Genomic DNA, 56872 nt, shown 5'->3' on the forward strand with positions numbered 1-56872 from the left:
GCGCGGGCACGGACGGCGAGCCGCTGGACAACGAGGTGGGCGCCGCCCGCTCCGGCCGACTGGTAGCTCCCAACGAGGGTACGCACGAGGACGAGGAGAGCGGGCTGATCGCCACCGACGTGGGCATCGACGGCGCCGCGGCCTCCGCGGAGGAGGCCGCGATGCACATCGTCGACGAGGACGCCCTGTCCGGCTGACCGTCCCCCTGAAGCAAAGGCCTCGCGAGGCCTACGGTTCGACCAAGGAGTACGCGCATGCAGCAGGACAAGCAGCCGGCCTACCAACCGGTCGTCTTCCGGGACCGGGCCGCCGGATACGCCTTCCTGACCCGGTCCACCGCGACGAGCGAGCAGACCATCGAGTGGGACGACGGCGAGACGTACCCGGTCGTGGATGTGGAGATCTCCTCGGAGAGCCACCCGTTCTACACCGGCAAGGCCCGGACGGTGGACACCGAGGGCCGCGTCGCCGCCTTCGAACGGCGCTACGGCGGCGGGGACGTCCAGGGCTGAGCCGGCCGGAGCCGAGACGGCTGTCCCAGCAGTCGGCGTCAGATGAAGTTGAGCGCCGCCGCGCAGCCCACTCCGCCGAGCAGCATGAACGCCGGCATGAGCACCTTCAGCTCGACCCAGCTTCCGGCCCGGAACCGCAGGGCCTTCGGCGGTCCGACCGGGTACCAGCGCTTGCGGCCGATCGGGATGGGCCACAGGACCGGGCAGCCGGACACCGTCAACGCGTCCCCGATGTCGTGCACCAGCGCGCCCAGCACGATCGGCAGCCCGAGCCACAGATACTGCTGCCCCGGGTCGGTGAAAAGCCAGTCCGAGCCGTTGCCCGGCTTGTCCAGCACACCCGCCAGGATCCAGGCACTGGTCGCGGCCAGCAGCCAGACCAGGATGTCGGCGCTGGAGCCGCGGGTCGCCCGCCACAGCAGGCCTTCGATGGCGAGCACGATGTGCACGAAGAGGAGTGCCAGCACCGCCCAGCGGCCGCCGGTGATCGCGAGGGCTGAGGCGCCCGCACCGATCAGGACCGCCCACAGCCAGGTGTGCGTCAGCGTCCGGTGCCCGCCCGACCGGCGCGGGTCGCCCTGCTTCTTCGTCGCCTTGTAGACGGCGTAGGACAGCTTGTCGACGATCTCGCACAGTCCGCGTGAGATCGGTCCGAAGGCACGCGAGATCGTCGCCGCCTTGTGGTCGAGGTCCGGGGCGAGTGCGGCACCGGCGCAGATCAGGGCACCGACCAGGACTACCGGCCAGGGCATCGGCTTGCCCGCCGCGGCCGCGGCGGCTCCGACACCGAGCCAGGCAGCGGCCCCCGAGAGTGAGTGTGCTGGTCCCATCATGGCCGTTTTCCGCCCTATTCCTCGTACGCCGCTGTCCAGTTGACCGGGTGCGCTGACGCTCCGTCGGCGACACAGCGTAGCGGCCGTGATCTTCGGACGGGCATCCGATTCCCCCTTCACCTGGGATCGCAGGCAAGATGGGGTCGTGACCCTCATCGATCAGCTGCCGCAGACCGCAGACCCCGACGCCCTCTACGAAGCCTTCGAGTCGTGGGCCCAGGAGCGCGGTCTCACGCTCTACCCGCACCAGGAGGAGGCGCTGATCGAGGCTGTCTCCGGAGCGAACGTGATCGTGTCCACGCCCACCGGCTCCGGCAAGAGCATGATCGCGGCGGGTGCGCACTTCGCCGCGCTGGCCCGTGACGAGGTCACCTTCTACACGGCTCCGATCAAGGCGCTGGTCTCCGAGAAGTTCTTCGAGCTGTGCAAGATCTTCGGCACGGAGAACGTCGGCATGCTGACCGGCGACGCGTCCGTCAACTCCGATGCCCCCGTCATCTGCTGCACGGCCGAGGTGCTGGCGTCCATCGCGCTGCGCGACGGCAAGCAGGCGGATGTCGGCCAGGTGGTGATGGACGAGTTCCACTTCTACGCCGAGGCCGACCGCGGCTGGGCCTGGCAGATCCCCATCCTGGAGCTGCCTCAGGCGCAGTTCATCCTGATGTCGGCGACGCTGGGCGACGTCTCGATGTTCGAGAAGGACCTCACCCGCCGCACCGGCCGCCCCACCTCGGTGGTCCGCTCGGCGACCCGCCCGGTCCCCCTGTCGTACGAGTACAAGCTCACGCCCATGACCGAGACGCTGACGGAGCTGCTGGAGACGAGGCAGGCGCCCGTCTACATCGTGCACTTCACCCAGGCGCAGGCGGTGGAGCGGGCGCAGGCGCTGATGAGCATCAACATGTGCACGCGCGAGGAGAAGGACAAGATCGCCGACCTGATCGGCAACTTCCGCTTCACCACCAAGTTCGGCCAGAACCTGTCCCGTTACGTCCGGCACGGCATCGGCGTGCACCATGCCGGCATGCTTCCCAAGTACCGGCGGCTGGTCGAGAAGCTGGCCCAGGCGGGCCTGTTGAAGGTCATCTGCGGCACGGACACCCTCGGCGTCGGCGTCAACGTGCCCATCCGCACGGTCCTGTTCACGGCCCTGACGAAGTACGACGGCAATCGCGTACGGACCCTGCGGGCGCGGGAGTTCCACCAGATCGCCGGCCGGGCGGGCCGCGCGGGCTTCGACACGGCGGGCTTCGTCGTAGCACAGGCGCCCGAGCACGTCATCGAGAACGAGAAGTCGCTCGCCAAGGCCGGCGACGACCCGAAGAAGCGCCGCAAGGTGGTTCGCAAGAAGGCACCCGAGGGTTTTGTCGGCTGGTCCGACACCACCTTCGAGAAGCTGATCGCCTCCGATCCGGAGCCGCTGACCTCCCGCTTCCGGGTGACCCACACCATGCTGCTGTCGGTGATCGCGCGCCCCGGCAACGCGTTCGACGCGATGCGGCACCTGCTGGAGGACAACCACGAGCCGCGCAAGCAGCAGTTGCGGCACATCCGGCGTGCGATCGCCATCTACCGCTCGCTCCTGGACGGCGGTGTCGTCGAGAAGCTGGACGAGCCGGACGCGTCCGGACGCATCGTGCGTCTGACGGTGGATCTGCAGCAGGACTTCGCGCTGAACCAGCCCCTGTCCACTTTCGCGCTGGCCGCGTTCGAGCTCCTGGACCCGGAGTCCCCGTCGTACGCGCTGGACATGGTGTCGGTGGTCGAGTCCACGCTGGACGACCCGCGCCAGATTCTCGCGGCCCAGCAGAACAAGGCGCGCGGAGAGGCCGTCGCGTTGATGAAGGCGGACGGCGTCGAGTACGAGGAGCGCATGGAGCGCCTCCAGGACGTGTCGTACCCGAAGCCGTTGGAGGAACTGCTTTCCCACGCCTACAACACGTACCGCAAGAGCCACCCGTGGGTCGGCGATCATCCTCTGTCCCCCAAGTCCGTCATCCGTGACATGTACGAACGCGCCATGTCGTTCACCGAGTTGGTGTCCCACTACGAGCTGGCCCGCACCGAGGGCATCGTGCTGCGGTATCTCGCCGGCGCCTTCAAGGCCCTCGACCACACCGTCCCCGACGACCTCAAGTCCGAGGACCTGGAGGATCTGATCGCCTGGCTGGGCGAGATGGTGCGCCAGGTCGACTCCAGCCTCCTCGACGAGTGGGAGCAGCTCGCCAATCCGGAGGTGATGACCGCCGAGGAGGCCCAGGAGAAGGCCGACCAGGTCAAGCCGGTCACGGCCAACGCGCGTGCCTTCCGGGTCCTCGTCCGCAACGCCATGTTCCGCCGCGTCGAGCTCGCCGCGCTCGACCAGGTGAACGAGCTGGGCGAGCTGGACGCGGAGGCCGGCTGGGACGCGGACGCGTGGGGCGAGGCGATGGACAAGTACTGGGACGAGTACGAGGACCTCGGCACCGGCCCCGACGCCCGCGGCCCCCGGCTGCTGATGATCGAGGAGGAGCCGCAGAACAGGCTGTGGCGCGTCCGGCAGATCTTCGCCGACCCGAACGGGGATCACGACTGGGGCATCAGCGCGGAGGTCGACCTCGTGGCCTCCGACGCGGAGGGCCGTGCCGTGGTCAAGGTCACCGACGTCGGGCAGCTGTGAGCACAGGAGAATCACACCCATGACGAACGCAGCCGAACGACTCGTCGACCTGCTGGACCTGGAGCAGATCGAGGTCAACATCTTCCGGGGCCGAAGCCCCGAGGAATCCCTCCAGCGGGTCTTCGGCGGGCAGGTGGCCGGCCAGGCGCTGGTCGCCGCCGGTCGTACTACGGACGGCGAGCGTCCGGTGCACTCGCTGCACGCGTACTTTTTGCGCCCGGGCCGGCCGGGCGTGCCGATCGTGTACCAGGTCGAACGGGTCCGGGACGGCCGGTCGTTCACGACCCGGCGGGTCACGGCGGTGCAGCAGGGCCGCACGATCTTCAATCTCACCGCCTCCTTTCACAAGCCCGAGGAAGGCAGCGTCGAACATCAGCTGCCGCCGGCCCGGAAGGTCCCCGATCCGGAGTCCCTCCCGAACGTCGCCCAGGAGATCAAGGAGCATCTCGGCGCGCTGCCCGAGCACTTCGAGCGTATGGCGCGCCGTCAGCCCTTCGACATCCGCTATGTGGACCGATTGCTCTGGACCACCGAGGAGGTCCAGCAGTTGGAGCCGCGCAGTGCGGTGTGGATGCGCACGGTCGGCCCGCTGGGGGACGACCCGCTCGTCCACACCTGTGCGCTGACGTACGCCAGCGACATGACGCTGCTGGACGCCGTCCGACTCCCCGTGGAGCCCCTGTTCGGCCCGCGGACCTTCGACATGGCCTCGTTGGACCACGCCATGTGGTTTCACCGGCCGTTCCGCGCGGACGAGTGGTTCCTGTACGACCAGGAGTCGCCCATCGCCACGGGCGGGCGCGGTCTGGCCCGCGGCCGGATCTACGACGTCGAGGGCAGGCTGCTCGTCTCCGTCGTCCAGGAGGGGCTGTTCCGGAAGCTGGACTGAGGAGTCCTCGGGTTCAGACTCGCGCGGCGCGCCTGCGGTCCCGCGCGGGTCGTGTGTTTCTGGCACGCAGGCGGCTCAGCAGGCCGCGGGTTCGCTCGGGTGCCTCGAGTTGCTCGCGTGCCTCGGGTTGCGCGGACGTCCCGGGGCGGCTCTCCTGCTGCGGGGGCGCGGCTACGGCGTCCTCCTGCTCGAGTCCTTGGTAGCAGGACGGGGCCTGTTCCGACCTGGGGCGCGGAGCGGCCCTGTGGTCGCGGGCCTCGGCCAGGGTTTTGGTCAGGTCCGCCCGGAGCCAGCCGATCTCGTCCGGGTCGCCCGCCGTCATGATCCGTTCGGCCAGTCGGGCGGCAGGTGAGCCCGGCACTCCGTGGGCCGGCCGCTGCGGCCAAAAGCGGTTCAAGTGGGCACGTTCGTATGGGTCTTTGACGATGTCCGCGATCTGCGAGGGGTCGAGGAAGGATGCCACGACCCCTGCTCGCGCCCATGGATCGTCGGTCGGCCGGAGAAGGAATCCCAGTTGTCGTCCTCGCCAGTTGCGGGGCCTGAGGTCAAGTCCTGCCTCGAGTTGGTCCCGCAACCTCGGAGGCGTACGGCCGGTCAGCAGAGGAACGGTCTCCTTGGCTGCCGCGAACTGCCGTAGTTCGTCGGCGAGATACAGCCAGACCACCGCCCGGTAGCGGTTGAGATAGAAATTCACCGGCGTCACCAGTCCCAGCCGCGCCAGGCGCGTGAACCGGGTGGGAGCCACATCCATGAGCTTCGCGCCGTCCGCCGTGCCCACCGCTCGGACGCGTTCGCGCAGCGTTTCGGGAAACCGTCGGTCGTGGCGCAGTCGGTCGATCTCGTCTCGGCCGACGCGTCGGCCGCCTCCTCCTTCGTCCGGAACGGTCCGGACACACCCGAGATGTACTGCCAGGTCGAACTCACGGCGTTTGAGACCCAGTTCGCGTGCGGCACGGCTCATCGCGAGAGGCGCGCCGGGAGTGCCCGGTGTCCCGGGAGCCCCGGGGATGCGCAGCGTGCTGGTGGCCGGTGCGACGGCGGCGGTTCGGGCGGGTTGTGTGATGCCGGTGGCGGACATGGTCGGTCTCCCCCGTGGAGTGGATGGGCCCGCGCCGTGTGCGCCGGCCTCGGGAAAAACCGTAGCCGGTTCGGCGCCCGACGGTTCAGACCTGTGGATAACTCCCGCCGGGGCACCATTTACGCAGGTCAGGAGTCCGAAGTAGGAATGTGCTCGGGCTGCCTGGCATCCACGTCGAGGTGTTCGCCGACCCGGTTGACGAGCAGTGTCATCTCGTAGGCGATCTGGCCGATGTCGGCCTCCGCGGCCCCGAGCACGCACAGACAGCTACCGGTGCCTGCCGCCGTGACGAACAGCACCGCGTCGTCGAACTCGATCATTGTCTGGCGTACCCTGCCCGCGCCGAAGTGGCGTCCCGAGCCTTTCGCCAGGCTGTGCAGGCCCGAGGACACAGCGGCGAGATGCTCGGCATCCTCACGTCGGAGTCCTGTGCTGGCGCCTGTCACCAGTCCGTCGTTCGACAGGACCAGGGCGTGTCGTATGTGTTCGACACGCTCGGTCAGATCGTCCAGCAGCCAGCCAAGTCCTTGATTCTGAGCCATGTTTGTGATCTCCCCGTGCGGCAGGTCCTCCAAGCCGAAGGATCCGGTCAGTCAGCCTTCCCCACGGCCGCCCGCGGAGCAAGGAGGACAGGTTCATGGCGCGGAAGACGTCTTGTCGCTCAGCCGGGTACGTCGCGCATCAGCTCACCGAGTCGAGCAGCCGGGCGGTGTGCATCCGCCCGGCGTACTCGACCAGCCGGATCAGCACCTCCTTGCCCGAGTCCCGGTCGCGGGCATCGCAGAGCACCACCGGCGTGCCCGCGTCGAGATCCAGGGCCCGTGACACGTCCTGGGCTCCGTAGGAACGGGCGCCGGCAAAGCAGTTGACCGCCACCACGAACGGGATGTGCCGGTGCTCGAAGTAGTCCACCGCGGGGAAGCAGTCCTCCAGCCGCCGCGTATCCGCGAGGACGACGGCGCCGAGGGCACCCTGGGACAGTTCGTCCCACAGGAACCAGAAACGGTCCTGGCCCGGCGTGCCGAACAGGTACAGGGAGAGACCCGAGCGGATGGTGATGCGGCCGAAGTCCATGGCGACCGTCGTCGTGACCTTCTGGTCCACACCATCGGTGTCGTCCACCAACTGACCTGCCTCGCTCAGCAGTTCCTCGGTGCGCAGCGGCCTGATCTCACTGACCGCGCCCACCAGGGTGGTCTTGCCCACGCCGAATCCGCCGGCGACCAGAATCTTCAACGCCAGGGCCGACATTTCCTCGTCCGTGGCGTCGGAGTGCTCGGAGACCATCGATCACTTCTCTCTAAGGTGCCGGACAACTCGGCGTGGTCCGGGTGGTTGTGCGTCCTCGTCACAGCGCCCTCAGCCCTTCGATCACCTCTCGCAGAATGCGTTCGTCGGGTAGCTGCGCGGGCGGTACCGGCCGGCTGACGGTGACGCATCCCAGCTCCAGCAGGTCACCCAGCAACACCCTCACGACCCCTACGGGAAGGTCCGCGCCCGCCGAGAGTTCGGCGACGGACTGCGTCTCCGTGCGGCAGAGGTCGATCAGGGCCCGGTGCTCGGGTCCGAGTGCGGTGTCGTCGTCCATGGCGGGCGCGCCCGTGTCCAGCGTGACGAGCGCGATCAGGTCGAAGCGCACCCCCGTGGGGCCGGGTTTGGTACGTCCGCCCGTCATGGCGTACGGGCGGACGAGGGGCCCGGCCTCGTTGTCGTACCACTGGCTGCCCGGCTCCTGCGGGGTGCCTGTCGTGTCCTCGGTCATCTGTACGGACAGCCCTCTCGCCTCATCCGGCGGCGGGCGGGCGCGCCGCTGCTCGCGGCGCCGTGCGGAGATGCTCGCCCACTCGCTTCACCAGCCGTGCCATCTCGTATGCCACGAGACCTATGTCGGCGGTCACGGCGGTGAGCAGGGCGAGGCAGGAGCCGTCGCCCGCGGCGGCGACGAACAGGAAGCCGTCGTCCATCTCCACCATGGTCTGGCGCACGCCACCGGCGCCGAAGTGCCGTCCGGCGCCCTTGGCCAGGCTGTGGAAGCCGGAGGCGACGGCTGCGAGGTGCTCCGCGTCCTCACGCTGGAGATCGGTGGAGGCCCCCACCGCGAGTCCGTCGTTGGACAGCACCACGGCGTGCCGCACCTCGCTGACGCGCAGGACCAGGTCGTCCAGCAGCCAGTCGAGTTCGCCGGACCGCCGCTCGGCCCTCGTGCTCGGGTCCTTGATCATGAGCGGTCTCCTTCGCTGCTGTCTCTGCCGGTCTTGGCGCCCGGTCCGGCTCCGCGGCCGGGTGACCTGCCGCCGCCGCGCACCCAGCCGTCGTGGTAGGCCGCCATGCGGTCCCGTACGGCCTCGGGGGTGCGCTTGTCCTCGCTGCGGGAGTCCGGCGGGCGGGTCGGCTCCTCGGGGCGCTGTTCGCGCAGTTGGGGGGCGAGGTGCGCCTGCCTGACGCGTCGCGGGAGGTCGTCCGACTCCCCCTCGTCGCCGGCGTCGTCGGGCGGACGGTGCAGCCGCAGGGAGGTCACTCCCGGCGGCGGGTTTTCGTAGGCGGTCTCCGCCGACGCCTGCGCCGGGGCGACCAGCGCGGGGCGGTCCGCCGGTGCCTGGACCGGTTCCTGGGGCGGGGCGGCGGCAGCGGGCACGCGTGCGTATTCGCGTTCGACGGCTCGCTCCCGGTCCACCGCGGCACGGGGCGAACGGTCCGCCGCGCCGCTGTGCAGCAGTGCCTTGGGCAACAGCACGACCGCGGTGGTGCCGCCGTAGGGCGAGGTCCGCAGGTGCACCTTGATGTCGTGGCGGGCGGCGAGCCTGCTGACCACGAAGAGGCCGAGCCGGTCGCTGTCGAACAGGTCGAGCGCCTCGGACTGTTCGATGCGGCGATTGGCTTCGGCCAGGGTCTCCTTGCCCATCCCGAGTCCCCGGTCCTCCACCTCCACGGCATAGCCGTTGCCGACCGGCTCACCGGTGATGCGCACCCTGGTGTGCGGGGGTGAGAACTGGGCGGCGTTCTCGACGATCTCCGCCAGGAGATGTGTGAGGTCGGCGACCGCCGTGCCCTCGACCGATGCCTCGGGGAACTGACGTACCTCCACGCGCGCGTAGTCCTCGACTTCGGAGACGGCGGCTCGGACCACGTTCGTCAGGGAGACCGGCATGCGCCAGGCGCGACCGGGTGCCGCTCCGGAAAGGATGATCAGGCTCTCCGCGTGACGCCGCATGCGGGTGGTGAGGTGGTCGAGCCGGAACAGGTCGGAGAGTTCGTTCGGGTCGTCGGACCTGCGCTCCATGCTGTCGAGGAGGCTCAGTTGGCGGTGTACGAGGACCTGGCTGCGGCGCGCGAGGTTGACGAAGACCCCGGAGATGCCGCTGGCCAGTTCCGCGCGTTCCACTGCGGCGCGCAGGGCGGCGCGGTGCACCGTGCCCAGTGCCTCCGCGACCTGTTCGGTCTCGTCCTCGGCGGGTGGTCCGGGAGGCGCCTCGGCCCGGATGTCGATCTCCTCTCCCGCTCGCAGCTTCAGCATGGCCTGCGGAAGCTTGTGGCGGGCGATCTCCAGGGCGCTGTTGCGCAGGCTCACCAGCTCGACGACGAGGCCGCGTCCGATGCGTACGGAGATCACCAGGGAGGCGGCGACGGCGGCGAGGCCGAACAGCACGGCCGCGCCGGCCGGGGTGAGCAGGCCTCGGGTGAAGGGGTCGGCCCGGTCCGCGACGTCATGGCCCGCGTCCGCCTCGATGGCCCGCATGCCGCCCTGCACGCGGGTGCGTGCTTTGGTCCAGGTGGATTCGGGCGCGCCGGTGATCGCCCTGACGCCCGGCCGGGTGCCAAGAACCTTGTCCTCGACGGCGGCCAGAGTGGCGTACGCGCTGTCCGCCGCGAGTTTTCGCCAGGTCACTCGTTCCGGGCCGCGCAGGTCCGAGGCGGTGGCTTCGAGGAGGGTGCGGCGGGTGTCGACGGCCCCGGTGAACAGCCTCAGCCGCTGGCCGTCGAGGCGCCCCGCGAGCCGCGCCCCGGCGAGGACGGCGTCCTCCTGGGCCAATGCCTCTCCCGCACGGGAGAATTCGAGCAGCACGCGCGCGTCGGAGCCCACTTCGGCGTCCTGGATGCCGGTGAGCGCGCCGCGCACGGCGAAGGCCGCCGAGATGGCGCTGGTGTACCGCGCGTACGTCTCGGACCATCCCGTACGGCGTTCGAGGACCGAGACACGCAGAGTGCGCAGCTCTTCGACACCGGCGACGAAGGTCTCCAGGCGGTCGGCCACTCCTGCGGGCAGCTCCTCGCCGTCGGCCACGGTGTTGCGGTCGCCGAGCCGCAGCTTCGCGACGGTCCGGTCGGTGCGCTCGCCGAGTGCCTTGAGGTCTTCCGCCGGGACCGCGTTCGGACTGGTCGCCCGGCGTACGGCGGCCACGCGTTCGGCCTGGAGCGCGGCGACGGCGGCGGCGACCGGGGCACGTACCTGCGAGTCGACGCGCTGCAACTGCCGCAGCCGGGCGACGTCCTGGGCCGTGGTGACGGTGGCGTACGCCCACAGGGCGAGCAGCGAGACGACCGGCACCATCAGCAGACAGACGATCTTGGCACGGACGGTTCCCGGTCGCAGGCGCCAGCGTCCCGCGCGCGTGGGTATCTCGTCCGACAGGGCTCCGGGGAACTCTTCGGAGCCCTCGTCGGCCGGCGGGCCTGCGTGCGCGCGGCGTCCGCGCACCGGGGGCGAAGGCGTCGTCCCGGGGGCGGCTGGGGTTGTCCTACGGGGTGTACGCATGGCCTCCTCGCTCAGGGTGGGTTCGGGTCCGGTCACGCGGGCCGCGCAGGGCCGTGCGTGCTCTGGCGGGCAGTGACGCTCTCGACCGGTCGCTGGGCGGACGCGGATGCCTCGCGTTCGCCGGCCGTCGGCGACAGCGCGACGAACGCGGAGGTCAGGAAGAGGTAGGACCCGAGGCCGACGGCGAGGGGGAAGATGAACTGCATCGCCGTGGCCCCGGGCAGCACCTCACCGGAGGGCGCGACGTCCACGTGTACGGCGAACATCGCGGTGTAGTGCATGCTGCTGACGGCCGCCCCCATCACGAGTGAGGCGACCGTCACCGCGATGGGCGACTTGATGTTCAGCGCCGCCCACAGGGCAGCGGTGGCCGCGACGACCGCGATCACCACGGAGAGCGCGACGCGCACCGGGTCGTAGGTCACGTCGCCGTGCAGCCGTACCGCGGCCATGCCGAGGTAGTGCATGCTCGCCACGCCCAGCCCGGTGGTGAGCCCACCGACGAACAGCGCGCGGGCACGGTCGCGCCCGTAGCCGACGGCGAACACTCCGGCGGAGACGACGGCCATGGCGACGAGGAGGCTGAGGATGGTCAGCGGCACGTCGTAGCGGATGTCGGTGCCGCCGACGCTGAAGCCGAGCATGGCCACGAAGTGCATGGTCCAGATGCCGGTGCCGAGCGCGGAGGCCGCGGTGAGGAGCCAGTTGCGGCGCGAGCGCCCGGTCGCGCCGAGCGCACGGACCGTGCAGCGCAGCCCGAGGGCGGCGCCTATGCAGGCCATCACGTATGACAGTACGGGGGTCAGCCAGCCGAAGGCGGCGTGGTCCAGGTGTCCCATGACCACGGGACGCTAGTGGGGGCACGGTCGCACGAAGGGGGCGCATTTCGAAAGGTAGTGAAATATGGCAGGGAACTGCGCCTGAACGATCGCGTCCAGCTCGAACGTGTGCGCAGTGGGGTATTTCTCGTCTGTGCGGGATCATGCGGATCATGAGCGACGACCGCACAGCCGACCACACACATGTGCAGGACTTCTTCTCCGCCCGTGCGGCCGACTGGGACCTCCGGTTCCCCGACGACGGGCCCGCCTACGCCGCCGCGGTTGCCGAACTGGGCCTGCGCGAGGGGGCCCGGGTACTGGACGCCGGCTGCGGCACCGGGCGCGCCCTGACGCCGCTGCGGGCCGCCGTGGGGCCCTCAGGAGTGGTCCTGGGCGCGGATCTGACCCCGGCCATGCTCGAGGCCGCTGTACGCGCCGGACGGGGCGCCGACGGCCACCTGTTGCTCGCCGACGCGGCCGTCCTGCCGCTGCGGTCGGAGTGCCTCGACGCGGTGTTCGCGGCGGGACTGATCGCGCACCTGCCGCATCCGGCCGCGAATCTTCGGGAACTCGCGCGCGTGGTACGTCCCGGCGGCACCCTGGCGCTGTTCCACCCGATCGGCAGGGCCGCGCTGGCCGCCCGTCAGGGCCGCCGGATCACCCCGGACGACCTGCGTGCGGAGGCTGTTCTCGGTCCGCTGCTGGCCGGTGCCGGCTGGCGCATGACGTCGTACGTGGACGAGGACCGACGGTTTCTGGCACTGGCCGTACGACTGCCGTGACCGGCGCGGTCATGGGCGTGCGGAACGCCGTACCGCATGTGCCCTCTTCTGCCGCCGGAACTCCGACTCTACGTTGGACAGCAGCAGATGAACGACCAACCGTGGCATCCACACAGGGGGAAGGGCGGTCGGCATGTTCGGCGGTATCCACAAATCGTTCACCAGATTTCTCCGTTCCTGGCGCTCGGAAGAGAGCACGGGGCGGGAGAAGCGTCGCCACAACCTTTTCGAGGCCGCAGCCGTGTATGTGTCGGCGTGCGCGGAGGACGACCAGGATCGGATGGACGAGGCCGTGGCCTGGGTGTCTCCGGAGGCGCTGTCGTTCGGGGTGAACGAGCTGGCGTGCCGTGCTGTCATCGCGTTGGCCAGGGAGCGTGACGAGTCGCCGCGGACGGTGGCCCGGGAACTCCTGGGTCTGCCTGCGGCCTGAGCGAAGCGGGTACATCCGGTCGATTCCCCCCTGCCCGGCAGGAAAGCAGCAGCTCCGGGTGGGGGGACTCGTGACAACTGCCTTCCGCTCGGAATAGGGTGCGCGCCGATGGACGAACCGAAGGGGAGGCTGGGATGGCAGAGACGGACGAGGGAGCCGTCGCCACCGCGGACGACGCGCTGTATGTGCTCACCGCGGTGCTGCTGACGCCCGCGCAGTTCCCGAGCGTGCTGGGCGACGACTATCCGGAGGCATGTGCGGCGCTCGGCCTCGCGCCCTTCGCCGACGGTTACGGGCTGGTACTCGGCCAGGACGGCGACGGCGCGCGGTGGACGGTGGTCATCGACGACGTCTCCCTGGTCGCGGTCGCGATCGCCTCGTGGGACTGCGGCATGGAGTACGAGCTGTCGCCGGAGGAACACACCGTCGTCGCGGCCCTGCCCGGCTGGCCGCTGGCCGTCGCCGTCGCGGCTCCCGATGTGCCCGCTCCGCACGACCCGGGCCCCGAACTCACCGATCTGCCGCCACTCGCTCCTCCGGACACCACCTCGTGGGGCCCGGCGCAGCGGCGTCTGGGAGCAGACGAGATCGCACTCCAGTGGGCGATCTGGCGTGAGCAGCTCAGCGACGAGGACTTCAGCCCTCCGGGCGGCAGGCCGCCGACGCCCGCGAGCGAGCCGGACTCGGCCGGGGAAGACGCCGATCACGCCCAGGGCACCGCGGGCCCGGCCGAGGACGGCGTCGCCCTGGCAGTGGACGGCGTGGCCCCGGCAGCGGACGCCCCTGGTCAGACCGATGCCAAGGTGAACCGGCCCCGGGCCGGCATCCGGCGTGTTCTCGCGGAGGCACGCGCGTATGTGGAGACGCCTCCGCCCCTCGGCCGGGTCCGCTCCTCCTTCGCTCCGGGCGACGCGCGGACACTGCGCGCCGACGGTCCCGGCTGGTCGATGGTTGCCAGGACCGACGACATCGCCTTCGTGCTGCTCGACGAGGAGCCCGGAGAGGTGCTGCCGGTGGGCCGGGGCCCGGAGCTGCCCGGACTTCTCGAGGCACTCGACAAAATGGCGGTACGCCCGAACTGAGCCCCGCCGACGGACGCCGCCCGGATCCTGTGCTTCCGGGTGGCGATGGGCACGACGCTGATCGCCCCTGCGAGCCGCGCGGGTCGTCAGGCAGGGTGGGACGCGCGCGCCGCCGGACGGTGGCGCCTCAGCGGCCTATCTCCTTACGGGTGACGCGGCGCAGCCTGCGCCGCTGAGCGGGGTCGAGCGTGAAATAGGCGGCGGCCGGAACTCCCAGCACTATCAGCAGCGCTGCCCACCAGGGCAGCCAGATCAACAGGATGAGCCCGGCTGCCACGCCCCCTGCGGCGATCTTCGCATTCCTCGACATGAGTGTCGCCTCCTTCGCGGCCAGTGCCGCTCTCTGCTGTGAAAAACGGGCCCGCGCCTTTCACGGTTCCGGATCGCGACCCTGAGACGTCCCTGAGAAGCGACCCCTACTCGCCCCTGAGGGGCTCTCCCACCCTCAGGCAATACCCATCTCACGGCAGTAGGCGCGCACCGTCGGCCCGGCAGGGGCTTGACGACACCCCGCGGGCAAAGTGACCCAGATCACCACTCGGCTCGCCGGGCAGGCGGCCACCGTGCTGTACCCTCGGCGACTCGAACCTGGTAGTCAAATTTGAGGAATGCCATCGCTGTGCAGAGGATTCCTGCGGCAACACCGTCCGAGATCTCCGAACTGGCCGGCTGCCGTGCCGTGTTCCTGCCCGGTGAGCCGGCCCGCGCCGGTCGGGTGGCGTTCTGGCGGCCCGGCGAGACCCCACCCGCGGTGGCCGCCGGGACCGTCGACGAGCTGACCGTGGTGGCGGCGACGGAATACGGTGTCGAGCGGACCCGCGTGCCCGCTGTTCTGCTTCCGGTGCGCGCGGCGTTGCCGGTCCTCACGCGGGCGCGTGCCGCCACACAGACCCATCGGGCGACGGCGTTCTGGGGGTCGGCTGCCGTGCTGGCCCTGCAACTGGTCGCGCGAGGGCTGCTGTTGCCCGGCCTCTCCGCAGGGAACCACGACGCCTGGCGGGCAGGTCCGCTGACGGCGCCGGACGTGGAGCGCGTCCGCGAACTCGCAGCCGCGATGCCCCCGGACGCGCATGCCGTGCCGTTGGGGGGTCCGGAGGGGACGGAGCCACCGAGGCTGCCCGACCCGGAGCGGCTGCTGCGCGCCTTCCTGGACGCGGTGGCCGACGCACTGCCCCGCTCCCCCGCCGCGTCACTCGCCGCGGGCGGAGCCGCCTACGCGGCGCGGGAACCCCAGTACATGCCGGAGCAGCGCGCGTGGGCCGCCGAGGTCGCCGCCGGGCACGACGCGGGCGTACGGATCTCGCTGCGCGTCGAGGTGCCGGGGCTGGCGGCGTACGGGCCGGACGAGACTGCCCCGAGGTTCCGGGCCGTGGTTCAGGTGCACAGCGTGAGCGAGCCCGGACTTGTCGCGGACGCGGTCGACGTATGGGCCGGGACCGGCGCTCCCGGCAGCGCCTTCGGCACGCGCGCGCGTATGGACGCCCTGCTCGCGCTGCGTCGCGCTGCTCGCGCCTGGCCGCCACTCAGCCCCCTGCTGTCGGCGGTCGTGCCGGACGCCGTCGAACTGGCCGCCGAAGAGGTCACCGAACTGCTCGGGGAAGGCGCCCGCGCCCTCTTCGCCGCCGGGGTCGAGGTGCACTGGCCCAAGGAACTGGCCCGCAAACTGACGGCCCGCGCGGTCGTCGGCCCGCCCGACGACGACACCGGTCCCGGGAAGACTTCTTCGGACACGCCGTCGTTCCTGTCCGCCGACGCACTGCTCACCTTCAACTGGTCGTTCGCACTGGGCGACCAGCAGCTCACGCGCGAGGAGCTGGACCGACTCGCCGAGGCGAACCGCCCTGTGGTGCGGCTGCGCGACCAGTGGGTCCTCGTCGACCCCCGGGAAGTCCGCCGCGCCCATGCGCAGCAGGACCGCAAGCTCACACCGGTCGACGCTCTCAGCGCCGCCCTGACGGGCTCCACGGAGGTCGACGGGCACCGGATCGAGGTGCGGCCCACCGGGTGGCTGGCGAGCCTCCGGGACCGTATTTCGGACCCGGAGGCGCAGGACCCGGTCGGCCAGCCGGCGGCCCTCGCCGCCACGCTGCGCGACTACCAGCTGCGGGGCCTGAACTGGCTCGCCCGGATGACGTCACTGGGGCTCGGCTGCTGTCTGGCCGACGACATGGGCCTCGGCAAGACGATCACACTGATCGCGCTGCATCTGCACCGGCAGACCGAGGAGTCGGCAGAGGGGCCCACCCTCGTGGTCTGCCCGACCTCCCTGATGGGCAACTGGCAGCGCGAGATCGAGAGGTTCGCGCCCGGTACACCCGTGCGCCGCTTCCATGGAGCGCGGCGGAGTCTGGACGCCCTGGCCGACGGAGAGTTCGTGCTCACCACGTACGGCACGATGCGGCTGGACGCTCGGCGGCTGGCCGAGACCTCGTGGGGCATGGTGGTGGCGGACGAGGCGCAGCACGTCAAGAACCCGTACTCCGAGACGGCCCGGGAGCTGCGTTCCATCGGCGCACGCGCACGTGTGGCGCTCACCGGCACCCCGGTGGAGAACAACCTGTCAGAGCTGTGGGCGATCCTCGACTGGACGACGCCGGGGCTGCTGGGCCGGCTCGGCACTTTCCGCTCGCGCTACGCGCAGTCCGTCGAGGGCGGCCAGGACCCGGCCGCCGCGGAGCGTCTGGCCCGGCTCGTCCGCCCCTTCCTGCTGCGTCGGCACAAGTCGGACCCCGGTATCGCCCCCGAGCTGCCGCCGAAGACGGAGACCGACCGCGCCGTTTCGCTCACGAAGGAGCAGACGGGGCTGTACGAGGCCGTGGTGCGGGAGACGCTGACGGAGATCTCGGGCGCCGACAGCATGGCCCGACGTGGGCTGATCGTGAAGCTGCTGACCGGTCTGAAGCAGATCTGCAACCATCCGGCGCAGTTCCTCAAGGAGGACCGGCCGAAGATCGCGGGACGCTCCGGAAAACTGGAACTGCTGGACGAACTGCTCGACACCATCCTCTCCGAGGGGGCGAGCGTTCTGGTCTTCACCCAGTACGTACGGATGGCTCGGCTCCTGGAACAGCATCTGGCGGCCCGCGGAGTACCCACCCAGTTTCTGCACGGCGGGACGCCCGTCGCGGAACGCGAGGCCATGGTGGAGCGTTTCCAGGAGGGCGAAGTACCCGTCTTCCTGCTCTCGTTGAAGGCGGCGGGTACCGGCCTGAACCTGACCAGGGCCGAGCATGTCGTGCACTACGACCGCTGGTGGAATCCCGCGGTCGAGGCCCAGGCCACGGACCGCGCGTACCGCATCGGCCAGAACCGGTCCGTGCAGGTGCACCGACTGATCGCCGAGGGCACGATCGAGGACCGCATCGCCGAGATGCTGACACGCAAGCGGGCGCTGGCGGACGCGGTCCTCGGCTCCGGGGAGGCGGCGCTGACAGAACTGACGGACACCGAACTGGCCGACCTGGTGCGACTGCGAGGGGACGCGCGATGAACCAGAAAGACCGGGACCACTACAACCGAGGCCGGCACAGCGGTGACACGGGTGGCGGTCACGACCACGACGTCGACGTCGACGTCGACGTACACGAACTGGGCACGTCCGGCGCCGATACGGAGCGCACCTTCGCCGCGCTGCCTCCGCCACGGGGGCGCGGATTCGCGGAGACGTGGTGGGGGCGTGTCTGGCTGAAGTCGCTGGAGGACGCCGCGCTGGACTCCGAACAGGTACGGGCGGGCCGGCGGCTCGCGCGTGCGGGAGCCGTGGGCGCCGTGTCCGTGCGGCCGGGACGTATCACCGCCGTCGTCCAGGACAGCGATCGCACCGCGCACCGTTCCGACGTCCTGCTGCAGGAGCTGTCCGACGAACAGTGGGACCGTTTCGTGGACATGGCCGTGGAACGGGTCGGCCACATCGCGGCTCTGCTGGACCGGGACATGCCCCCACACCTGGTGGAGGACTCCGCGGCCGCCGGAGTCGACCTCCTGCCCGGCATGGGTGATCTGGAGCCGGAGTGCGACTGCGGTGCCTGGGACCACTGCGGCCACACGGCGGCTCTCTGTTACCAGGTGGCGCGGCTGCTGGACCAGGACCCCTTCGTTCTGCTGCTGATGCGCGGACGCGGCGAACGTGCCCTGTTGGACGACATACAGAGCCGTGGCACCGCTCCCCCGGCCGGGTCCGCGGCCCCTGAGGGCGTGGACGCGGCCGAGGCGTTCGCGTACGGAGCCCTCCTGCCGTCACCGCCCGCCCTGCCCCGGCTGCCCGACGCACCCGGGACACCACCGGCTCTGGACACCGAGGTCCCGCCCGCGCCCGGGGTCGATCCGGACGCTCTGGAGTTCCTGATCGCGCGCACAGCCGTGGAGGCGCATCGACTGCTCGCCGAGGCGCTCGGGCCCGGTCATGAACAGCGCGCGATCGAGGCCGAGCTGACAGTGGACCAGGATGCCGTCCGGCTGGCAGCGAACGGCTGTTCACAGACCGTCTCGGACCGGCTCGCCGAGGGATCGGGGCGCAGCCGGGAGCAGTTGGCGGCGGCCGTCCGTGCCTGGCGGCTCGGCGGTGCGGGCGCGTTGTCGGTCCTCGATGAGGGGTGGACAGTCGAGGGCGAACGGCTCGCACGCGCGCGTGCCGCGCTCGACTCGGCCTGGGACGACGAGGAGCGGCCGGCGCTGCGTGCAAAAGGCAACCGGTGGACGGTGGTCGGCGCGGACCGCCAGTTGCGCCTCGGGCAGGACGGCCGATGGTGGCCGTACCGGAAGCAGAGCGGCCGTTGGGCGCCGGCCGGAGAGGCGGCCCATGACCCGGCGACCGCGCTGGCAACGATGGAACACACGACCGCGGAGGATCCTGCTTAGGGTCACCGGAATCTCAGGTCAACGGCGCGGTGAGTTTGCGAACGCCGGAGCCAGGTTCGGCGGCCAGGCTGCATGCGACCTTGTCGATGCCCACCCGGTAGCCCGCGGTGTCCGGATACTGCACCAGGCTGCCCGTCACGGTGTCGGCGGGCTGTCCGGCCGCCTGACGTTCCAGAGCAGGGCGGCACAGGGCGGTGGCGGCGTTCTTCAGGGCGGCGTCCGTCGCGTAACCGCCCTCGAGTTCGGCCACTTTCACGACCTCGGCGTCGTGTGGAGCGTCGCACGCGCGCTTGGCGGCCTGTCCGGGGTGGGTGGCATCGGTGTTGAAGCAGTCGCCCGTTCGCAGCATGTAGTACGGCACTGCGTCGCCCGCCAGCGGGATGAGCGACTCGAGGTCGCTCGGGAACTCGCTCGGCAGCTCCGTGGGGAACCCGGACGGGAGCTTGGTGGGGAGCCGGGACGGCAACGTGGGAAGTTTGGTGGGCAGTGCGGTCGGGATGCTGAACGACGGATCGGGGGTACGGCTCGAACTGGGGCTGTTCCCTGACGGGTTCTTGTCCGGCGTGTCGTTGCCGCCGGACGCCATGAGCACCACGGCGACTACGGCTGCGACCACGACGACCGCGGTGATCAGGATGAACAGAGGGTTCGGACGCCTGCCGGGTCCTCGGTGTCCTCCGGGGCCGTCCGACGGTTCGGGCGGCTCCGGCGGCATCCAGCCGCCACCACCCTGCGTGGGCGGCCAGTTGTCTCCCGGAGGAGGGCCGTGGCCCCCGCTTCCGTAGCCTCCCCCTGAGGGCGGGCCGAAGCCTCCGGGATGTGGCCCGAAGCCACCGCCCGGAGGCGGATTGTTCCCCGGCGGCCCGGGCGGTTGGGGCGGTACGGGCGGCATGGCCATACCGTCAAGAGTCGCCGCGAACCGGTCGACACGCGACCCCCACGCGGAAGTTGATACGGACTCATGCCCTGGACCGCATGATTCCGGAGCAATCCGCCTGAAGGCCGGTCACAGGGAATCAACCGGAGCACAGTTGTATACAGCAGTTGATCGGGGACACCCGTCGGAGACGGGCGTCCCCGGGCACGCGACTCAGCCGCGCGCACCCAGCAGGTGGTCCATGGCGAGCTGGTCGAGCTGCTCGAAGGCCATCCCGCGCGCGGCCGCCGTGTCCACGTCGAAGTCCTCGAAGGCCGAGCGGTCCGCGAGGAGGGCCTGCAGGCCGTCCGCCGCCGTCTGCTGGGCCAGCTCGTCCAGACGGGAGGCACGCAGGGCCGCCTGGACCTCGGGGTCGGCGCGGAAAGCGGCCGAACGCTCCTTCAGGATGAGGTAGTTGCGCATACAGCCGGCTGCGGAGGCCCATACGCCGTCGAGGTCCTCGGTCCGCGGCGGCTTGAAGTCGAAGTGCTTCGGGCCCGCGTAACCGGCGCTCTCCAGGAGGTCGACCAGCCAGAAGGCGGACCGCAGGTCACCGGCGCCGAAGCGCAGGTCCTGGTCGTACTTGATGCCGGACTGGCCGTTGAGGTCGATGTGGAAGAGCTTGCCCGCCCACAGGGCCTGGGCGATGCCGTGCGGGAAGTTCAGCCCGGCCATCTGCTCGTGCCCGACCTCGGGGTTGACGCCGTACATCTCCGGGCGCTCCAGGCGCTCGATGAAGGCCAGGGCGTGACCGACCGTCGGCAGCAGGATGTCGCCGCGCGGCTCGTTCGGCTTGGGCTCGATCGCGAACTTCAGGTCGTAGCCCTGCGAGACCACGTACTCGCCGAGGAGGTCGAAGGCCTCCTTCATCCGGTCCAGGGCGACGCGTACGTCCTTGGCGGCGCCCGACTCGGCGCCCTCCCGGCCGCCCCAGGCGACATATGTCTCCGCGCCGAGTTCGACCGCGAGGTCGATGTTGCGGATCGTCTTGCGCAGCGCGTAGCGGCGCACGTCACGGTCGTTGGCGGTGAACGCGCCGTCCTTGAAGACGGGGTGCGTGAAGAGGTTGGTGGTGGCCATCGGGACGCGCATACCGGTCGCGTCGAGGGCCTGGCGGAAGCGCTTGATGTGCGACTCGCGCTCGGTGTCCGAGGACCCGAAGGGGATCAGGTCGTCGTCGTGGAAGGTCACTCCGTGGGCACCGAGCTCGGACAGGCGCTGCACCGTCTCGACCGGGTCGAGCGCCCGACGGGTGGCGTCACCGAACGGGTCCCGTCCCTGCCAGCCGACGGTCCACAGGCCGAAGGTGAACCTGTCCTCGGGGGTGGGCTGGTAGTTCATGCCGCGGCTCCTTGCGTTTGCTCCGACTATTTCGTCATGGCGGTTTACAAATTAGTATGCGGAAGCATCTCTGGGAAGAGACAACCTGTCCCTGAGCAGAGACTGAGGGTGGGAACGGGTCCCCGCGACCCGGACAGACACCGGAAAACACCAGGCCAGATCCCGCGGAGCCGCGGAAGAGGGAGAGCTCGATGTCAGCAGCCGAGGGTCCGCTCGTTGTCGGCGTGGACACGTCGACCCAGTCCACCAAGGCGCTGGTCGTCGACGCGGCCACCGGCGAGGTGGTGGCGAGCGGCCAGGCGTCGCACACCGTCACCACCGGGGCGGGCCGCGAGAGCGACCCGCGGCAGTGGTGGAACGCCCTGGGCGAGGCACTGAGCCAATGCGGTGACGCGGCGCGCGAAGCCGCCGCCGTGTCGATCGGCGGCCAGCAGCATGGACTCGTCACCCTGGACGCCCATGGTGAGCCGGTCCGTCCGGCGCTGCTCTGGAACGATGTGCGCTCGGCGCCACAGGCCCGCCGGCTGGTCGAGGAACTGGGCGGCGCGAAGACCTGGGCTGAACGCACCGGAAGCGTGCCCGGTGCGTCCTTCACGGTCACGAAGTGGGCCTGGCTGGCCGAGCACGAGCCGGAGGCGGTCCGCGCTGTCAAGGCCGTCCGGCTCCCCCACGACTACCTCACCGAGCGTCTCACGGGCCAGGGCACCACCGACCGCGGCGACGCCTCCGGCACCGGCTGGTGGGCCTCCGGGACGGAGACGTACGACACTGAGGTGCTCGCGCACGTGGGGCTCGACCCCGCCCTGCTGCCTCGGGTGGTTCGCCCGGGCGAGGTGGCCGGAACCGTCCGCGACGGCCACGACCTGCCCTTCTCCAAGGGCACCCTGGTCGCTGCGGGCACCGGGGACAACGCCGCCGCCGCGCTGGGGCTCGGGCTGCTCCCCGGCACTCCGGTACTGAGCCTCGGCACGTCCGGCACGGTGTACGCGGTCTCGACACACCGGCCGGCCGACCCGACCGGCACGGTCGCGGGCTTCGCGGACGCGCGCGGCGACTGGCTGCCCCTGGCCTGCACCCTCAACTGCACCCTCGCTGTCGACCGCGTCGCAGCGCTGCTCGGCCTGGACCGCGAGGCCGTCGAACCCGGCACGGGCGTCACCCTCCTGCCCTACCTGGACGGGGAGCGCACCCCGAATCTGCCCGGCGCCTCGGGCCTGCTGCACGGGCTGCGCCACGACACGACCGGGGGCCAGCTGCTCCAGGCCGCGTACGACGGGGCGGTGCACTCGCTGCTCGGCGCCCTCGATCTGGTGCTCGACGCGGACGCGGACCGCTCGGCGCCGCTGCTGCTGATCGGCGGCGGCGCACGCGGCAAGGCCTGGCAGCAGACCGTACGCCGTCTTTCCGGGCGGCCGGTCCAGGTGCCCGAGGCCAAGGAACTGGTCGCGCTCGGCGCCGCGGCGCAGGCGGCGGGGCTGCTGACCGGCGAGGACCCGGCCGCGGTCGCCCGCCGCTGGAACACGGCACGGGGGCCGGTCCTGGACGCGGTGGAGCGGGACCAGGCGACACTGGACCGGATCTCCGGGGTACTCTCCGACGCGTCGCCGCTGCTGGAGCGGGGGACGGACGTCGGCTGACGACCCCGACCCCGGGGACGGGCAGGATCCGACGGAGTCGAGCGGACATCCATCGACGTCCGCCCGACATCCGTGGACGGAGGTAGGTACGTCCGTCCACTGATGTCGGCTCGAGGACACCCACGGAGGACTGACGGAGGCATGACCGCACCCCTGCACGAGGCCCGTCCACCCGGCGCCGCCGCACGGCTGCCCGACACCCAGCACGGCATGCGCCGCCGCAACCTGGCGCGGGTGATGCACACCGTCAGCGCCGAGGGGCCGCTGTCCCGTGCCGGGGTCGCCTCACGCATCGGACTGACCCGGGCGGCCGTTTCGACGCTCGTGGACGAGCTGATGGGCTCGGGGCTGATCGAAGAGCTGGGTCCCGAGCGGCCCGGCCGGGTCGGGCGTCCCGGATCGGCGCTCGCGGTGAGCGGGCGCGGTCCGGCAGGGATCGGCGCGGAGGTCGGTGTCGACCATCTCGCGGTCTGCGCGGTCGATCTACGGGGTGAGGTGCGGGCACGCGCGGTGCGCCACGGCGCGAACCGCGGGCGCTCACCCGAACCGGTGATCGAGGACCTGATCGGGCTGGTACGGCAGGTGGTCACGGAGACAGAACGTGAAGGCCTCTGGCCGGCCGGCCTCGCCGTCGCCGTGCCCGGTCTCGTGGCCCGCGACGGACGCACCGTCGTCCGCGCCCCCAACCTCGACTGGCACGACACTGATCTCGGCGCGCTGCTGCCGGTCGAGTTCCCACTGACCGTGGACAACGAGGCCAACCTCGGCGCGCTGGCGGAACTCTGGCTCGGGGACGGAACCCCGTCCGACTTCCTGCACGTGTCCGCCGAGATCGGCATCGGCGCGGCGGTGGTCGTCGACGGACGGCTGCTGCGCGGAACACGGGGGTTCGCGGGCGAGCTGGGGCATGTGCCGGTTCGTCCGGAGGGTCCGGAGTGCGCGTGCGGCGGGCGCGGTTGCCTGGAGCAGTACGCGGGCGAGGAGGCCGTGCTGCGGGCGGCGGGTGTCGAGCCCGGCGAGGACCGTGTCGGGCTGCTCGCGGAGCGCGCCGCCCAGGGCGACACGGACGTACGGCGGGCCCTGGACGGGGCCGGCAAGGCGCTCGGCATCGCGCTGACCGGGGCGGTCAATCTGCTGGACCCGGAGACGGTCGTCCTGGGCGGTGCGCTGTCCGGGCTCGCGCCGTGGCTGCTGCCGTCGCTGGAGGCGGAACTGGACCGGCGGACGGCCGGCCCCGCCTGCGCGGTGTCGGTGTCACGGCTGGGACCGGAGGGCCCGCTGCTGGGCGCCGCGCACTCGGTGGTGCGGGCCGTTCTGGACGATCCGGGCGCGGTGGCGGGACGGGGCTGAACGGGCCCGACCGGCTTCACTCCGCCGCACCTCGAGCAACTTCACCCGTGGGGGTGACCGAGTTATCCACAATCGCTCGGTCATCCACCGAAATTCGTGGGCCCTCCCTGCCCGGCCGCCCAGCCCCGTAGCGTGATCCACGTGACGCCCGGCCGTCGTGGCCACGACTGGTGCGCACCTCACCCATTCACCTTCCGCGGAACGGAGTTGGCAGCGATGAGCGACTCACAGAGGGAACGGACCAGACTCCTTCCCACCAGACGGCGGCTGTTGAAGAGCACCGCGCTCGCCGCCGGCGCCTACGCCCTGCTCCCCGCTCCGCGGGTCGGCGCCCAACCCCGCTCCCTCGACTACCCGCTCGCCACCTGGGAGCCCGCGACCACCGCCAACTACACGGCGTCCGGCCCTCCGGAGATCCGGGTCCCCGACCTCGTGGTCATCCATGTGACCCAGGCGTCCTACGCCAACACCCTGGCCGTCTTCCAGCACCCGCAGAAGAAGGTGTCCGCGCACTACGTCGTACGGTCCGGCGACGGACATGTGGCCCAGTGCGTCCGAGAGCACGATGTCGCCTGGCACGCGGGCGACTGGAACCACAATCTGCGCAGCATCGGCATCGAACACGAAGGGTGGGTGGACCGACCCGGCTATTTCACGGACGCCCTGTACAAAAAGTCCGCACGGCTGACCGCGACGATCTGCACGCGCTACGGCATACCGAGGGACCGCGCGCACATCATCGGGCACTACGAGGTGCCCGGCACCGATCACACCGATCCGGGTCCGAACTGGGACTGGACGCGCTACATACGTCTCGTCAACGCCGCCTGAACCGACCGGTGGTGCCGTCGTTCGGTCGACCCTGTCGAAACGGTTGTCCGTCCCGCTCCCCCGAGTGACGATGTCACCAGCCGCATCGCCTTCCGGGAGGCCCAGTTGACCGACCCATGGGTGGCCCTGGAACCGGGGGCCGATCCCGTCGAGCGGGATCGGGTGCTGCGTCACGCCCACGAGACGTTCACCGCGGCGGGGACGGTGACACGGCCGGTGCGTACCGTGGTGGCCGACTCCTGGATACGCTCTGCCCGGGCGGGGGTGGGGCCGGACGGCACGGCGAGCGTGGAACTGGTGGACGGTGACCTCGGCGCCTACCGTGCCGAGCATCCGCTGGCCCGGGTGATGCCTCTGTTCCGTGAGCTCATGGGCACGTTCGCCGCGGATGACGAGCAGGTGCTCGCGGTGTGCGACGCGCAGGGCAGGCTGCTGTGGGTCGAGGGGCATCCCTCAGCCGTGCGGCAGGCGGAGCGGATCAACTTCGTACCGGGAGCCCGCTGGGCGGAGTCGGCGGTGGGAACCAACGCGCCGGGTACGGCGGTTGCCGTGGACCGGCCGGTGCAGGTATTCGCAGCCGAGCACTTCATCCGGCAGGTGCAGCCGTGGACGTGCGCGGCGGCCCCGGTGCACGATCCGCGCACGGGGCGGATGCTCGGTGCCGTGGACATCACCGGCCGCAACAAGCTCGCGCATCCGCACAGCCTCGGGTTCGTACAGGCGGTGGCCCGGGCCGCCGAGTCCCAGCTGGCTCTGCTCGCCCCTGTCGGCCCCGCGCCGGACGCCCTCGAACTGACCGCGCTGGGCCGTGACGAGGCTCATCTGCTCGCCGCCGGACGGGCGTTGCGGCTCAGCCGTCGGCACAGCGAACTCCTCGTGCTGCTCGCCCGCCACCCGGAAGGGCTGACCGGGGACGAGCTGCTGTGCGCGCTGTACGAGGACGAGTCGGTGACGCCGGTGACCCTGCGCGCCGAACTGGCCCGGCTGCGCCGCGTCCTGGCTCCCGGGTTGCTGGCGTCCCGCCCGTACCGACTGACGGTGCCGGTCGAGTCGGACATCGCCGTGGTGGAGCGTTCGATCGAGGCGGGCGCCGTCACGACGGCGGTGCGGGCGTATGCAGGTCCGCTGCTACCCGGTTCACGGGCTCCGGCCGTGGCTCGGCTGCGGCGGAGACTCGCCGACGGTCTGCGCAGCGCGCTCATCGCCCGCCGGGACCCGGACCTGCTGGCCGACTGGGCCCACGCGCCGTGGGGCGAGGACGACCTCGACGTATGGCGTGCGCTCGCGGCAGTGCGACCCACGGCGGCGATACGGGCCCGCCTGGACGAGCTGGAGTCGGAACAGGCGGTGCCCCGGGGTTGGCCGCATCTGACCGTCCGGCGCTGACGGAGGGATACGGCACCCGACAGCCCACATCCGACCTCCCGCGCGGGGAGGCCGACGCCCCGGAGGCGTAGGCCCCGCACCTCGGCGCGCCCCGAGGCTGACGCGGGCAGTCGGCACGCCACAGCCCACGCCGCGGCGTCCCTCGTACCGTCACGCGCCCGTGCTCTGCCCCTGCCCCTCACCTACTCGCCCCCGGGTATCCGCACGCAACCTGCCTGCAACCTCGCCGCTTCTAGCCTCGCGGCGAGAGCGGCCCAACGGCGGGCGGCTCTGCTGAAGGAGGCAAGCCAGCATGACCCGTTACGCGGCGCCCGGTACCGACGGCGCGATCGTCTCCTACCAGGCGCGCTACGACCACTTCATCGGCGGCGAGTACGTGCCGCCGGCTCGGGGCCAGTACTTCGAGAACCCGAGTCCGGTGAACGGGCAGCCATTCACGGAGATCGCGCGGGGCACCGCCGAGGATGTGGAGCGCGCGCTCGACGCGGCGCACGCGGCGGCTCCGGCGTGGGGCCGCACGTCGGTGACCCAGCGGTCCGACATCCTGCTGAAGATCGCCGACCGGATGGAGTCGAACCTCGAAGCACTGGCGGTAGCCGAGAGCTGGGAGAACGGCAAGCCGGTACGCGAGACGCTCGCCGCCGACATCCCGCTCGCCATCGACCACTTCCGCTACTTCGCGGGGGCGATCCGGGCGCAGGAGGGGTCGCTCGGCGAACTCGACGACGACACGGTGGCGTACCACTTCCATGAGCCGCTCGGCGTGGTGGCCCAGATCATCCCGTGGAACTTCCCCATCCTGATGGCGGTCTGGAAACTGGCGCCCGCTCTCGCGGCGGGCAACGCGGTGGTGATCAAGCCCGCCGAGCAGACACCGGCGTCCATCCACTACTGGATGAGCCTGATCTCGGACCTGCTGCCGGCCGGTCTCGTGAACATCGTGAACGGCTTCGGGGTGGAGGCCGGAAAGCCGCTCGCGTCCAGTGCGCGCGTCGCGAAAGTGGCGTTCACTGGTGAGACCACGACGGGGCGGCTGATCATGCAGTACGCCTCGGAGAACATCAAGCCGGTCACCCTGGAGCTGGGCGGCAAGTCGCCGAACATCTTCTTCGACGACGTGTGGGCCGCGGACGACGACTTCCGCGACAAGGCACTCGAAGGCTTCACCATGTTCGCCCTCAACCAGGGCGAGGTGTGCACCTGTCCGTCCCGGGCGCTGGTGCAACGAGGCAACTACGCCGATTTCCTCCAGGCCGCGGTCGCCCGCACCGAGCTCATCAAGCCGGGCCACCCGCTCGACACGGACACGATGATCGGCGCCCAAGCCTCCAACGACCAACTGGAGAAGATCCTCTCGTATCTGGACATCGGCCGACAGGAGGGGGCGAGGATCCTCACGGGTGGCGAACGCATCGAGTACGACGGCGAGTTGAAGGGCGGTTACTACGTCCAGCCGACCATCTTCGAGGGCGACAACCGGATGCGGATCTTCCAGGAGGAGATCTTCGGACCGGTGGTGTCCGTGACGTCGTTCGGCGACTTCGACGACGCGATCAAGACCGCCAACGACACGCTGTACGGCCTCGGGGCGGGTGTGTGGACCCGGGACATGAACACCGCCTACCGGGCGGGCCGGGCGATCCAGGCGGGTCGGGTCTGGACGAACTGCTATCACGCGTATCCGGCGCATGCGGCGTTCGGCGGCTACAAGCAGTCCGGGATCGGGCGTGAGACGCACAAGATGATGCTGGAGCACTATCAGCAGACGAAAAATCTGCTGGTGTCGTATTCGCCGAAGAAGCTGGGCTTCTTCTAGACACAAGAAAGGGCGCCTGAACAGGCAAAATGCCCATCAGGCGCCCTCCGTAGCGCACAGCTGAGCGGTCAGTCGAGATGCACCTTCCCTCCCGATATCCCCCACTGGTATCCCAGCCCTGACCAGCAGTTCCGGGACCCTCGATCAGCCGGTTCGCATGGTTCCGCGCTTCCGTCAGGAACTTGGCGCAGTAGCGGAAGAGGGCCTGGATGCTTTGTCCGGCCCGGCGCGCGCACTCGGCAGGATCGACTCCAGAGGCCAAGCAGAACGAGATGCCTGCGTGGCGTAGATCGAAGGGACGCTTCGCCCGGTCAAGGGCGTGCTCGTCAAGGGCCAGAGCGGCCTCACGCGCTTACTTGTCCGTCAATTGGGTTTAGCTGTCGCGCCAGTTCGGGGTGGCTTCATGAGCGGGGCGGCGCGTCATGAGGTTGATGGAGGCGAGTTGGATCATGGCTGTTGATCGGTGGAAGTGGGTTTCGTAGTCGCGGGCCAGGCGGCGGCGGTGCATGAGCCAGCCCAGGGTGCGTTCGATGACCCAGCGTCTGGGCTGGACGCGAAAGCCGGTTCTCGTCGACCGTGGTCACGACGGTGACGCCGCCGGGAAACGCTTCCGTGGTTTCCCGGAAGTTCATGGAGAGTCCGGATCAGTTGTCGGGTCCAGGCATCGGCTGCCTTTGCCGTCCCCGCGGTCCGAAACCGGGACAATGCTTCGAACGCCTCGCCCCCGGGACCGGGGACGGGCAGACTCCTGCGCAGCAACCGTTCTCCCGCACATCGTTACTCGTGTCAGCTCTGCGCTCGAAGAGCGGCATTAACCGCTTTCGCGTGAAAGACCACAGATCAAGTCGGGCATACCCAGGTCAGAATTTGAAACGTTTCAGGATGCAGTCGGCCGAAAGAGGAGGACTGATGGTGGGCTCGGAAATGAACCGCACGGCGCTGAACCGCAGAACGATGATCGGTGGTTCGCTGTCCGCGGTCGTCGCCATGAGTGTGCAGTTACCGGCGTATGCGCGGCCCGCTGCGAGCACAGTCGTGGCGGCGACCTGCTACGGCAGGGTACGTGGGAGGCGTGAGGACGGCATCGCCAAGTTTCTCGGCGTGCCCTACGCCGCGCCGCCGCTCGGCGCGCTCCGGTTCAAGGCCCCGCAGCCGCCCGCGCGGTGGTCCCGTGTACGCGACGCGGTGAGCTTTCCCAACCCGGCGTTCCAGGTGGCGGGCGGCGAGATGGGGCCGGGCGGAAACGGCCGGATGCCGGCTCCCTCTGAGGACTGCCTCTACCTCAACATCTGGACTCCTGCCGCCGACGGCAGGCGGCGTCCGGTGATGTTCTACAACCACGGCGGCGGCTACATGATCGGTTCCGGCTCCGCCACCGGGCAGGACGGCACCCACCTGGCGCAGCTCTACGACGTGGTGGTGGTCGAGTCCAACCACCGGCTGGGCCTGCTGGGTTACCTGTTCCTGGGCGATCTCGCCGGCCGCGATTACGCGGCCAACCAGGGGATGCTGGACATTCTCGCCGCGCTGCGCTGGACCAGGGAGAACATCGAGAACTTCGGTGGCGACCCCGACAACATCATGGTCTGGGGCGAGAGCGGCGGTGGCGCCAAGACCGCGGCCGTCTACACCATGCCGGCCGCCGCGCCCCTGTTCCGCAAGGCCTCGATCGAGAGCGCCGCGCCTCTGCGTTTCCCCACCCGCGACGGTGCCACCGCCCGGGCCAGGCACACACTGGAGTTGCTGGGCCTGACCACGGCGGACATTCCCCGCCTCCATGACATCCCGGCCGCGCGGCTGCTGGAGATCCAGCAGTCCGAAGCCGGCAACGGCGTCCCGCCGTGGGGCGACCCGGGATCCTTCCCCGGCTTGGGCGCCTTCGTCGACGGCACCGTCATCCCTCTCCACCCCTTCGCCGACGGCGCCGCGCCCTTCTCGGCCGACAAGCCTCTGATGTGCGGCACCTGCCGCGACGAGACGGTGTTCTTCAGCCTGTTCGGGCCGCGCGACATCTTCAGCATCGACGAGGCCGGCCTGCGCACCAGGCTGAGCAGCACCTATCAGGGCGCCGAGCTCGACCGGATCATCAGCACCTTCCAGGCGACGCGGCCCGGCGCGACGCCTGCACAGCTCTACTTCGCGATCACCACCTCGCCCATCTGGCGCGACGCGATCAAGATCGCGGAGGCCAAACGGGCACAGCACGCCGCGCCCGTGTTCATGTACCAGCTCGCCTACCCGAGCCCCACCCTGGTGCCGGGCACCGATTTCCCCGTCGGCTCACCGCATGCCTCCGACATCAACCTCAAGTTCGCCAACACCGACAAGGACCTTGGCTCCATCTTCAGCTCCGATCAGTCGCCGGAACGGCTGGCGACCGCTCGGCAGATGAGCGAACTGTGGGCGGGCTTCGCCCACACGGGCCGTCCCACGGCGACGGGTGTGCCGCGATGGCCCGCCTACACCCTGACCGACCGCGCCACGATGTGGCTTGACTCCAGGTCACGGATCGTTACTGATCCGGACAGGAACGAAAGACTGTTCTGGGAGAACCGCGACTGAGCCTGGCCGGCGCTTCCTGAGCCGGTTCACTTCGACGCAGACGTCAATGTATTTCGGTGTATTGGGGTCCGCCCGATTGATCGAGGGCAGGCCCTGACGCTGCTCGTCGCGTTCGGCGGCGGGCGCGCGAGCGAGCGAACGTGCGAGCGGGCGTCCGCATGCCGGGGCGCCGCTTCTGGTCCGACCGATGAGCCGTCTCGTCGGTGCTGCCGGACACCTTGCTTGATGTCCGCCGCCTCCAGGCGGGCGCGGATCACCGCGTCCTCGACCAGGGCACGGATCATGGTCGCCCCGGCCGCCGGTGACACGGCGCTCGGGATACCGGCGTCGCCGAATTCCCGGCGGGTCTGTCGCGTCTGCTCCGCGGGGCCGCCGATCACCGCTACCAGCGGGGTGGGGGTGCAAGCGGCGGTCAGAGCCGCCGCCAGGTCCACCGCGGTGGGTTCCAGCAGTCCGTACACCGCGGTGACGTCGATGTCCGGATCCTCCGAGACCCGCTCCACGACCTGGGTGAGTGTGGCGGAAGGGCGGCCGGTGTCGACCGGGTTGCGCTGGTACGTGAGCGCGGGAAGCAGGTCGCCCAGTTCCTTCACCGTCCGTTCGACCAGCGGCGGGACCCGTACTCCGTGGGAGCGCAGGTTGTCGGTGAGCAACAGCCCGGGTCCGGCCTGCGCCGTGACCAGGCCGACGCCCGCGCGAGGGCGGGCGGGGAGCCGTACACGGCTGAGCGCGGCGACGGCGTCGACGAGGACGGCCCCTGCCTGGCGCAGGGGCGCCCTGGTCACGCGCCAGGAGGTGGCCAGGGCTCCGGTGTGGGAGCGGGCGAAGTCCGCCGATGTCACTGCGGCCGACGACCAGGGCCACCACGGGAATCCGTTCGGCCAGGCCGCGTACGGCCGCGGTCAGCCGGCGGCCGTCGACGGCGGTCTCGACATGCAGGGCGACGGCTTGGACGTCTTCGTCCTCGGCCAGGTGGTCCAGGATGCCGGCCTGGTCGATGTCCACGTTGTTGCCCAGACCCACGCCCAGCCGCAGGCCGATGCCGGCCTCGGCCAGGGCGAACGCGAGCGCGTGGTTCACCCCGCCGCCGGCCGCCACCACTGCCACCGGGCCGGGCTCGATGTCCGCCACGCCCGGAACGGAACTGGCCGTGAACCATTGGTGCGGGACGAGGATGCCTGAAGTGTTGGGCCCGAGGACGCGCATGCCGGTCTCCCGCACCACCTCGGCCAGCGCCTGCTGGTGAGCCACGCCCTCCCCGCCCGCCTCGGCGAACCCGCCCGCGCAGATCAGCGCGGCACGTGCCCCCGCGGCAGCGAGCCTCGCTCAGGGCTGCGGCGGTCACGGCAGCCGGGATGCAGGAGATCACCAGGTCAGGTCGGGTGCCGTGGACTTCGGCGGCTGCGGCCACGCTCGGGTGCGCACCCCGATCGGCGTCCGGGCGGCCGGTGTTGACCTTCATCACCGGTCCCGGAAAGGAGGCGAGGGAGTGGGTGATCGCCGCGCCGAGCTTTCCCGGCGTAGCCGAAGCGCCGAGCACGGCAATGGCTCGCGGCGCGAACAGCGGGTCCAGAGGGGCCACTCGCCGCGTCACTTGGTGCCTCCGACGAGGTCGGCGCGGTCGGACAGCAGGAACGTGGTCGCGATGTCGTCGTCGTACGGGCCGATGACTGCGGCGGGCAGGCCGTGCACGAGCCCGGCAGGCCATCCTCGGTGTCCGGAGCGCAGGCGCGCCATGGCGGTCCTGCCACCAGCCGTCGACGTGACGCACATACGCCGAGTCGCGTGCCGCGAGTTGCCCGCGCGGGATGCTGCGGGTGAGGAAGTGGAAGGCGAACTGCACCGGGTCTTCGAAGGACCGGACGTAGCGGCCGAAGTGCTCCCACCACGACAGGCTGGGCCGCGCCGAGTTCTGGATGCTGCCTACCTGGGGGCGGCGGCGCTCCTCGTAGATATCCAGGGCACCGGCCACGCTGTCGGGAGACTCCGCCAGCGCCTCGACGAGCGCGACCGCGTCCTCCATGGCCATCTTGGTGCCGGACCCGACGGAGAAGTGCGCGGTGTGCGCGGCGTCGCCCGGCGCCACCCATGTCCCGCCCCGCCACGACCGTGCCGTACAGGTGGCGAAGTTGGTCCAGCGGGAGTTGTTGCCGACCAGCGGACGGCCGTCGATCTGCTCGCGGAACAGGTCCTCCAGGTACGTCTTGGTCTTCTCATCGCTCGGACCGGGCGGCGTTGCGGGGTCGAACGCGTCAAGGCCCGCCGCTGTCCACGAGGCGGCGTCGGTTTCCACGATGAAAGGTGCTCAGTGACTCACTGATCGGACAGGCGTGGGCGGCGAACACACCGTGCGGGCCGTCCTGGTGGACGAAGGTGAGCCCGTCGAACTGGTAACTGGTGGCGAACCAGATGAACTTGGCGCTCGCCAGCGTCGCGCGTACCACTGCGGCCCATGCCCATCCCGCCGACGCGCTCGCGTGCGCCGTGCACCCGTACCTCGATCTCGTCCCAGTGCCGGCCGTGCTTCTCCAGCGCCTCGCTGAGGACGGGGCCGCCGGCGTCGATGGCGTCGCGTGTGGCGTCGGAGAAGACCACGCCGAAGCCGAATGTGTCGTCGGGACGGTTGCGTTCGAAGACCACGGCCTTTCTCCGGTTCACAACCACGCGGGCAGTCCCGGTACCGACCCACCGCCGACGGGGTACAGGGGCCCGGGCACGGGGCGCCCGGTCGCGTGGGCGGCCAGGCTCGGGAGATCACCGGTCACCACGACCGGGTCCGAGCCGCCGGGCATGCCCAGGAGCCAGGCTCGGCCGCTGTCCTCGGCCCGTAGCTCGACAGGAGGGAAGTCCGTGCGGGCACGGAAGCCGGCGGCCACGTCGTCCACGAGCCCCGCGCACACCTCGCGCGGAACGTCGTCGAAGCTGGTGCCGACGTTCAGGTCGACGGCGTGCACCCACACCTCCCGCGCCCGCATCCACGGCACCTCGGAGACCGGCACCTCGCGCCCCCGGGCGGTCCGGACAGTCGCACCCCAGCACTCGTCGGGCAGCGCGGCGAGTTGCTCGGCCAGGCGACCATCCGCCTCGAACAGGCCCGCGCGCAGCTCGCCGGGCGGGCGACGAGCCCCTTCCTCGATCTCGCTCGTACGCTGGTCGGGACTCGCGTACATGGGGGTCTCGACGCCGGTACGGGCCCACATGAGCAGGTTGACCAGCGCGTCGGCGTTGCGGGCCAGGTGCGCGACGACATGCGCCCGGCTCCAGCCGGGCAGGTACGAGGGGCCGGCGAGGCCAAGGCCGGTCAGACAGTGCACATCGGCCTCGAAGGCGGCCGTGCCCTTGGCCACCCACTCCAGCATCGCCGTCGGCCTGCCGCTCACCGGCGCTCCCGGCGACAGGTGTTGCTGCACTCGCCGATCCCCTCGATCCGGGTGACGAGAACCGAGCCGTCCCGCAGATAACGGGCCGGGGTGCGGGCGTGCCCGACACCACCCGGGGTGCCCGTGGCGATCACGTCGCCGGGAGCGAGCGTGACCACTTCGGAGAGGTACGCGACGAGCGTGGCGGGGTCGAAGACGAGGTCCCCGGTGTCGGCCTTCTGCACAGTGTCGCCGTCGACCTCGCAGGTCAGGCTCAGGCCCTGGGCAGCGACCGCGGGATCGTCGGCGGTGACCAGCCAGGGACCGATGGGTGTCGTGGCCTCGAAGGTCTTGCCCTGGTGCCACTGCGCGGTGCGGAACTGCCAGTCCCGGGCGGTGACGTCGTTGAGCACCGTGTATCCGGCGATCGCGGCGCGTGCCTGTTCCGGATCAGCGTGCCGGATCTCGGCCCCGATGACGACGGCGAGTTCGGCCTCCCAGTCCACTTGCGTGGAGGAGGCGGGCAGGATCACGTCGTCGTACGCGCCGACCAGCGCCCGTGCGTACTTCGAGAAAAGGGTGGGGTACTGGGGCAGCTCGCGACCCATCTCCAGGATGTGGTTGCGGTAGTTGAGGCCGACGCAGACGACCTTCTCCGGGGCGACGACCACCGGGGCGTAGTCCAGGGCGCCTTCGTACCGTTCGCCGTCGGCGGCCGCGGCCCGTGCGGACCAGTCGGGGTGGCGCAGGAAGTCCACCAGGTCGCCCTCGGCCAGGTCCACCGCCGTGTCCCCCTCGATGCGGACGGCGCGTGTGGTGCCGTCGATTCGGATGGTGGCGAGCTTCATTTCTGTTCTCCTCGGGAAGTACGGGCGAGGCCCAGTGCCTCGTAGACGGGTTCGTCACTGAAGCGGAACAGGTCGACCTGGGTGCGAGCGGTGAGCGTGACCTCGCACCAGGAGGGGACGACGAACAGGTCACCCTTGGTGACGTCGAAGATGTTGTCGCCGACGTGTGCGGTCGCCTCGCCGTCGAAGACCTGCCAGACGGCCGAGCCGACCGAGCGCACCGGGACGGTGCGGGTGCCGGCCCGCAGGCGGCGCATCTCGGTGCGGATCGTGACCAGGGCGTCCTTGCCCGTGGTCGGGTTGGAAAAGCGGACTCCGGCGTGCCCCGGCTCGATCACACCGGGGACCCCTTCGGACTCCAGCTCCAGCTGGGCGGTGAGTGCGGCGTCGGTGTGTGCCCAACGGTAGGCAGTCAGCGGCGAGTTGGGCCGGTCCGGCTGACCGATCGGGCGCAGACCCGGGTGGCCCCAGAGCCGCTCACCGCGCGAACGCGTCGGCGTGGCGCGTGTGGACAGCTCGTCCGGGCCGAACTCGAAGAAACCGGCGTCCAGTTGGGAGACCAGCGGGATGTCGAGGCCGTCGATCCACGCCATCGGCGCGTCGGTGACGTTCTGGTGCTCGTGGAAGGCCCAGCTCGGCGTCAGCAGCAGGTCGCCGCGGCGCATCGCCACCGCGTCGCCGTCGACGTTCGTCCACACGCCCTCGCCGTCGACGACGAACCGGAACGCACCCTGGCTGTGCCGGTGCGAGGGAGCCACCTCACGCGGCCCCAGGTACTGGATCGCGGCCCACAGTGTCGGAGTGGCGTACGGCAGCCCCGGCAGCCCCGGATTGGACAGCGCCATCGCGCGGCGCTCGCCGCCCCGTCCCACCGGTACCAGCTGCCCGGACCGCTCGGCGATCGGCAGCAGCCGCGCCCATCGCCACAGGTACGGGATCGCGGCCGGCTGCGGCGCCATCGGCATGAGGTCGCCCCGCTGGGTCCACAGAGGTATCAGGCTCGCATCCTCGAAATCTGCATACAGTTCATCGAGAAGCTTCTGCTCAATCTGTTCGACGGGCATGTCGGTCACTTCAGCCTCCAGGCCGCACACTTACAGGTCGATCAAAGTGTGCACAGTTCTTCGAGGACGCCGACGTTACGCTTCGGTTTCTCCTAACGGAATCCCTGAGAGGTAGGATTCCTGTATGCAGAATTTGGACAGCCCCTCCTATCCGGTAAGCGCCGCCGGCAACGCTCTGCGCGCCGCCCGACTGCTGCACGAGCGCGGCGAGCTGCGCGTAGTGGACGTCGCGGACCAGCTCGGCGTCGCACGGTCGACAGCCCACCGGGTCCTGGCGATGCTCGTCTTCGAGGGGTTCGCCGAACAGGACCGCCACAAGGTCTACCGGCCGGGACCGGTTCTGCGGGCGATCAGGGGAAGCCAGGCGACACCGCCCCCCGACCTGATCACCGTCGCCCGCCCCCACCTGCAACGGCTGGCGGAAACCGTGCGCGAGACCACCCACCTGATGGTGCTGGAAGGCAACGGAACCCGGTTTCTGGACGGGGTGGAGGGACCGCAGGCGCTCCGCGTCAGCCACCGCACCGGCGCGCTCCTGCCCGCCCACGTGACCTCGGGCGGAAAGGCCCTGCTCGCCGAGCTGCCGCCGGAGCGGCTCCGCGCCCTCTACCCCAACGGGCTCCCCGGCGCCGAGGCAAAGGCACCGACGGACATCGAACACCTGACCGCCGAGCTGATGAGGATCCGCCGCAGCGGCTGGGCCTGCAACCTCCAGGAGAGCGAGCGGGGGGTGAACGCGGTCGGTGCGTGCGTGCTCGACCGCGCCGGTGCGGCCGTGGCCGCCATCGCCGTGGCGGCACCGTCCGCCCGCTGCCCAAAGGCCCGGCTGACCGAATTGGCCCAGCCGCTGCTCGCCGTGACACGGGACATCAGCCGCGAACTGTGATCGCCGACACTGTCACGCGCACCATCGCCGTCGTCATCGCGCCGCCCCCGCTGTTGCTCGCCGCGCAGCGGGTACCCCTTGACCTGACCGCGAGATCCTCGTAATTTCGTCCGTACACCAATGATTGGTGTACGGACGGTTTCGTCGATGCCGGTCCTGCACCTGCCGGCTGCGGTGGGTGCGGCATCGTCTCGACGGGCGCGGAGTCGGTTGCCCGTTCCGGACGCGAGGTGACGCTGTCCGGACCCGCTGAGGCGTTCATCGGGACATGGCGGCCTGGGCGGCGTGCATTCGCCGGGCGGCTGCGGCACATCAGCGGCGGCCACAGGGAGCTTTCAGCCGCGCTGTGGTCGGGCGCGCTGTGGTTCGGGCGCGCTGCAGCGTCGCCGGACTTCCGGTCCTCCACATCTTCGCAACACAGACAACCTGAGGTACCCCCGGACCTCTGACCCCGCTCAGTCCGCGCCTGCAGCGGTCCGACAGCAGTGATTTGGAGCCGCCATGTCATCCGACCCTGTCTACGACGAGTTGCCTCGCCACGGCGTGGCACCGTTGTGGCGCCATTACGGCAACCTCTTCCCTTCCCAGCCGCGCAGCCGTGCAGTGCCCTTCGTGTGGAGCTGGCACGGCTTGCGTCCCCCTCTGCTGCACTTCTCCAAGACCCTGTCCCTGGAAGAGGCCGAGCGGCGGGTGCTGATGCTGGTCAACCCCGCCCTCACCGACCCGCCTGCCACGGTCAACACCCTCTACGCGGGACTTCAGGTCATCCTCCCCGGGGAGACCGCCCAGGCCCACCGGCACACCTCCAATGCCTTCCGCTTCATCATCGAAGGCAGCGGTGCCTGGACCACGGTCGACGGCGAACGCGTCCACATGAGCCCCTGTGATCTCCTGCTCACCCCCGGCTGGACCTGGCACGACCACACCCACGCCGGGGACGCCCCCATGATCTGGCTGGACGCCCTGGACTATCCCCTGGTCAACGCGCTCGAAGCCGGCTTCTACGAGAAGTACCCCGAGCGGCTTCAGCCGGTCACCCGCCCCGATGACGCCGGAAGCCGCCAGTTCCTTCACGGCCGCCTCAACCCGGCCTGGCAAAGTTCCGAAGGTCCCAACTCGCCGGTCACTCGCTACACCTGGGCGGAGACCCAGCGGGCGTTCGACGCCATCGCCGACAGCGCTGAGGGCAGCGACGTGGACGGCATCGTTCTGGAATACACCAATCCCTGGACCGGCGGCTCCGTGATGCCCACCATCGGCTGCCGCGTCCAGAGGCTGCGCCCGGGCTTCGAAGGAGCAGGCCGTCGCCACACGGCCTCCACCATCTTCCACGTGGTACGAGGAGAGGGGGCCACCCTCGTCGACGGAACCCGTCTCGACTGGGCACGGCACGACACCTTCGCGGTACCCGGCTGGGCCGCCTACCGGCATCTGAACACCTCCGCATCCGCCGATGCGGTGCTCTTCTCCTACAGCGACCAGCCCGTCATGAACTCCCTGGGCCTGTACCGCTGTGAGCCCGCAGATCCAGAAGCCTGATCTTTCCTTCGCCCTCCGCCCCACTCCCGTGAGGAACCCCGATGCGTTTCGCACTCTTCGACGACGGCCGGCTGGGCGTCGTGGATCATGATGACCTGCTCGACGTCACCGACGCTCTCGGTGACGACGCCCGGCACTCCGGGGGTGCGCTGCAGGCCTGGATCGAAGCCCACGCCGCCGGCCGAACGCCCAGACCGTCCTTGGAGACCGCTCCCCGCAGCCCCCTGGCGACCGCACGCCTTCAGGCGCCCCTGCCCCGCCCCGGAAAGATCGTCGCCGCGCCCGTCAACTACCGCGACCACCAAACGGAAATGGAGTACACCACCTCCATCGCCGACCTGGGGGTGTTCCTCAAGGCCAACTCCTCCGTCATCGGCCCCGGCGAGAACATCCGCCTCCCCTACAGCGACAAGCGCACCGACCAGGAAGGCGAACTCGGCGTGGTCATCGGCCGTACCGCCTCCCAGGTACCCGTCGACGACGCGTTCTCGTACGTGTTCGGCTACACCTGCGTCCTCGACATCACGGTGCGCTCCGGCGAGGACCGCTCCACCCGCAAGTCCTTCGACACCTTCACCCCACTCGGGCCGTGGGTGGTCACCGCGGACGAGGTGCCCGATCCCGACCGCCTCGGCCTGCGTTGCGCCGTCGGGGGCGTGACCCGCCAGCAGGTCAATACGGCCGACCTGATCTTCAGCGTCAGCGAACTGATCGCCTACACCAGCTCGGTCATGACCTTGTACCCGGGCGACGTCATCGCCACCGGGACTCCAGCCGGCGTCGGGCCGCTCGCCCACGGCGACCGGGTCGTCCTCGAGATCGACCGTATCGGCCGGCTGGAGGTAGGAGTCGACGCCAGTTGCGCCATCCCCTATGCCCAGCGGCCCGGTAACACGTCCGCACTTGCCCCCTGATCACCATGCGCCGCTCCGGTCACTACACTCTCCACCTGCGCGAAGTGCCTCCACCGGAGTGGCACCGCAGTGGGCGGGGATTGGACAGCGCATGGTTCAGGCACTCCAACTCGACGCCTACATCGGCTACTTGATCCGGCGCTGCGAACAGGTCCACACCGCCCTGTGGGCCGCACACGTCTCCCGTGAGGTCACCTCCCAGCAGTTCGCCGTGCTCAACACCCTGGCCCGACGGCCGGAGCTGGACCAGCGAACCCTGGCCGAGGAGTCCTCGCTGGACAGGTCCACCGTGAACGTCATCGTCCGCCGTCTGGTGGACCAGGGCTACGTACAGCAGGTGCGCCACGAGCGAGACCGGCGGCGCACCGTCCTTTGCCTCACACCGGACGGTTCACAGCTGCTGAACCAGCTCATCCCGCCCGCCCAGCGCATCAACCAGCAGATGCTCGATGCCCTGCCCACCGAGGACAGGGCCACGGCACTGCGGCTGCTCAAGACCCTGGCCGAGGCTGATCTTTCCTGATGACCGGCCTGTGCTGTCACGGATGCCGGCGGCCGCACAGCCGCCCCATCGCCCGCCCCGGCAGAGCCGTCACCGGGAGGGCAGATCTGGCGTCAGGACTGACCGTTGCCCGCGATTCCCAGCGCCGTCCGAGTAGCCGCGGGTTCGTACTCGGGTGCGACGTCCGCCAGCACGCTCAGCGCTGTGCGAGCCAGATGACGGGCGATGGAGCGTGCGGCTTCGGCCGGGTCACCGAGGCGCAGTGCCGCCAGGAGCGCTTCATGATCTGTGTGTGCCCGGCCCCATGAGCCGGGCGCGCCCAACTGAGCGATGCGGATGTAGCGCTCGCTGTGTTCGCCGAGCGACGCGAGCATGCGCTGCAGTTGCGGCCCCACCGCCCGGGTGGCGATGCGGTGGAAATCCCTGTGAGCTGCCTGCCACTCGTCCGGCCGGTCGCCGCCCGCCAGCTCCTTCATCCGCTTCAGGGCGTCGCTCATGTGCTGGAGTTCCTCGTGCGTGAGCGACTTGGCAGTCATGCTGACAGCGAGCGTTTCGAGCATGATGCGAGCCCCGTAGACAGCATCCAGGTCCTCGGGATCCACCGCCCGCACCCGGGCTCGCTGGTCGGGCCGCGCGTCGATGAGCCCCTCTTCCTGGAGCAGCCGAAACGCCTCGCGCATCGGCGTGCGGCTGACGCCCAGCTTCCGAGCCATCTCGGCCTGGAGCAACACCGATCCCGGCGGCAGCTCGCCGCTGAGGATCATGGCGCGCAGCCGCCCATGTACGTCGAGGGCCAGGCGGCGTCCGCCCGCGGCGGCTGCGGGACTTTCGCCCGGCGGCACCGGCGGGGCCTGCACCTCGCCGCCGGTGTCGACCGACCGCTGTTCCTCAAACGACTCGCTTCTACTCCTGCTCACGCCGCGAGTCTACCCAGAGTGTATGCAGCTGATACCGCAACCCGTTCAGTTCCCAGCGCTGTCCCGCCTGCCTGCCTACAGCCAGGCTCAGACAACCCACGACTGTATCCACCTGCTGTACCCGGCAGGCCTAGGCCCGCCGGGTGGCCCGGACAGTGACTCGCAGGTCGCGGGCGAGGAAACACGGGCTCGCCCTTGCGTTGGCCTTCTCATGGCTGGCGCGCGCGAAGGCGTCCTGCGCCTGCCGGCTGACGCCGTGCTTGTCCCGCGTGCCCTACGTCCTGCCCAAGAACGACCGGGCTTTCCCCACTGGACACGCCGAGCCGTACTCGGGTCATCGACTCGACTGACGCCCGCCACGGCGACGCAGGCGTTACCGAGCGCGATGGCCCACGCGGGCGGCCGGTTCGTCGGGGCGTACGGCCGCCAGAGCGCCGCCGTAATCGCCGGCCGGCGTGTGGACCGCGTCGACGACATGGACTACACGCCGGCCTCCACTTCGGCGCTCCTCACCCGTCCCGCCATCGCCGCGGCGGGGTCGAAGTTGCGCGACGACTTGCCGAGACGAGGTTGCCGTGCCGGTCACCCTCGGCCGCATGTACGAGCGCGAAATCGGTACGGATCGCGCGCGCTCCCGTACGTACTCGAGTGGGAGTTCCGCCTGCGCGACGGTGCGCGTCAGCGCCCCGTACCGGGGCCGATCAGGGACGTGAGCGAGCAGGCGGGCTGCCAGTCCGGCGCGAAGCGGCGGCGCAGGCCGGCCACCGCCTCCATGCCGCGCAGGGTCACCTCGGGTGGGGTCGACAGGCCGGCGGGCCCGAGGAGGCCGGGGACCGCGGCCCCGACGCCGGCCTGGGGCAGGCCGTGCCGCAGCAGAGCGGCCTCGATGGCCGGTGCGCCTGAGGCCAGCAGTTCCTCGGTGCTCATACGGCAGACCTCGGCATAGGCGCGGGTGTGCCACGCGGTGGCGGTCTCACGCGGGGCGACCACCACATTGGTGATGAGATCGGGTGCGACCTGAAGATGGCCGCCTACGCGCGGGAACCCTTTCTCGTCGGCGAGGGCGTCGAACGGCGGGTGGAGTGTGGTCCCGTCCACAGCGCCCGTCGGCAAGGCCTGGAACCTCTGCAACGTGCCGCCCACCGGGACGAGTTGGTCGTCTGTCACCGGCGAGTCGGCGACGTCGGCGAGCACGGCGCGCAGGACGAACGCGAAGGCGCTCTGCGCGTTGTCGACCGCCCACCGGTCCGTCGGCAGCGGCGCTCCGGGGCGCCGGTGAACAGCGAGCTCGCCCATGCCCTCCGCCCGGACGGCCACCGGGTCCCGCTTCAGCAGCCCCCGCAGCAGGTGGTCGGGAGAGGTGTGCATGATGTCGAAGTTGCCGTCGTTCCAGCCGGCCATCTGCTGGTCGGAGGAGACGACCTGGACGAGGTTCACCTCCAGCCCTGCCTGCTGGAAGTACCCGGAGTCGACGGCGTGGTAGTAATGCACGCCGCCGGCGCCGGGGAAGACACCCACAGTCAGCTGTCGGGTGGGCTCGCCGGGTGGGCGGAGCGCACTCAGCTCGGTAGTCATGCTCCGTTGCACGGGATGAACGCTTCCTTTGAGTGAGAGGACAGGGGGGGGCGGAAAGCCGTCGGCTCCGGTCGTTCCGGCAGGCACACGATGACGACGGTCAGGCGGGCTTGGCTTCCTGGTTGGTGATGAAGTCGGCCGGCGGCGCCCCGGGGCCCCAGATGGCTTCCGGGCAGTCCCAGTCGCTCGGCTGCCAGTCCTCGGTGATGCAGTCCATGTCGCTGGAGTACTCGATCCAGCTGCCCCAGGGGTCCTGGATGTAGTGGAAGAGGTTCGAGCCGAGGGTGTGGCGGCCCAGGCCCCAGCCCTTCGTGTAGCCCCCGTCTGCCATCTTCCGCGCACCCCTGGCGATCTGGTCGATGTCGGACACCATCCAGCTGGAGTGGTGCAGGCCGGGGTACTCCCCCGGGACGAAGCCGAAGACATGGTGGTCGCCCGGACCGGAGTTCATGAAAACGGGGCCGCCGTTGATGATGCGGTCCGACAGGCGCAGCCCGAGCGTGCGGGTGTAGAAGGCCTCGGAGGCGCTCACATCGGAGCTGAAGATCAGCATGTGGCCGAGACGCTGGGGGCGGGTCTCCTCGGTCGCGGTCAGCCAGCGGGCCTGGTCGACGCGGCGGACCCGGTCACCGACGTTGGCGTCCTGCGCGTCCGTGGTGCCGAACTCACGCCAAGGGGCGATCCCCTCGTCCCGGAGGTTGACCAGGTTCCCTTCGTGATCGCGGAACCACAGTCCGCCGGGCACCTCGGCCGGCGCGTCCAGCAGCTTCAGGCCAAGGCCCTCCAGGTGCCGATGCCACTCGGGCAGCGAGTCCGGCTCGACCGCGAACGCCACGTGGTGCAGCCGCTTGACCGGCCCCTCCGTCAGCACCGTCTGGTCCTGCTCCCGGCCGTCGCAGCGGATCACCACGGCGTTGCCGCGCTCCGCGGTCTCCAGCCCGAAGGCGCCGTAGAAGCTCGCCCCGGTCTCCAGTGACGGCACCTGGAGTCCGTAGTGCAGGAGACCTTTGACACGCAACATGTGCACTCCTCATGGTTCCGGTGAACCCGCATCCAGCACGGACACCGAGTTAAGTGTGTACACCTTTTGGGTCAGGCGTCCAGACGTCCGGGGAAAGCTTTTACCGTTTCCGACCGCAGGTCACGCAGGCACGTCCCGCCTCCCGCCGTCGACTGCCGCGCACCCCGAGATTCACCCTTCCTCTCTCAAAGTGTATGCACTATGGTGCTCCTGCTTAGAGAGCCACCTGTCGGAGGAAACATGACACCGCCTGAATGGTCGCTGGTGCAGTACCGGGTCGACGACTCGGAGAAAGTAGCCGTCGGTGCGTACACCGACGGAACCGTGGTCCAGGGGCCGCCCGGGACCGAGGGCCTCACGCTGATGGAGGTGCTGGGCCGCTGGGAGTCGCTCACTCCACTCCTGCGCGACTGGACGCCGGCCGTGTCCGACGCCGTCACGGGCGCCCGTCTCGCTCCGCCGCTGACGTATCCCAACAAGGTGATCTGCGCAGGCGCCAACTACTGGGACCACATCGCCGAGATGGGCTGTGAGCGCCCCGACGAGCTGGGTGACCCGTACTTCTTCCTCAAGCCGCCGACGACGACCGTGACGGGGCCGGGGGACCCGGTGCCGCTGCCCTCCTACCCCGGCGCGCGCGTCGACTGGGAGGCGGAACTGGCCGTCGTCATCGGCTGTGGCGGCCGCAACCTCTCGCCCGAGCAGGCCATGGCGCATGTGGCCGGTTACATGGCGGCCAACGACGTCTCGGCCCGGGACCGGCTCAAGCTGCCCATGCCGGTCGCCGAGCCGTTCACCTTCGACTGGGTCGGCCACAAGGGGCAGGACGGATTTTGCCCGCTCGGCCCCGGACTGGTGCCCGCTTGGCAGATCGCAGACCCGCAGGATCTGCGCATCCAGCTCAGCATCAACGGGGTGCTCAAGCAGGACTCCTCCACCGCCCAGATGATGGTGAAGATCCCCGAGGTGATCGCGGCGGCCAGCCGCATCACCCGACTGGAACCCGGAGACGTCATCCTCACCGGCACTCCGGCCGGCTGCGGTGTACCGCGCGGGGAGTTCCTGGCTCCCGGGGATGACATAGTCATCGAGATCGAGCGGATCGGCCGCCTGGAGAACAGGGTGGTGGCGTCATGAGCGACACGTTGACACTTTCCGAGCTCGGCTGGTCGCAGGCCCTGCCGGTTACCGCGACCATGCGAGCCATGCTGTTCCGCCGGTTCGGACCGCCCGACGTCCTGGAGCAGGCCACGGTCGACACCCCGCGCCCCGGTCCCGGTGAGGTCCTCGTCCAGGTCGCCGCGGTCGGTATCGGCCGACTGCTCGACCTGACGGCACGCGCCGGCAACCACCCCTACGCCACCATCGAACCGCCCCACATCCTGGGCGCGGACCACGCAGGCACGGTCGCCGAACTGGGAGAGGGGGTGGGCTCCGTCGAGGTCGGCGACCGCGTGGCCGTCCTGCCCGGTGTCGCCTGCGGCACCTGTGCCTACTGCGCCGACGGCCGCGAGGAGGTCTGCGACGCTCTGACCGTGATAGGCACCCACCGCCCCGGCGCCTACGCGCAGTACTGCGTGGTGCCGGCGGGCAACGTCCACAAGGTCCCGGACGGCATTCCGGCCGCGATGGCCGCCTCGCTCGCACTCCTCGGCGCGGTCGCCGCCAACCAGATGGCCCAGGCAGGACTCCGCCCCGGACACTGGGTACTCGTCCAGGGCGCCTCCTCCGCTCTCGGTTCCACGACGGCCGCCTACGCCCAGCACCTGGGAGCGAAGATCATCTCGACCTCCCGCTCGGCGGAGAAGCGCGCGGCCATGGCCGCGGCGGGTGCCGACCTCGTGCTCGACACCTACGCGCCGGACTTCGTGGATCGGGTGCGCGAGGCGACCGGTGGCCGCGGTGTCGACATCGCCGTCGACAACCTCGGTGACCCGGCCGTATGGAACGCCACCATCGACTCGCTGGCCCGCGGCGGCGCGGTGGTCACCTCCGGCGCCTTCCTCGGCGGCCAGGTGGAGATCAACCTGCGGCGCGTGTACTCCGACTGCCACCGCATCATCGGGGTGCGCACCGGCAACCCGGCCGCGGTGGCGGAACTGTGGACGCAGGTGCAGAACGGCTTCCGGGCCGTCGTCGACCGCACGTTCCCCATCGCCCGCGCCGCAGACGCCCACCGCTACATGGAGGACGACAACTGCCTCGGGCGCGTGGCACTCACCCTGCGCGCCGAGGACTGGGACGCGTAACGGCACCCGGTTCCGGCCCCTCCCCGGCGGGACACCCTCGGTGACGACGCGGATCAGTCGTCCCCAGGGGTTGTCCCGCCGGGGCCCACTGCTGCTGCGGGGCCCGCCGACCCGGCTGGGAGAGAACATCCGGGAGAGGGCAGCACCCCGCTTTCCGCAGACACACGACAAAGGGCGCCTGAGCCGGACTTACGCCCGGCAGGCGCCCCGCCGACACATCAGTGAGGCCGATCAGTGAGGATCACCGGGAGTGCTCGAGCCGGCCAGCCACTTCGCGCCCTCTTCGTAGAGCCTCTGCACGACCTCACCCCTGAGGCCCGGCAGCCCGGTCTTCACCGTGAAGCCGGACTTCGTCTGAAGGTAGCCGAGATGGCGGTACCCCACGGGGAAGCGGCCCAGCAGGAGCGGGTCCAGGCTCAGCGTTGCGGACGGATCGACCACGTCGAGACGGTCCTTCTCGTAGATCGGCTGGCGACGGACGATCTTCCACGCCCCCTCGTGGCGCGCGCAGAAGTCGTAGAAGCGCCCCGTGCAGACGACGTCGACCTCGACCCCGTCGATCTCAGCCCGCTGACTGATGGTCATCTTGGTCTGGGCCACGGCACGGTCGCCGAGGACATCGGCGGTGTGACCGCCGAGGAAGTGGAGAATGCTGACGCCGTTGTCGAAGCCCTCCCGGCTGGTCGCGATGAAGTCCGCTGCCGGGCCCTGGAACCACGTGGCCGTCATCCAGCCGTCGACGGGATGCCACACGGTGGCGAACCGCTCCCAGTCTCCGGCGTCGCGCCACAGTGCCCAGTCCTCGACGAGCTGACGCAGCTCGCTTCTGTCCGTCTCGATTGTCGGCATGCAAAACCTCGGTCGGGTTGTCGTGAAAGGAATCGGACCAGGTCGGCGAAGAGGGCGTGGAACGCGTCGAAGAAGCCTGCCGACGGCCGAGTACGGGACGGCATGGACTTGGTCCTGTCGATACCCAGGACGGTAATACCGTGCCGGTGATCCGTCGAATAGGAATGTCGTATGCGATACATGGGCGAGGTGAATATCAAGCGTGAACTTCCACATTCGAGCGACCAACACCGCGACCGGCCTGCACCGAGTCGACCTCAATCTGCTCCCGCTGCTCGCCGCCCTCCTCGAGCAGCGCAGCGTCACCCGCGCCGCCGTGGCGGTCGGCCTGACCCAGCCGGCCATGAGCAACGCCCTCCAGCGGCTGCGGCGCACACTCGGCGACGAGCTGCTCGTCCGGGTCGGCCGCGACTACGTTCTCACCGAGCGCGCCGGCGCGCTGGTCGGACCGGTCAACCTGATCCTGGAGACCGCCACCCACCACGTACTCACGCCTCCGACGTTCGATCCCGCGACCTCGGACCGCACCTTCCGCATCGCCGCGACCAGCGCATCGGCCCTGACCGTCCTTCCGGCCCTCAACGCCGCGCTCGCCGTGTCCGCACCAGGTGTCCGCCTGCACCTGGAACCGCCTGATTCCGCCATGGACCTCACCCGCGGCGACGCGACCGCGGACGTGACGCTGCTGCCCGACACCGTGCCGACGACGCTGCCGAGGGAACGGCTCTACCACGAGGACTGGGTCGTGATCGCCGACGCGGGCAACGACCGCATCGGCGCGACGCTCACCGTCGACGACCTCGCACGGCTGCCTCACGTCGTGTTCGAGTGGGAAGGAGGGCGGGTCGGTGCTCAGCACGCCCTGGCCCAGCTGCTCCCCGATCTCCACGTGCGCTGCGTCGCCTTCGAGTTCCTCATGATCCCCTCGATGGTGAGCGGCACACCCATGATCGCGCTGCTGCAGCGTCGGCTGGCTCGGCAGCTGTCGGCCCAGCACGGGCTCCGGGTGATGGAGCCGCCGATTGTGCTGCCGTCGCTCGGCATCGATCTGGTGTGGAATCCGCGCACCGCCGGCGACCCCGGACGGGTGTGGCTGCGAAAACAGCTGATGCGCGCGGTTCATTGACGATGTGATTGCCCAGCATTTCCAGCATTCATTGGATTCATTCCTCCGCTGTGCTTAGCGTTCCGGTGAGAGCACGCCTTCCGCACCGTGGTCCGCATTCTCGTCGGCCGTCGCCGAACGGACGCCACCGGACCACTCCCGGCGCACCACTTCCGAGCGAACCGGCCACCGTTGTCGGTCTCCATCCGTAGTGCGCCGACAACCAGACGAGGAGAACTCATGTTCCCGCTGAATGCCTGGTACGCCGCGGCATGGGACACCGAAGTCGGTCGCGCCCTGTTGCCACGCACGATCTGCGACCGCCCGCTCGTGCTGTACCGCACCGCGTCCGGGGAGGCGGTGGCGCTCGCCGATGCCTGCTGGCACCGTCTCGTGCCGTTGTCCATGGGCGAGTTGCACGGTGACGAGGTGGTCTGCGGCTACCACGGCCTCGCCTACGGCCCCAACGGCCGCTGCACCCGGATGCCCGCGCAGGAGACACTCAACCCCTCCGCCGCAGTCGCCTCCCACCCGGTCGTGGAACGGCACAGGTTCGTGTGGGTCTGGCTGGGCGACCCCGTGGCGGCCGATCCCGATCTCGTCCCGGATCTGCACTGGAACGACGATCCGCAGTGGGCCGGGGACGGCGAGAGCATCCTCCTCGACTGCGACTACAGGCTGGTCCTGGACAACCTCATGGACCTCACCCACGAACAGTTCCTGCACGCCGACAGCCTCGCCAGCGACGAACTCTCCGAAGCGGGACCGGACGTCGCCCACGACGAACACTCGGTCACGCTCACCCGGTGGATGCGGGGCATCGAGGCGCCGCCCTTCCTGGCCATGCAGTTGCGCCGCAAGAATCCCGCCTACGACGGCCCCGTCGACCGGTGGCAGGTCATCCGCTTCACCGCTCCCTCGACGATCACCATCGACGTCGGTGTCGCGCCGACCGGAACCGGGGCCCCGGAAGGCGACCGGAGCGCCGGCGTCAACGGATACGTACTCAACACGGTCACCCCCGCCGCGGCCGGCACCTGCCACTACTTCTGGGCCTTCACCCGCAACTACCACCTCCACGACCAGAGTCTGACCACCCTGCTGCGTAACAGCGTCTCGCGGGTCTTCGGCCAGGACGCCGACATGCTCGACGCGCAGCAGCGGGCGATCGAGGCCAACCCCGGGCACGAGTTCTACAACCTCAACATCGATGTCGGCGGGATGTGGGTACGCCGGATCATCGACGCGCAGGTCGCACGGGAGCAGGGACGGGACCGCACAGCCCCGACCCGCCTGGCTGCCGTCGCGGCGACGACGAGGGAGAAGGCATGACCGGCACCGCCGACAGCGCGGTCGTGGTGACACGCACCGAACTCGTTCCGGGCATCGTGGAACTGGTGCTGCGCCCGTCCAGATCCGTCCGGCCGGTCCCGCCGGGCAGCCACATCGACCTCACCGTTCCCCTGCCGGGCGGACCGGAGACACGCTCCTACTCGCTGGTCGACCAAGGCCAGGACGACGGTCTGCTCCGCATCGCCGTACGCCTCCAGTTGGACGGACGCGGCGGATCGCGGTGGATGCACGACCTGCGCCCCGGCTCGGAGATCACTTTCGCGGGCCCGATCGACGAGTTCCCGCTCAGCCCGGGGCGCCTGTCGAGCGTGCTCCTCGCAGGCGGCATCGGGATCACCCCCATCGTGGGGCTCGCCCACGCCCTCCGAGCGCGCGGGGCCGACTACCGGCTCGTCTACGCCGGCCGGTCCCGCGACCAGATGGCCTTCGCCGACGACCTGGAGCGGGAACACCCCGGCAGGATCACGGTCGTCGAGGACAGGCACGGAACCTTCGTCGACCCCGATGAGGTCGTCGCGTCGGTCCCGGAGGGTGGCGTGCTGTACGTCTGCGGTCCGATCGGGCTGCTCACCGTTGTTCGAGCGGCGTGGGAGCGGGCTGCCAGGCCACCCGGCGGGCTCCGCTTCGAGACGTTCGGCACGAGCGGCGCCGTCCCCGCGCAAGCGTTCCACGTGGAGGTTCCCGCGCGCGGGCTGAGCTTCGAGGTACCCGTCGGCACGAGCCTCCTGGACGCTCTCGAGGCCGCCGGCGTGGAGATGATGTACGACTGCCGCCGCGGCGAGTGCGGCCTGTGCCGGGTGTCGATACTGGACGTGTCCGGCAAGGTCGATCACCGGGACGTGTTCCTGTCGGAACGTCAGCGCGGGGAGGGCCGGGCGCTGTGCGCGTGCGTTTCCCGCGTAGTGGGAGCCTCCCTCACCATCGACTGCTGAACCCCGCCGGACGGTGCGCGGCGCCGGCGGCTACGTGGGCGGCAGGTCCTGCTCCGTCCAGATGCATTTGCCGTCGGGGAGATAGCGGGCGCCCCAGCGCCGGGAGAGGGCGGCGACGAGTTGCAGGCCGCGTCCGCCCTCGTCGGTGTAACCGGCGTGGCGAATGCGGGGGGTGGTCAGGCTTCCGTCGTAGACCTCGCAGATGAGTGAGCGGCTGCGCAGCAGACGCAGGCGGACGGGGGCCTTGGCATGCCGGACGACGTTGCCCACCAACTCGCTGACCAGCAACTCGGTGGTGAACACGAGATCTCCCAGCCCCCATGCACCGAGTTGTTCCCGGACGTATGCGCGGGCCTGTCCGGCCGCGCGGGGATCGTTGGGCAGTTCGAGGGAGGCGACATCACTCGCGGCGGTGCACCGAGCGTGCACGATGAGCAGGCCGGCGTCGTCAGTCGTCTGCTCGCGGTCGGGCAACAGGCCCGACACGACTGTGTCGCTCAACTCCTCCAGGAACCGGACGTCCCCGTCCTCGTCGGCGGCCCCGAACCAGGTGGCGCCTGCCGCGGTGCGCGACAGGATCTGCCGCAGTTGCGCCATTCCCTGGTCGGCGTCCCGTGCCGGGGATTCGACGAGCCCGTCGGTGTACAGGACGAAGAGGCTCTCGTCGGGCAGTCGCAACTGGTGCGTCTCGAAAGGCGGCTTGGCCGCGCCCAGTGGCGGGTCGGGCACGACGTCGTGACTGTGCAGGCCGCCGTCGGGGTGCACGACGACCGGCGGCGGGTGCCCGGCCAGGCAGTACGTGCAGGTGCGGGCGACGGGATCGAAGACGGCGTACAGGCAGGTGGCGTAGAAGTCCTCGCCGAACTCGGCGACCAGGTCGTTGAGACGGCTGAACAGTTCGTCGGGGGGCATCTCCAGGTCGGCGAGGGTGCGGACGGCCGTGCGCAGCCGGCCCATCGTGGCCGCTTCGGCGATGCCGTGCCCCATCACATCGCCGATCACCATGGCGACCCGGTCGGCGGACAGGGGAATGACGTCGTACCAGTCGCCGCCCACCTCCTCGCCGCGCCCCGCGGGCAGGTAACGGGCGGCGGCGCGGGCGGCGGGCAGGCGGGGCAGCGTTCTCGGCAACAGGCCACGCTGCAGTTCCTGGGCTCGGGCGTGCTCCACGTCGTACAGCCGTGCCCGCTCCAGCGACTGACCGACCAGACCGCTCAGCGCCGTCAGCAGGGTGCGTTCCTCGTTGCTGAAGGAACGCGGCCGGCTGAACGACACCACGCACAGGCCGATGGCGCGGCCGGAGGCGATCATGGGCAGGAAAGCGACCGCCTCCTTCGGTGACGCCTCGTTCACTCTCCTCATCGTCGGGTAGCGCCGGGAGATCTCCTCTTTCGCCTCGATGAACCGGGGGATACGGGTTCGCAGTACATCGCGGACGGGTGCATGGGCGGCAAGCGGCATCCCGTCGAGCAGGCTGAGGAACTCCTGGGGATACCCGGCGGCGCCGACGACGTTCAGGCGGCCGCCTTCGAGGATCTGGAACACCAGCCCGTCGGCCCCGAAGGGCGGCAGGACGTACTCGGCGACGGCCTTCACCACGTCGCGCGATGTGACAGCCTCGGCCAGCGCGACAGTCAGCTCACCCACCCGCACGGACCGCTCGGCTCCGGCCACCGGCCCTGGTGACGGCCCGGACCCGCCACGGAGGCGCCCACCGGCCCACCCCGCCAGCACACCGAGCAGATCCCGCTGCACCTCGTCCGGCTCGCCGGTCCCTGCCGTGAGCACGGACAGCACACCGACCGGCCCGTCCGCTCCGGGGAGGGGTACCGCCGCTGTGCCGGCCGCTCCGGTGCCCAGGCTGTCCCCGGCGACGCAGGCGTAGCCACCGTGCCGCAAGGCGTGCGCGGGCGCCACGTCCTGTTCGTCGGACAGATCGGCCCACTCGCCCGCGCTTGCCCGGGCGAGCCCACTCACGGCGACCAGGCGCAGCCGACCGGTGGCACGGTCGTGCCGGTGCACCAGGGCGCCCAGGCCGCCCAAGCACATCGTCGCCTGTCGGAGCACGAGGTCGAGCGCCTCCGTACCCCGATCACCGTCCCCCCAGACGTCTTCGCCCGCAGCCACCGGGGGTCCGGATGGCAGCCACTCGTGCTGCTCCGCATCGCTCACGGGGCCAGCCTTCTCAGCCGTCACCGCGCCTCCCGCTCACCCGTGCACAGCGGGGGCGGCGGTCAGGTCTCCACCACTGAGCAACAAGACATAGGTGATATTTCCGGCAAGGCTACCACCGCCCCTGGCCGGCCCGTCGCCGTTCGCCGGGGAAGTGGGCTCAGCCGGCCGCCATTGCTTCCCGCACGGACAGCTCGGCGTCGTGCCCGTAGATCCATCCGTTGTGGGCGAAGGGGTCCGCGCTCGAGAACGAGGCGTCCCTGGCCTGCTGAGCGGGGCCGTCGGGCAGGTGGTTGCTGTCTGCCCTGCCCCGGCTCATCTGCTGCACCCTGGTGGCGCGCGGGCGACGTACGCCCTCGTAGCGGCTGAGCGCTGCAGCGGGGTCTTCCGGCCGGGCGGCGAGACAACCCGCCAGGACGGCGGCGTCCTCCATCGCCTGTGCCGCTCCCTGGGCGAAGAAGGGGAACATCGGGTGTGCCGCGTCGCCGAGCAGTGCGACCGGTCCCTTCGTCCAGCGGGGCAGCGGGTCCCGGTCGAGCAAGGCCCACCGACCGGTGCGCTCCGCGGCCGCGAGGAGTGCTCGCAGGTCGTCGGACCAGTCGGCGAACTCGGCGCGCAGGTCCTCGATCCGCCCCTCGGCCGACCACGATTCCGTCGTCCAGTCGTACGCCGGCCCGAAGGCGACGATGTTGATCTGTCCGCGAGCGGAGATCGGGTAGTGGACCAGGTGGCGGTCGGGGCCGAGCCACAGCGTCTGGACCGGGCGGCGAGCGAACTCCGGTGCTTTCTCGGCCGGTATGAGGCATCGCCAGGCGCAGATGCCGGAGAACCGGGGTGAGCCCGCCTCGGTCACGTAATGTCCCACGGTGGTGTGGACGCCGTCGGCGCCGACGACCACGTCGGCGACCTCCCGTGCGCCGTCGGTGAACGCCAGCTCCACACCCTCGTCCAGTCGGCGCAGGCCGGCGAGCCTGGACCCGAGCCGCAGCGACGCCTCGGGGACCGCGGCCCGCACCGCGGCGAGGAGATCGGCTCGGTGCGCCACGTAACTCTGCTCTCCGAAGCGCCGTTCGCACTCCTCACCGAGTGCCTGGGAGAACAGCACGCGCCCGTTCTCCCAGCGCCGGAACTCCCACCCGATCCGCAGCGGCACCGCCCGCTCGCGGAAGCGGTCGAGCTGGCCGAGGCTGCGCAGCAGCCGCACGGCGTTCGGGGAGACGACGAGGCCGGCGCCGACCTCGGTGAGGGCGGGCGCCTGTTCGTACACGGTCGCCTCGATCCCGGCCCGGTGCAGGAACGCCGCGGTGGCGAGACCGCCGATTCCGCCGCCGACCACGGCCACCCGCGGGCCGGGCGCTCGTCTGTTTGTCTCGTTGATCATTCACCGGCTCCTGTCGGCTGAAGGAAGCCCCGGCCCCGTGGCGTCCGCGGGAGCGAGGACGATGTCGAAGCGGACACTCGACCAGGACCGGCCCCCGAGATCGCGGCCGTCGGGAGCGGGCGTGCCCGCGGGATGCTCCACGAAGTCGTGGACGAGCGAGTCCTTGACCCCGAACACGGCGTCACTGCTGAGGAGTTCGTCGCCGCGGACGAAGATGTGGGTGATCAGGGTTCGCTTGCCTTCGGCGCGGACGTCGAAGTGCAGGTGCGAGGCACGCATCGGGGAGCGGCCCACCGCGGCGAGCAGCGCGCCGACCGGACCGTCGTGCGGGATCGGGTACGGGGTCGGAGTGATCGCCCAGAACCGGTAGTCGCCCCTCTCGTCGCTGAACAGATGGCCCCGCGCCGCGGTGCGGTCGTCGTCGTACTGGACGTCGTAGAACCCGTCCTCGTCGGCCTCCCACACCTCCAGGCGGGCCCCCGGAACCGGTTTCCCGTCGGTGCCGGTGACCATGCCCTCGACCCAGCACGGCTGTCCGGCGGCGCCGAAGGACATGTCGCCGCCCAGCGGGATCTCGGGTGAGCCTTCGACGAAGAACGGGCCGAGCACCGTCGCCTCGGTCGCGTTCGCGTACGCCTCGTTGTTGATCGCGATCGTCTGCATGGACGCACCGAGCACGTCCGACAGCAGGATGAACTCCTGCCGCTTGTCGTCGGTGATGTGCCCGGCCGCGGTGAGGAACCGGATCGCTGCCTCCCACTCCGCCTCGGTCAGCCGCACCTCACACAGAAAAGCATGCAGGTGCCGGGTCAGCGCCCGCATCAGCTGCTTCAGCCGCGGGTCCTCGGTGGTCTCGAACGAGGCCACGACCTTGTCCACCAGGGCCTGCTCACGTGCCTGCTGCTCGGCGGCCGGCTGCGCGGCCGCCCCGTTCGTCTCACTCCCCATGAGTTCTCCTCGTCATCGCGTCGTGGTCATCGAGTGGTGGTGGTCGAGTCGTCGGTCGTCGCGGCGGTCATCGTTCGCGGGTCCGCACCCCGCCATGCCGCACGGAGCAGGCGCTGAACGTCCTCGGCCGTCACCGAACGCGGATTGCCGTCGGGTACTACGTCCAGGACCGCTTGCACGGCGTCGTCGGCCTCGGTCTCCCGCAACCCGTAGTCGCGCAATGCCTTCGGCGCGTCCACTTCACGCCGGAGCCGTTCCAGCCCGTCGAGCGCCGAACCGGCACCGAAGGCGGCCGCGATCCGTTGTTCGGCCTGCGGGGCGGCGGGTGCGTTGAACGCCAGCACGTAGGGCAGCACCACCGCGTGGGTCTGGGCGTGCGGCAGCTCGTACCTGCCGCCCAGGACATGGCAGATCTTGTGATGCAGTCCCGAACCCGCCGACGAGAACGCCACCGCGGACAGGTACGTCCCGTACAGCGTCTGCTCGCGGCCCGGAAGACCGGCCGGGTCGGCGACCACAGCGGGCAGCCCGGCGGCCAGCGCGCGAATCCCCTCTCCTGCCAGCGTCTGATCGATCGGGTCCACGCGGGGGCCCCACATCGCGTCCACGCAGTGCGCCAGCGCGTTCAGCCCCGACGCGACACTCATCGGCACCGGCAAGGACACGGTCAGCGTCGCGTCGTACACGACGGAGCACGGCAGGACCCGTGCGTCGACTCCGGTGCTCTTGCGTGCCTGCTCGGTCAGACCCCAGACGCTCGTGGCCTCCGAGCCCGCGTACGTGGTGGGGACGGCGACGATCGGCAGCCCACTGGTCAGCGCGATCGCCTTCGCCAAGCCGGTGGTGGAACCACCACCGACGCTGATGAGCAAATCCACCCGGTGTTCGGCCGCCGCGGCGCGGGCCCGCTCGGCCACCTCGACGGGAACGTGCATCACCACTTCGTCCCACCGCAGTACGACCGGCAGATCCGCGGTGACCGTCTGCGCCGGCTCAGCCTCCGTGGCTGCGGCGATCACCATCACCCGCGAGGCACCGAGCCGCTCCGCCTCGGCCCGTACCCGTGCCGCCGCCTCACCCGAGGCGAAACAGACCCGCTGGGGCAGGCTCTCGTGATTGAACCGCAGAAACGGCTGCGACTCGGCGCCATGGTCGCCGCCCTCCATCGTCCCGGTCATGCCCATGTGGACTCCTTTCGGCCGTCGGACTAGGAGAGAGTCCGGGCCGGACACCACGACGGTCAGTACGATGTCCGTTGAACGGACACCTTCCTGCCCCCCGCAGCCGCCAACCGGAGAATGACGGAGGCGGAAGGCCCGCCAACACGGCGAAAGGAACCGCCACGGCCAACAGCAAGGACCCCGGCCGCACGGTCACCTCCCGGGCCCTGGCGATCCTGGACGCGTTCACGCAGGACCACCCGGAGCTGGCCCTCGCCCAGATCTGCCGCCTCACTGGCCTCCGCCACTCCACCGCCCACCGGCTGGTCGGCGAACTCACGGCATGGGGAGCACTGGAACGCCTGCCGAGCGGCACCTACGTCATCGGCCTGCGCCTCTGGGAGTTGGGCACGCTCAACCCGCGGGGACTGCCGCTGCGCGTCCGGGCGATGCCCATCATGAAGGATCTGCACGCCGCCACACGACAGCACGTGCAGCTGGCCGTCCTGGACGGTGCCGACGCCCTCGTCGTCGAGAAGATCTCCGCTGCGGGAGCTGTTCCGGTGGTGTCCCAGGTCGGGGGACGGCTGCCCCTTCACGCCTCCGCCGTCGGTCAGGTGCTGCTGGCCCACGCCGGCGAGGCTCTGTTCACCGAGGTCGTGCGGGACGGCCTGGCCCGCTTCACGCCCAGGACGATCACCGATCCGGCCACACTGCGTCTGACGCTGGCGGAGTGCCGTCGGACCGGTGTGGCGGTCGTACGCGAAGAGATGAGCGGGGACGCCTATTCGGTGGCGGCGCCGGTCACCGACGCGAAAGGCCGCGCGGTCGCAGCCCTGTCCGTGGTGGGCGCCGACGCCCGAACACACCTGCTGGTACCGGCTGTCGTGCTGGCCGCCCGCGGTATTTCCCGGGGTCTGGGCGCCTGAGACGTCCACCCCCGAATGCGCATATACCTGATGTGCATACACCTACCCCTTCGAGTGATGCGCGCCTGACGTCGGCCCGGGACTCCCGAGCCGCGACCCAAATGTGAGCACGCGCCGCACCCCAACTGGGGTGTCAAACGATTTCCAGCTCACACGCGCCCACCATCGAGCGGCATCCCCCGCCCCGCCCGCACCGCATACCTCACCGCCGTTTCCTGTACGCAACCCTTTACAGCCCCTCAATAGTGTGCACACTTAGCGGTGCAAGACGAGCTGTAGGCGATGCAGTCAGGGCATCGCCTCAACGAGGCTCGGTGATCCGGGCTGCGTGTGCCCGCAGCCTCCGTGCCCGTGCCCCTGCACGGCTCCGGTCGGCCTGCGACTGCCACCGACGAACCCACGCACGCCGCATTCAACGCACGAGTGACCCCACCGACAAAGCCCAGTGAGAGGAACTGTCATGCACGAAGAGAGCCGCGGAGGAAGTGGCGGCAAAGCCACCTGGCCTCCGGTGACCTTGCTGGTCCTCGCGATCTGTGGGATCGCCATCGTCGCCGACGGATACGACGTGGTCATTTACGGCGCTGTCATACCGTCCCTGCTCCACGAGCACCGGTGGGACCTCACCCCTGCC

The 56872-nt window shown here is 70.3% G+C and carries 51 protein-coding genes and 5 pseudogenes (2 of these 56 running past the window's edge); 26 read left to right on the forward strand and 30 right to left on the reverse strand.

Going from position 1 to position 56872, the window contains the following annotated elements; all coding sequences use genetic code 11:
• Nucleotides 1-197: the end of a DUF5709 domain-containing protein gene (locus tag PV396_RS11495; RefSeq protein ID WP_319203288.1), read on the forward strand. Its footprint begins 274 nt before the window's first position; 197 of the gene's 471 nt are visible here — the last part of the coding sequence; its start codon lies off the left edge, out of view; it ends in the stop codon at nt 195-197.
• Nucleotides 198-254: 57 nt separating this feature from the next.
• Complete coding sequence (locus tag PV396_RS11500; protein ID WP_319203290.1) at nt 255-512, forward strand: type B 50S ribosomal protein L31; 258 nt, start codon at nt 255-257, stop codon at nt 510-512.
• Between the two features lie 38 nt (nt 513-550).
• Here PV396_RS11500 and PV396_RS11505 read toward each other — a convergent pair whose 3' ends face one another.
• Nucleotides 551-1345, reverse strand: a complete 795-nt coding sequence (locus PV396_RS11505) for a metal-dependent hydrolase (RefSeq protein WP_319203292.1) — start codon at nt 1343-1345, stop codon at nt 551-553.
• Nucleotides 1346-1490: 145 nt separating this feature from the next.
• Between PV396_RS11505 and PV396_RS11510 the strand changes: the two genes are divergently transcribed.
• Nucleotides 1491-4004 (forward strand): DEAD/DEAH box helicase, encoded by a 2514-nt coding sequence (locus PV396_RS11510; protein ID WP_319203294.1) that lies wholly within the window; start codon nt 1491-1493, stop codon nt 4002-4004.
• A gap of 19 nt (nt 4005-4023) precedes the next feature.
• Entirely contained in the window at nt 4024-4893 is an 870-nt protein-coding gene (locus PV396_RS11515) for an acyl-CoA thioesterase II (RefSeq protein ID WP_319203296.1), read from the forward strand.
• A gap of 13 nt (nt 4894-4906) precedes the next feature.
• On the opposite strand, the gene PV396_RS11520 is transcribed toward PV396_RS11515, so the two are convergent.
• The 7 genes from PV396_RS11520 to PV396_RS11550 all read right to left on the reverse strand — a co-directional run bounded on the left by PV396_RS11520 (nt 4907) and on the right by PV396_RS11550 (nt 11563).
• Entirely contained in the window at nt 4907-5971 is a 1065-nt protein-coding gene (locus PV396_RS11520; RefSeq protein ID WP_416071378.1) for a DUF6397 family protein, read from the reverse strand.
• Nucleotides 5972-6099: 128 nt separating this feature from the next.
• Complete coding sequence (locus PV396_RS11525; RefSeq protein ID WP_319203298.1) at nt 6100-6513, reverse strand: roadblock/LC7 domain-containing protein; 414 nt, start codon at nt 6511-6513, stop codon at nt 6100-6102.
• A 139-nt stretch (nt 6514-6652) separates the two neighbouring features.
• Nucleotides 6653-7258, reverse strand: coding sequence for an ATP/GTP-binding protein (locus PV396_RS11530; RefSeq protein WP_319203300.1), 606 nt, complete (start codon nt 7256-7258; stop codon nt 6653-6655).
• A gap of 61 nt (nt 7259-7319) precedes the next feature.
• On the reverse strand, nt 7320-7733 hold the full coding sequence (locus PV396_RS11535; protein WP_319203302.1) for a DUF742 domain-containing protein: 414 nt from the start codon (nt 7731-7733) through the stop codon (nt 7320-7322).
• Between the two features lie 22 nt (nt 7734-7755).
• Complete coding sequence (locus tag PV396_RS11540; RefSeq protein WP_319203304.1) at nt 7756-8193, reverse strand: roadblock/LC7 domain-containing protein; 438 nt, start codon at nt 8191-8193, stop codon at nt 7756-7758.
• Nucleotides 8190-10724, reverse strand: coding sequence for a nitrate- and nitrite sensing domain-containing protein (locus PV396_RS11545; protein WP_319203306.1), 2535 nt, complete (start codon nt 10722-10724; stop codon nt 8190-8192). The genes PV396_RS11540 and PV396_RS11545 overlap by 4 nt, the downstream gene beginning before the upstream one ends.
• 32 nt (nt 10725-10756) lie before the next feature.
• Nucleotides 10757-11563: an MHYT domain-containing protein gene (locus tag PV396_RS11550; protein ID WP_319203308.1), complete on the reverse strand. Its 807-nt coding sequence runs from the start codon at nt 11561-11563 to the stop codon at nt 10757-10759.
• Nucleotides 11564-11706: 143 nt separating this feature from the next.
• Between PV396_RS11550 and PV396_RS11555 the strand changes: the two genes are divergently transcribed.
• From PV396_RS11555 to PV396_RS11565, 3 genes are all read left to right on the forward strand, one after another.
• Entirely contained in the window at nt 11707-12327 is a 621-nt protein-coding gene (locus tag PV396_RS11555; protein WP_416071379.1) for a class I SAM-dependent methyltransferase, read from the forward strand.
• A gap of 133 nt (nt 12328-12460) precedes the next feature.
• Entirely contained in the window at nt 12461-12757 is a 297-nt protein-coding gene (locus tag PV396_RS11560; protein WP_319203312.1) for a hypothetical protein, read from the forward strand.
• A 134-nt stretch (nt 12758-12891) separates the two neighbouring features.
• Complete coding sequence (locus PV396_RS11565) at nt 12892-13839, forward strand: hypothetical protein (RefSeq protein ID WP_319203314.1); 948 nt, start codon at nt 12892-12894, stop codon at nt 13837-13839.
• A 127-nt stretch (nt 13840-13966) separates the two neighbouring features.
• On the opposite strand, the gene PV396_RS11570 is transcribed toward PV396_RS11565, so the two are convergent.
• A complete protein-coding gene (locus tag PV396_RS11570; RefSeq protein ID WP_319203316.1) occupies nt 13967-14149 on the reverse strand; it encodes a hypothetical protein in 183 nt (60 codons plus the stop codon).
• 309 nt (nt 14150-14458) lie between these two features.
• Between PV396_RS11570 and PV396_RS11575 the strand changes: the two genes are divergently transcribed.
• Together PV396_RS11575 and PV396_RS11580 are read left to right on the forward strand one after the other, a co-directional pair.
• Nucleotides 14459-17329 (forward strand): DEAD/DEAH box helicase, encoded by a 2871-nt coding sequence (locus tag PV396_RS11575; RefSeq protein WP_319203318.1) that lies wholly within the window; start codon nt 14459-14461, stop codon nt 17327-17329.
• A complete protein-coding gene (locus tag PV396_RS11580) occupies nt 17326-18696 on the forward strand; it encodes an SWF or SNF family helicase (protein ID WP_319203320.1) in 1371 nt (456 codons plus the stop codon). The genes PV396_RS11575 and PV396_RS11580 overlap by 4 nt, the downstream gene beginning before the upstream one ends.
• Before the next feature lie 13 nt (nt 18697-18709).
• Here the strand turns inward: PV396_RS11580 and PV396_RS11585 are convergent, their stop codons facing one another.
• Together PV396_RS11585 and xylA are read right to left on the reverse strand one after the other, a co-directional pair.
• Nucleotides 18710-19312 carry a hypothetical protein gene (locus PV396_RS11585; protein ID WP_319203322.1) on the reverse strand — a complete coding sequence of 201 codons (603 nt, stop codon included), beginning with the start codon at nt 19310-19312 and terminating at the stop codon, nt 18710-18712.
• 474 nt (nt 19313-19786) lie between these two features.
• Entirely contained in the window at nt 19787-20953 is a 1167-nt protein-coding gene (xylA, locus tag PV396_RS11590; protein ID WP_319203324.1) for a xylose isomerase, read from the reverse strand.
• Nucleotides 20954-21144: 191 nt separating this feature from the next.
• On the opposite strand from xylA, the gene xylB reads away from it, so the two are divergent.
• The 5 genes from xylB (at nt 21145) to PV396_RS11615 (ending at nt 27973) form a co-directional block, all read left to right on the forward strand.
• Nucleotides 21145-22590 (forward strand): xylulokinase, encoded by a 1446-nt coding sequence (gene xylB, locus PV396_RS11595; protein ID WP_319203326.1) that lies wholly within the window; start codon nt 21145-21147, stop codon nt 22588-22590.
• A gap of 141 nt (nt 22591-22731) precedes the next feature.
• Nucleotides 22732-23940 carry an ROK family transcriptional regulator gene (locus tag PV396_RS11600; RefSeq protein WP_319203328.1) on the forward strand — a complete coding sequence of 403 codons (1209 nt, stop codon included), beginning with the start codon at nt 22732-22734 and terminating at the stop codon, nt 23938-23940.
• A gap of 216 nt (nt 23941-24156) precedes the next feature.
• Complete coding sequence (locus PV396_RS11605; RefSeq protein ID WP_319203330.1) at nt 24157-24771, forward strand: N-acetylmuramoyl-L-alanine amidase; 615 nt, start codon at nt 24157-24159, stop codon at nt 24769-24771.
• Between the two features lie 105 nt (nt 24772-24876).
• A complete protein-coding gene (locus tag PV396_RS11610) occupies nt 24877-26157 on the forward strand; it encodes a GAF domain-containing protein (protein ID WP_319203332.1) in 1281 nt (426 codons plus the stop codon).
• A gap of 292 nt (nt 26158-26449) precedes the next feature.
• Nucleotides 26450-27973, forward strand: a complete 1524-nt coding sequence (locus PV396_RS11615) for an aldehyde dehydrogenase family protein (RefSeq protein WP_319203334.1) — start codon at nt 26450-26452, stop codon at nt 27971-27973.
• Nucleotides 27974-28346: 373 nt separating this feature from the next.
• Here the strand turns inward: PV396_RS11615 and PV396_RS11620 are convergent.
• A pseudogene (locus PV396_RS11620) lies at nt 28347-28535 on the reverse strand (IS5/IS1182 family transposase); the annotation flags it as partial.
• 221 nt (nt 28536-28756) lie between these two features.
• Here PV396_RS11620 and PV396_RS11625 point away from each other — a divergent pair.
• Nucleotides 28757-30535: a carboxylesterase/lipase family protein gene (locus PV396_RS11625; protein ID WP_319203336.1), complete on the forward strand. Its 1779-nt coding sequence runs from the start codon at nt 28757-28759 to the stop codon at nt 30533-30535.
• Nucleotides 30536-30561: 26 nt separating this feature from the next.
• Here the strand turns inward: PV396_RS11625 and PV396_RS11630 are convergent, their stop codons facing one another.
• From PV396_RS11630 to PV396_RS11670, 9 genes and pseudogenes are all read right to left on the reverse strand, one after another.
• On the reverse strand, nt 30562-31377 hold the full coding sequence (locus PV396_RS11630; protein ID WP_319203338.1) for a hypothetical protein: 816 nt from the start codon (nt 31375-31377) through the stop codon (nt 30562-30564).
• Between the two features lie 49 nt (nt 31378-31426).
• Nucleotides 31427-31741 (reverse strand): annotated as a pseudogene (locus tag PV396_RS11635) (CoA-binding protein); the annotation flags it as partial.
• 166 nt (nt 31742-31907) lie between these two features.
• Nucleotides 31908-32129, reverse strand: a pseudogene (locus PV396_RS11640) (CoA-binding protein); the annotation flags it as partial.
• Entirely contained in the window at nt 32126-32272 is a 147-nt protein-coding gene (locus PV396_RS11645) for a hypothetical protein (RefSeq protein WP_319204118.1), read from the reverse strand. The gene PV396_RS11645 and the pseudogene PV396_RS11640, both read right to left, overlap by 4 nt.
• Before the next feature lie 247 nt (nt 32273-32519).
• Nucleotides 32520-32828 (reverse strand): annotated as a pseudogene (locus PV396_RS11650) (FAD-dependent monooxygenase); the annotation flags it as partial.
• A gap of 20 nt (nt 32829-32848) precedes the next feature.
• A complete protein-coding gene (locus PV396_RS11655; protein ID WP_319203340.1) occupies nt 32849-33175 on the reverse strand; it encodes a hypothetical protein in 327 nt (108 codons plus the stop codon).
• Nucleotides 33176-33189: 14 nt separating this feature from the next.
• Nucleotides 33190-33915 (reverse strand): maleylpyruvate isomerase family mycothiol-dependent enzyme, encoded by a 726-nt coding sequence (locus tag PV396_RS11660; protein ID WP_319203342.1) that lies wholly within the window; start codon nt 33913-33915, stop codon nt 33190-33192.
• Nucleotides 33912-34742: a fumarylacetoacetate hydrolase family protein gene (locus PV396_RS11665; protein ID WP_319203345.1), complete on the reverse strand. Its 831-nt coding sequence runs from the start codon at nt 34740-34742 to the stop codon at nt 33912-33914. Before PV396_RS11665 ends, PV396_RS11660 begins: the two co-directional genes overlap by 4 nt.
• On the reverse strand, nt 34739-35806 hold the full coding sequence (locus PV396_RS11670) for a cupin domain-containing protein (protein ID WP_416071394.1): 1068 nt from the start codon (nt 35804-35806) through the stop codon (nt 34739-34741). Before PV396_RS11670 ends, PV396_RS11665 begins: the two co-directional genes overlap by 4 nt.
• A gap of 124 nt (nt 35807-35930) precedes the next feature.
• On the opposite strand from PV396_RS11670, the gene PV396_RS11675 reads away from it, so the two are divergent.
• The 4 genes from PV396_RS11675 to PV396_RS11690 all read left to right on the forward strand — a co-directional run bounded on the left by PV396_RS11675 (nt 35931) and on the right by PV396_RS11690 (nt 39668).
• Nucleotides 35931-36692 (forward strand): IclR family transcriptional regulator, encoded by a 762-nt coding sequence (locus PV396_RS11675; protein ID WP_319203349.1) that lies wholly within the window; start codon nt 35931-35933, stop codon nt 36690-36692.
• 501 nt (nt 36693-37193) lie between these two features.
• A complete protein-coding gene (locus PV396_RS11680; protein WP_319203351.1) occupies nt 37194-38231 on the forward strand; it encodes a cupin domain-containing protein in 1038 nt (345 codons plus the stop codon).
• 41 nt (nt 38232-38272) lie between these two features.
• Nucleotides 38273-39145, forward strand: a complete 873-nt coding sequence (locus PV396_RS11685) for a fumarylacetoacetate hydrolase family protein (RefSeq protein WP_319203353.1) — start codon at nt 38273-38275, stop codon at nt 39143-39145.
• 91 nt (nt 39146-39236) lie between these two features.
• Nucleotides 39237-39668, forward strand: coding sequence for a MarR family winged helix-turn-helix transcriptional regulator (locus PV396_RS11690; RefSeq protein ID WP_319203355.1), 432 nt, complete (start codon nt 39237-39239; stop codon nt 39666-39668).
• 92 nt (nt 39669-39760) lie between these two features.
• On the opposite strand, the gene PV396_RS11695 is transcribed toward PV396_RS11690, so the two are convergent.
• The 4 genes and pseudogenes from PV396_RS11695 to PV396_RS11710 form a co-directional block, all read right to left on the reverse strand.
• Nucleotides 39761-40564 (reverse strand): GntR family transcriptional regulator, encoded by an 804-nt coding sequence (locus PV396_RS11695; RefSeq protein ID WP_319203357.1) that lies wholly within the window; start codon nt 40562-40564, stop codon nt 39761-39763.
• Nucleotides 40565-41056: 492 nt separating this feature from the next.
• A pseudogene (locus PV396_RS11700) lies at nt 41057-41193 on the reverse strand (CoA-transferase); the annotation flags it as partial.
• A 49-nt stretch (nt 41194-41242) separates the two neighbouring features.
• Nucleotides 41243-42139, reverse strand: a complete 897-nt coding sequence (locus PV396_RS11705) for a hypothetical protein (RefSeq protein ID WP_319203359.1) — start codon at nt 42137-42139, stop codon at nt 41243-41245.
• Between the two features lie 100 nt (nt 42140-42239).
• On the reverse strand, nt 42240-43160 hold the full coding sequence (locus PV396_RS11710) for a VOC family protein (protein ID WP_319203362.1): 921 nt from the start codon (nt 43158-43160) through the stop codon (nt 42240-42242).
• Nucleotides 43161-43400: 240 nt separating this feature from the next.
• Between PV396_RS11710 and PV396_RS11715 the strand changes: the two genes are divergently transcribed.
• Both PV396_RS11715 and PV396_RS11720 read left to right on the forward strand, forming a co-directional pair.
• Nucleotides 43401-44297 (forward strand): fumarylacetoacetate hydrolase family protein, encoded by an 897-nt coding sequence (locus PV396_RS11715; protein WP_319203365.1) that lies wholly within the window; start codon nt 43401-43403, stop codon nt 44295-44297.
• On the forward strand, nt 44294-45409 hold the full coding sequence (locus PV396_RS11720) for an alcohol dehydrogenase catalytic domain-containing protein (protein WP_319203367.1): 1116 nt from the start codon (nt 44294-44296) through the stop codon (nt 45407-45409). Before PV396_RS11715 ends, PV396_RS11720 begins: the two co-directional genes overlap by 4 nt.
• Nucleotides 45410-45640: 231 nt before the next feature.
• On the opposite strand, the gene PV396_RS11725 is transcribed toward PV396_RS11720, so the two are convergent.
• The gene (locus tag PV396_RS11725; protein WP_319203369.1) at nt 45641-46258 is read right to left on the reverse strand and encodes a nuclear transport factor 2 family protein; all 618 of its coding nucleotides are present in this window, start codon (nt 46256-46258) and stop codon (nt 45641-45643) included.
• Between the two features lie 202 nt (nt 46259-46460).
• Here PV396_RS11725 and PV396_RS11730 point away from each other — a divergent pair, with 202 nt between their 5' ends.
• The 3 genes from PV396_RS11730 (at nt 46461) to PV396_RS11740 (ending at nt 49648) form a co-directional block, all read left to right on the forward strand.
• The gene (locus PV396_RS11730) at nt 46461-47384 is read left to right on the forward strand and encodes a LysR family transcriptional regulator (protein WP_319203371.1); all 924 of its coding nucleotides are present in this window, start codon (nt 46461-46463) and stop codon (nt 47382-47384) included.
• A 219-nt stretch (nt 47385-47603) separates the two neighbouring features.
• Entirely contained in the window at nt 47604-48695 is a 1092-nt protein-coding gene (locus tag PV396_RS11735) for an aromatic ring-hydroxylating dioxygenase subunit alpha (RefSeq protein WP_319203373.1), read from the forward strand.
• Nucleotides 48692-49648 carry a PDR/VanB family oxidoreductase gene (locus tag PV396_RS11740; RefSeq protein ID WP_319203375.1) on the forward strand — a complete coding sequence of 319 codons (957 nt, stop codon included), beginning with the start codon at nt 48692-48694 and terminating at the stop codon, nt 49646-49648. Before PV396_RS11735 ends, PV396_RS11740 begins: the two co-directional genes overlap by 4 nt.
• 30 nt (nt 49649-49678) lie before the next feature.
• Here the strand turns inward: PV396_RS11740 and PV396_RS11745 are convergent, their stop codons facing one another.
• The 4 genes from PV396_RS11745 to PV396_RS11760 all read right to left on the reverse strand — a co-directional run bounded on the left by PV396_RS11745 (nt 49679) and on the right by PV396_RS11760 (nt 55327).
• Complete coding sequence (locus PV396_RS11745; RefSeq protein ID WP_319203377.1) at nt 49679-51820, reverse strand: SpoIIE family protein phosphatase; 2142 nt, start codon at nt 51818-51820, stop codon at nt 49679-49681.
• A 160-nt stretch (nt 51821-51980) separates the two neighbouring features.
• Nucleotides 51981-53201, reverse strand: a complete 1221-nt coding sequence (locus PV396_RS11750) for an FAD-dependent monooxygenase (RefSeq protein WP_319203379.1) — start codon at nt 53199-53201, stop codon at nt 51981-51983.
• Nucleotides 53202-54149 (reverse strand): dioxygenase, encoded by a 948-nt coding sequence (locus PV396_RS11755; protein WP_319203381.1) that lies wholly within the window; start codon nt 54147-54149, stop codon nt 53202-53204. It lies immediately after the preceding gene.
• 26 nt (nt 54150-54175) lie between these two features.
• A complete protein-coding gene (locus PV396_RS11760) occupies nt 54176-55327 on the reverse strand; it encodes a maleylacetate reductase (RefSeq protein ID WP_319203384.1) in 1152 nt (383 codons plus the stop codon).
• A gap of 77 nt (nt 55328-55404) precedes the next feature.
• Here PV396_RS11760 and PV396_RS11765 point away from each other — a divergent pair, with 77 nt between their 5' ends.
• Nucleotides 55405-56238, forward strand: a complete 834-nt coding sequence (locus tag PV396_RS11765) for an IclR family transcriptional regulator (RefSeq protein ID WP_319203386.1) — start codon at nt 55405-55407, stop codon at nt 56236-56238.
• 460 nt (nt 56239-56698) lie between these two features.
• On the forward strand, nt 56699-56872 hold the beginning of the coding sequence (locus PV396_RS11770; protein ID WP_319203388.1) for an aromatic acid/H+ symport family MFS transporter. It continues 1215 nt past the right edge of the window; only the first 174 of its 1389 coding nucleotides appear in the window; it begins with the start codon at nt 56699-56701; the stop codon falls past the right edge of the window.

The organism is Streptomyces sp. ME02-8801-2C, assembly GCF_033793965.1.
Classification (GTDB): domain Bacteria; phylum Actinomycetota; class Actinomycetes; order Streptomycetales; family Streptomycetaceae; genus Streptomyces.

Bases quoted from the DNA above. Each gene is read 5' to 3' on its own strand.
- PV396_RS11675 (WP_319203349.1), top strand. From the start codon at position 35,931: ATGCAGAATTTGGACAGCCCCTCCTATCCGGTAAGCGCCGCCGGCAAC.
- PV396_RS11515 (WP_319203296.1), top strand. From the start codon at position 4,024: ATGACGAACGCAGCCGAACGACTCGTCGACCTGCTGGACCTGGAGCAG.
- xylB (WP_319203326.1), top strand. From the start codon at position 21,145: ATGTCAGCAGCCGAGGGTCCGCTCGTTGTCGGCGTGGACACGTCGACC.
- PV396_RS11615 (WP_319203334.1), top strand. From the start codon at position 26,450: ATGACCCGTTACGCGGCGCCCGGTACCGACGGCGCGATCGTCTCCTAC.
- PV396_RS11550 (WP_319203308.1), bottom strand. From the start codon at position 11,563: ATGGGACACCTGGACCACGCCGCCTTCGGCTGGCTGACCCCCGTACTG.
- PV396_RS11505 (WP_319203292.1), bottom strand. From the start codon at position 1,345: ATGATGGGACCAGCACACTCACTCTCGGGGGCCGCTGCCTGGCTCGGT.
- PV396_RS11685 (WP_319203353.1), top strand. From the start codon at position 38,273: ATGCGTTTCGCACTCTTCGACGACGGCCGGCTGGGCGTCGTGGATCAT.
- PV396_RS11755 (WP_319203381.1), bottom strand. From the start codon at position 54,149: ATGGGGAGTGAGACGAACGGGGCGGCCGCGCAGCCGGCCGCCGAGCAG.
- PV396_RS11705 (WP_319203359.1), bottom strand. From the start codon at position 42,139: ATGACTACCGAGCTGAGTGCGCTCCGCCCACCCGGCGAGCCCACCCGA.
- PV396_RS11720 (WP_319203367.1), top strand. From the start codon at position 44,294: ATGAGCGACACGTTGACACTTTCCGAGCTCGGCTGGTCGCAGGCCCTG.
- PV396_RS11605 (WP_319203330.1), top strand. From the start codon at position 24,157: ATGAGCGACTCACAGAGGGAACGGACCAGACTCCTTCCCACCAGACGG.
- PV396_RS11540 (WP_319203304.1), bottom strand. From the start codon at position 8,193: ATGATCAAGGACCCGAGCACGAGGGCCGAGCGGCGGTCCGGCGAACTC.
- PV396_RS11665 (WP_319203345.1), bottom strand. From the start codon at position 34,742: ATGAAGCTCGCCACCATCCGAATCGACGGCACCACACGCGCCGTCCGC.
- PV396_RS11520 (WP_416071378.1), bottom strand. From the start codon at position 5,971: ATGTCCGCCACCGGCATCACACAACCCGCCCGAACCGCCGCCGTCGCA.
- PV396_RS11725 (WP_319203369.1), bottom strand. From the start codon at position 46,258: ATGCCGACAATCGAGACGGACAGAAGCGAGCTGCGTCAGCTCGTCGAG.
- PV396_RS11580 (WP_319203320.1), top strand. From the start codon at position 17,326: ATGAACCAGAAAGACCGGGACCACTACAACCGAGGCCGGCACAGCGGT.
- PV396_RS11645 (WP_319204118.1), bottom strand. From the start codon at position 32,272: ATGGCGCGCCTGCGCTCCGGACACCGAGGATGGCCTGCCGGGCTCGTG.
- PV396_RS11600 (WP_319203328.1), top strand. From the start codon at position 22,732: ATGACCGCACCCCTGCACGAGGCCCGTCCACCCGGCGCCGCCGCACGG.
- PV396_RS11565 (WP_319203314.1), top strand. From the start codon at position 12,892: ATGGCAGAGACGGACGAGGGAGCCGTCGCCACCGCGGACGACGCGCTG.
- PV396_RS11680 (WP_319203351.1), top strand. From the start codon at position 37,194: ATGTCATCCGACCCTGTCTACGACGAGTTGCCTCGCCACGGCGTGGCA.
- PV396_RS11555 (WP_416071379.1), top strand. From the start codon at position 11,707: ATGCGGATCATGAGCGACGACCGCACAGCCGACCACACACATGTGCAG.
- xylA (WP_319203324.1), bottom strand. From the start codon at position 20,953: ATGAACTACCAGCCCACCCCCGAGGACAGGTTCACCTTCGGCCTGTGG.
- PV396_RS11740 (WP_319203375.1), top strand. From the start codon at position 48,692: ATGACCGGCACCGCCGACAGCGCGGTCGTGGTGACACGCACCGAACTC.
- PV396_RS11760 (WP_319203384.1), bottom strand. From the start codon at position 55,327: ATGACCGGGACGATGGAGGGCGGCGACCATGGCGCCGAGTCGCAGCCG.
- PV396_RS11525 (WP_319203298.1), bottom strand. From the start codon at position 6,513: ATGGCTCAGAATCAAGGACTTGGCTGGCTGCTGGACGATCTGACCGAG.
- PV396_RS11545 (WP_319203306.1), bottom strand. From the start codon at position 10,724: ATGCGTACACCCCGTAGGACAACCCCAGCCGCCCCCGGGACGACGCCT.
- PV396_RS11535 (WP_319203302.1), bottom strand. From the start codon at position 7,733: ATGACCGAGGACACGACAGGCACCCCGCAGGAGCCGGGCAGCCAGTGG.
- PV396_RS11750 (WP_319203379.1), bottom strand. From the start codon at position 53,201: ATGATCAACGAGACAAACAGACGAGCGCCCGGCCCGCGGGTGGCCGTG.
- PV396_RS11560 (WP_319203312.1), top strand. From the start codon at position 12,461: ATGTTCGGCGGTATCCACAAATCGTTCACCAGATTTCTCCGTTCCTGG.
- PV396_RS11690 (WP_319203355.1), top strand. From the start codon at position 39,237: ATGGTTCAGGCACTCCAACTCGACGCCTACATCGGCTACTTGATCCGG.
- PV396_RS11715 (WP_319203365.1), top strand. From the start codon at position 43,401: ATGACACCGCCTGAATGGTCGCTGGTGCAGTACCGGGTCGACGACTCG.
- PV396_RS11670 (WP_416071394.1), bottom strand. From the start codon at position 35,806: ATGCCCGTCGAACAGATTGAGCAGAAGCTTCTCGATGAACTGTATGCA.
- PV396_RS11710 (WP_319203362.1), bottom strand. From the start codon at position 43,160: ATGTTGCGTGTCAAAGGTCTCCTGCACTACGGACTCCAGGTGCCGTCA.
- PV396_RS11570 (WP_319203316.1), bottom strand. From the start codon at position 14,149: ATGTCGAGGAATGCGAAGATCGCCGCAGGGGGCGTGGCAGCCGGGCTC.
- PV396_RS11530 (WP_319203300.1), bottom strand. From the start codon at position 7,258: ATGGTCTCCGAGCACTCCGACGCCACGGACGAGGAAATGTCGGCCCTG.
- PV396_RS11500 (WP_319203290.1), top strand. From the start codon at position 255: ATGCAGCAGGACAAGCAGCCGGCCTACCAACCGGTCGTCTTCCGGGAC.
- PV396_RS11735 (WP_319203373.1), top strand. From the start codon at position 47,604: ATGTTCCCGCTGAATGCCTGGTACGCCGCGGCATGGGACACCGAAGTC.